The sequence below is a fragment of the Elizabethkingia occulta genome, assembly GCF_002023715.1.
Lineage (GTDB): Bacteria > Bacteroidota > Bacteroidia > Flavobacteriales > Weeksellaceae > Elizabethkingia > Elizabethkingia occulta.
Map to the genome: position 1 here is coordinate 519,041 of NZ_MAHX01000016.1, position 57,171 is coordinate 576,211.

Here is a 57,171-nt window from a genome sequence, read left to right on the forward strand (position 1 = left end):
CAAAGTGTCTAACCGTTACATCGTATCTAAAAGAAAATAATTATGGCAAGATCACTTAAGAAAGGGCCTTTCATTCATCATACATTAGAGAAGAAAGTTCAGGCAAATATAGAGTCTAATAAAAAGACTGTAATTAAAACTTGGTCTAGAGCATCTATGATTTCTCCAGACATGGTAGGTCAAACTATCGCAGTACACAACGGGAAGCAATTTATCCCGGTTTATGTTACTGAGAATATGGTAGGACACAAGTTAGGAGAGTTTTCACCAACACGCTCATTCAGAGGCCACGGTGGTAATAAAAACAAAGGAAGCAGATAAGAGCAGAAATCATGGGAAAAAGAAAACAAGATAGTGCTTTAGCAAGAAAAGCTGCAAATATGGACGTTGTAAAGGCATCATTAAACGATTGCCCTTCATCTCCTAGAAAAATGAGATTAGTTGCTGACATCATCAGAGGTGAGCAAGTAGATAAAGCTTTATATATCCTTAAATATTCTAAGAAAGAAGCTTCTAACAAGTTAGAAAAATTACTTCTTTCTGCAATTGCTAACTGGCAAGTGAAAAACGAAGGTCAGGATATTGAAGAAGCAAATCTTTTTGTAAAAGAGATTTTCGTTGATAGCGCAAGACAATTAAAGAGACTACGTCCAGCTCCGCAAGGAAGAGGTTACAGAATCCGTAAGAGATCTAACCACGTAACTTTAATTTTAGGTAACAAAACAGATAATCAATAATCAAGGTATGGGACAAAAGACAAATCCAATAGGTAACAGATTAGGGATCATCAGAGGATGGGATTCTAACTGGTTTGGAGGTAAAGATTTTGGTGATAAAATCGCTGAAGATTATAAAATCAGAAGATACCTTGAGGCAAGATTAGCAAAAGGAGGTATCTCTAGAATTTATATCGAGAGAACTCTTAAATTAGTTACTGTAACTATCACTACTGCAAGACCAGGTCTTATCATTGGTAAAGGAGGTCAGGAAGTAGATAAATTAAAAGAAGAGCTTAAGAAGATTACGAAGAAAGATATCCAAATCAATATCTTCGAAATCAAAAGACCAGAACTAGATGCTATCTTGGTAGCAGAAAGTATCGCTAAGCAAATCGAAAACCGTATTTCTTACAGAAGAGCTGTGAAAATGGCTATTTCTTCTACAATGAGAATGGGTGCTGAAGGTATCAAAGTTCAAATCTCTGGTAGATTGAACGGTGCTGAAATGGCAAGAAGCGAATCTTTCAAAGAGGGTAGAATACCATTATCTACATTCCGTGCAGATATCGACTACCACTGGGCTGAAGCACACACTACTTATGGTAGATTAGGTGTTAAAGTTTGGATCATGAAAGGTGAAGTTTACGGTAAGAGAGAATTATCTCCATTAGTTGGTCAACCTAAAAAAGGACCTTCAGGTGGTGGTAACAGAGGCGACAGAGAAAACAGAAGACCTTCAAGAGATAAAAAATAATTAAAAATTTTAGACCATTAAATTTTAAATTACCGTTACTTTTTTAAAATCCAAAATCTAAAATCTAAAATCTAAAATTTAAATTATGTTACAACCAAGAAGAACGAAGTTCCGTAAAGTTCATAAGATGAAAATGAAAGGTGACGCTCACAGAGGTAGTCAACTTGCATACGGTACTTTTGGTGTAAAAGCAATGGAAGGAGCTTGGATTACTGCTAGACAGATCGAAGCTGCGCGTATTGCTGCAACCAGATATATGAAAAGAGAAGGTCAACTATGGATCAAAATTTTCCCGGATAAGCCAATTACTAAGAAACCAGCCGAAGTAAGGATGGGTAAAGGTAAAGGTGCTGTGGAATATTGGGTAGCTGTAGTAAAACCAGGTAAAATTATGTTTGAAATCGGTGGAGTTCCTTACGATATCGCTAAAGAAGCTCTTAGATTAGCTGCTCAGAAATTACCTGTGACAACTAAGTTCGTAGTTGCTAACGATTTTGTTCAACCTTCTTAATCTAATTAAAGAATTATGAAAAACGCTGACATCAAAAATTTAAGCGCAGAGGAGCTAAAAAGCCAATTGGCAGAAGCTCAGGCTAACTATACTAAAATGAGATTGGCTCATAAAATTAGCCCTATCGAAAATCCAATTCAGATTAGAGATTTAAGAAGAAACATCGCAAGACTTCAAACTGAATTAACTAACAAACAATAATATTTCATCTTACAATGGAAAGAAATTTAAGAAAAGAAAGAATCGGAGTTGTTTCCAGCAATAAAATGGAAAAAACCATTGTTGTTAGTGAAACAATGAGAATGAAACACCCGATGTATGGAAAATTCGTTTTGAAAACGAAAAAATATACTGCTCACGACGAGAATAACGAATGCAACGAAGGCGATACAGTTTTGATTCAAGAAACTAGACCTTTAAGCAAGAGCAAGAGATGGAGATTAGTAAGAATCATTGAAAAAGCTAAGTAATGTTACAAACAGAATCAAGATTAAAAGTAGCTGATAACACTGGTGCTAAAGAAGTACTAGTAATCAGAGTTCTGGGAGGTACCAGAAGAAGATATGCTTCAGTTGGTGATAAGATCGTAGTAACTATCAAGGATTCTACACCATCAGGAAATGCTAAAAAAGGACAAGTATCTAAAGCGGTAGTAGTAAGAACTAAAAAAGCTGTTAGAAGAAAGGATGGATCTTACATCTCTTTTGAAGACAACGCTTGTGTATTACTAAACGCTGCAGGAGAAATGAGAGGTACTCGTGTTTTCGGGCCAGTAGCTCGTGAATTGAGAGATAAAGAATATATGAAGGTAATTTCATTAGCTCCTGAAGTTCTTTAATTTTTAAAATTTTACAGAAAATGACAAAGTTAAAAATCAAAAGAGGAGATAATGTAATCGTAACTACAGGCCGTAAAGAAATTAAAGGTAAAGTAGGAGAGGTTATCGAAATTATCAAAGATAAGAACAGAGCCGTAGTAGCAGGTCTTAACATCGTTAAAAAACACGTTAAACCATCTGCACAAAATCCTCAGGGAGGAATCGTGGAAAAAGAAGCTTCTATCCACATTTCTAACCTAGCGATTGTTGACCCTAAAACTGGTAAAGCAACTAAAGTTGGTTACAAAATCGAGGGTGACAAGAAGGTGAGAATTGCTAAGAAATCCGGTGAAACTTTATAATATTTAGACAGAACATGGAATACATAGTAAGACCTAAAAAATTATATAAAGAGAAAATTGTTCCTGCAATGATGGAAGAATTTGGGTACAAATCTGTTATGCAGGTACCTAAATTACTTAAAATTGTAGTGAGCCAAGGTTTAGGAGCAGCAACAGCTGACAAGAAAATTGTTGACTATGCTGTAGAAGAGCTAACCGCAATTACTGGTCAAAAAGCAGTTGGAACCATTTCTAAAAAGGATGAGGCTTCATTCAAATTAAGAAAAGGAATGCCAATCGGAGCAAGAGTAACACTAAGAGCAGACATGATGTATGAATTCTTAGATAGACTTACTTCTTCTGCATTACCACGTATCAGAGATTTCAACGGAATTAAAGCTGACGGTTTTGATGGTAGAGGTAACTACAACTTGGGTATCACTGAACAAATCATCTTCCCTGAGATCGTGATTGACAAAGTGAAAAAAATCCAAGGTATGGATATCACTTTCGTAACATCTGCTAGTACAGATAAAGAAGCTAAAGCGCTTTTAACTCACTTCGGTTTACCTTTCAAAAAGAACTAAGAAATGGCTAAAGAATCAATGAAAGCGCGTGAGCGCAAAAGAGAAGCTTTAGTAGCTAAATATGCTGCTAAAAGACAAGCTTTAAAAGAAGCTGGTGATTACGAAGCATTACAAAAATTACCTAAAAATGCTTCTCCGGTAAGACTACACAACAGATGTAAACTTACTGGAAGACCAAGAGGTTACATGAGAACTTTTGGTATCTCCAGAGTAACTTTCAGAGAAATGGCTAACCAAGGCCTTATCCCTGGAGTTAAAAAAGCAAGTTGGTAATTATTATTAACTAATCGAGATTGCCAAGTTGGCTTTACAAGATATAAGATGGAAGATGTCAGATTACAGACATACCATTTGTCTGAAGTCTGATATCTGAAATCTGACGTCGAAAGTCAAAACTAGCAGTTATTAACCAATAATTTAAAACAAAGAAATGGTAACAGATCCAATTTCAGATTTCCTAACAAGAGTAAGGAACGCACAAAGCGCAGGCCACAAAGTGGTGGAAATTCCTGCATCGAAAATCAAAAAAGAGATCACTAAAATTCTTTTTGACCAAGGTTACATCTTAAACTTCAAGTTTGAAGATAACGCTGTTCAAGGGAACATCAAGATCGCTTTAAAATACGATAAGCAAACTAACAAACCTGCTATCAAATCTATTCAGAGAGCTTCTCGTCCAGGTCTAAGACAATACAAAGGTTCTGAGGAACTTCCAAGAGTATTGAACGGACTTGGTATTGCTATTATCTCTACTTCTAAAGGAGTTATGACAGATAAAAAAGCAAGACAAGAGAAAGTAGGAGGGGAAGTAATTTGCTATGTTTATTAATTTTTAATTAAAGGAAAATGTCAAGAATTGGTCATGCAATTATAGAAATTCCTGCTGGGGTAACCATTACTGAAAAAGACGGTTTCGTTACAGTAAAAGGGCCTAAAGGCGAGTTAACTCAAGAGCTTACAAGCGGGATCACTTTAGAACAAAATGAAGGTAAACTTAACGTTAACCGTCCATCAGATTCTAAGCAGCACAAAGCCCTTCACGGTCTTTACAGAGCCTTAATCAATAACATGATTGTAGGTACGTCTGAAGGCTTTACAAAAAAACTAGAGTTGGTAGGGGTAGGTTACAGAGCTTCTAACCAAGGTCAGAGATTAGAGTTAGCATTAGGTTTCTCTCACGGTATCGTGTTAGATCTTCCAGGTGAAGTACAAGTAGAAACGCTAACTGAGAAAGGTAAAAACCCTATTATTACTTTGTCTTCTTACGATAAGCAATTATTAGGGATGGTAGCGGCTAAAATCCGTTCATTCAGAAAACCTGAACCATACAAAGGTAAAGGTGTTAGATTCGTAGGAGAAAATGTTAGACGTAAAGCCGGTAAATCTGCTTAAAATTTAAGAAAATGGCATTAACAAAAGTTGAAAAGAGAATCAGAATCAAAAGAAGAGTAAGAGGCAAAATCTCCGGATCTGCTGAATTACCAAGATTATCTGTATTCAAAAGTAATAAAGAAATCTACGCTCAGTTAGTAGATGATAAAAGTGGGAAAACTTTAGTAGCAGCTTCTTCTCGTGAGAAAGATCTTGCTAACGAAAAGGGGACTAAAACTGAAATCTCCACACTTGTTGGTAAAAAGATTGCTGAAAAAGCTATCGCTGCAGGAATTGGTTCAGTTGTGTTTGATAGAAATGGTTTCGTGTATCATGGTAGAGTAAAAGCTCTTGCTGATGGTGCCAGAGAAGGTGGACTTAAATTCTAATTTTAAAAATCGGACAATATGTTAGGACTAGATAATATCGAAAGAGTAAAACCCGGAGGATTAGAATTGACAGATCGCCTCGTGGCTGTTAACAGAGTAACTAAAGTAACTAAAGGTGGACGTGCGTTTGGATTTTCAGCTATCGTAGTGGTAGGTAATGAAGACGGCGTTATCGGTTATGGCCTTGGTAAGTCTAAAGAAGTTGCTTCTGCAATTTCTAAAGCTGTAGAGGATGCTAAGAAAAACTTAGTTAAAGTACCGGTAGTTAACCATACAATCCCTCACCAGACTACAGCTAGATACGGTGGAGCAGACATCTTCTTAAGACCTGCATCTCACGGTACAGGACTTATCGCAGGTGGTGCTGTACGTGCAGTACTAGAATCAGCTGGGGTACATGATGTACTTTCAAAATCTAAAGGATCTTCTAACCCACACAACGTGGTAAAAGCTACTTTCAAAGCTTTATTAGAAATCAGAAGACCTGAAGAAATTGCTAGAATGAGAGGTGTTTCATTAACAAAAGTGTTTAACGGTTAATATTAAAAACAATGGCAAAAATCGCAATCAAACAAGTAAGAAGTGCTATTGGTAGAACAAAAAACCAAAAGCTAACACTAGAAGCATTAGGCTTGAAGAAATTACAACAAGTTGTAGAACATGAGGCTACTCCATCTATCTTAGGAATGGTAGCAACCGTAAGCCACTTAGTTGAAGTTCAGGAAAAATAGTAAGAATTTTAATATTCGGAGAATATTTGTTATCTTCACACCCGAATTTTCCAAAAATTCTCCGGATTATATAAAATCTGAAAAACGTATTTTTCACGAACAGCTTTAGAAATAAAGATTCGTGAGTAAATCTAAAATCTATCAGAATTATGAATTTAAATAACATACAACCGGCTTCAGGTTCTACTCACAATTCCAAAAGAATTGGTAGAGGACAAGGTAGCGGTAAAGGAGGTACTGCTACAAAAGGTCACAAAGGTCAAAAGGCCAGAGCTGGTTACTCTCAGAAAATCGGTTTTGAAGGAGGTCAGATGCCTTTGCAAAGAAGACTACCTAAATTCGGTTTCAAAAACGTTAACAGAAAAGAGTTCAAAGGTATCAACTTGGATACTATCCAATTGCTTATCGATACTAAAGGGATCACAGGTGATATCACTAAAGATGTTTTAGTAGAGAACAATCTAGTTTCTAAAAACGATTTAGTAAAAATCTTAGGAAGAGGAGAATTGAAATCTAACATTTCAATCTCTGCTGATAAGTTTACTAAATCAGCTGAAGAAGCAATCAACAAAGCAGGAGGTAAAGCAATTACTCTTTAATCATTACAATGAAAGGATTTATACAGACACTTAAAAACATTTGGAGTTTAGAAGAACTTAGGAACAAGTTAGTTTTTACGTTCACGCTCATCTTGGTGTATAGATTCGCATCTTATATTTCCCTACCGGCCATTAATATGGCAGAGGTAGGGAATCTTTTGCAAGTATACCAGAACCAAGGAGGAAGCAAACAAGCTTCTGGGCTTTTAGGCTTACTTTCTTCGTTCACCGGAGGTGCATTTAGCCGTGCATCTATTATGGCATTAGGGATTATGCCTTACATTTCGGCATCTATTATCGTTCAGTTGATGGGAATGGCTATTCCTTATCTTCAGAAATTGCAGAAAGATGGTGAAAGTGGGAGAAAAACCCTTAACCAGATTACGCGTTGGTTAACCATCGCGGTATGTTTGGTTCAAGCGCCTTCATATTTAGGTTCTATTACAGGATTGTTCCTGCCTTATACACAGTTCAGTTCTGCTTATTATATAGATCCTAATTCTATTATGTTCTGGTTACCAAGTATTGTTATTTTGGTGACAGGATCTGTTTTCGCTATGTGGCTTGGAGAAAAAATTACTGATAAAGGAATCGGTAATGGTATCTCTATTCTTATTATGGTGGGGATCCTTGCAGACCTTCCTATGGCTTTCATTCACGAGTTTCAGACTCAGACTGGTAAAGGTGGTTTAGGTACTATCATTATCTTGGTAGAAGTTCTGTTCTGGTTATTGGTAATCCTTTTAGCAATTATATTATCAGTTGCTGTAAGAAAAATTCCAATTCAGTATGTGAGCCGCGCTCAGGCTAGAGGAGGCGTTTCCAGAAATTTAATGGAAGGTGCCAGACAGTGGATACCTTTAAAAGTAAACGCTGCCGGAGTAATGCCAATCATTTTTGCTCAGGCATTAATGTTTGTTCCGGGATTACTAACAAAAGTAGATGAGACCAATACATTCCTTGCAGGCTTTAAAAATGTTTTCAGCTGGCAGTACAATGTATTGTTTGCCATACTGATTATAATCTTTTCATTCTTCTACACTGCTATTACCATTCCGGTAAATAAGATGGCTGATGACCTTAAAAGGAATGGGGGGTTGATCCCTAAAGTAAGACCTGGAAAAGAGACGGCAGATTATCTGGATGATATTTTATCCAAAATAACCTTGCCGGGTGCGATTTTTTTGTCTATCTTTGCAGTCCTTCCAGCAATAGTACATGGAACTGTTGTGCAAACTGACAGGTTTGCTTTATTCTTCGGTGGTACATCATTGTTGATTTTGGTTGGTGTTGTCTTGGATACTGTTCAGCAAATTAATACATATTTGTTGAATCATCACTATGATGGATTAATGCAGTCTAAATTATCAAGAAACCCCAACTTATAGAAGTATTGAATTTTTTATGGCAAAACAAAAGCATATAGAACAGGATGGCGTGATAGTGGAGGCACTATCTAACGCCATGTTTCGTGTGGAGTTGGAAAATGGGCATATTCTTATAGCTCATATTTCCGGTAAGATGAGAATGCATTATATCAAACTTTTACCAGGAGACAAAGTAAGATTAGAGTTATCTCCTTACGATTTATCAAAAGGGAGAATAACATTCAGGTATTAATAAAGCTTATAGCGCAAAGCAATAAATATGAAAGTTAGAGCATCAATTAAGAAAAGGAGTGCGGACTGTAAGATTGTAAGACGTAAAGGACGTCTTTATATCATTAACAAGAAGAACCCAAAATTTAAACAAAGACAAGGTTAATAGCAATTAAATTATGGCAAGAATTGCAGGGGTAGATTTACCTAAAAACAAAAGAGGAGTAATTGGACTTACTTACATCTACGGAGTAGGAAGAAGCACGGCTTCTGATATTCTTAAGAGCGCTGGTATCAGCGAAGATAAGAAAGTCAATGAATGGAATGACGATGAATTGGCAGCGATCAGAAACTTCATCTCTGAAAACATTAAAGTTGAAGGAGAACTAAGATCTGAAAAGCAATTGAACATCAAAAGATTGATGGACATTGGATGCCAACGAGGAATACGTCACAGACTTGGATTACCTTTAAGAGGCCAAAGAACGAAAAATAATTCTAGAACCCGTAAAGGAAAGAGAAAAACTGTTGCTAACAAGAAGAAGGCAAGTAAATAATCGTTAGAATCATGGCAAAACAAACTAAAGTAGTTAAAAAAAGAAAAGTAAAAGTTGAAGCAATAGGCGAGGCACATATCCAAGCTTCTTTCAACAATATTATTATTTCTTTGACAAATAAAAACGGAGAGGTAATCTCTTGGGCATCTGCAGGTAAAATGGGCTTCAGAGGTTCTAAAAAGAATACACCATTTGCAGCACAAATGGCAGCTGAAAATTGTTCTCAGGTAGCTTATGAAGCAGGTCTTAGAAGAGTTAAAGTTTTTGTAAAAGGTCCTGGTGCTGGTAGAGAATCTGCTATCAGAACTATCCACAACTCTGGAATTGAAGTAAGTGAAATCGTTGATATCACTCCAATGCCGCACAACGGTTGTAGACCTCCAAAAAGAAGAAGAGTATAATTTTAATCTCACAAATCTAAGACAATGGCAAGATATATAGGACCAAAAACCAAAATTGCAAGAAAATTCGGTCAGGCAATCTATGGTGATGATAAAAACTTTGAAAAAAGAAAGTTCCCACCAGGACAACACGGACCAAACAAAAGAAGAGGTGCTAAGAAATCTGAATACGCAGTTCAGTTAGCTGAAAAACAAAAAGCAAAATATACTTACGGTATCCTTGAAAGACAATTCGCTAATCTTTATGAAAAAGCGCAAAGATCTAAAGGGGTAACAGGTGAAGTACTTCTTCAACTTTGCGAATCCAGATTAGATAACGTAGTTTACAGATTAGGATTTGCTAAAACCAGAGCAGGAGCAAGACAATTAGTTTCTCACAGACACATCACTGTGAACGGAGAATTAGTTAACATTCCTTCTTATCAGCTTAAAGCTGGTGATGTAATTGCTGTAAGAGAGAAATCTAAATCTCTTGAAGTAATCACTGATGCTTTAGCTTCTAAGGCTAGCTACGACTGGTTACAATACAATGACGAAACTAAAACTGGTACTTTTGTAAGTGCTCCTGAGAGAATTCAGATCCCAGAAGAAATCAAAGAACAGTTAATCGTCGAATTATATTCTAAATAATCTTTTTGAAAATTTGCTCAACCAATCATTATGGCAATATTATCTTTTATTAAACCCGATAAAGTAATCCTTCTTAACTCAACAGACTTCAGAGGTCAATTCGAATTCAGACCTTTGGAGCCAGGTTTCGGTTTAACAATCGGGAATGCATTGAGAAGAGTTTTACTTTCTTCTCTAGAAGGGTTTGCTATTTCATCTATCAAAATTGAAGGTGTAGAGCATGAATTTTCTACTATCCCTGGTGTTATTGAAGATGTAACAGAAATCATCCTTAACCTTAAACAACTTCGTCTAAAAGCAAAAACCGAAGGTGCTACGGCAGAGCAGGTTTCTGTAAAAGTGACGGGTAAAGAGGAAATTACTGCTGGTGACTTTGCTTCAGCTATTAGTGGCTTTGAAGTACTGAACCCGGATTTAGTGATCTGTACTCTTAATAAGGATGTTAACTTTGAGATAACTTTCAATATTGAGAAAGGTAGAGGTTATGTTCCGTCAGATCAAAATAAATCTAACAATGCACCGATAGGCACTATAGCGATCGACTCTATTTTTACCCCAATCAAAAAGGTACAATATAGCATCGAAAACTATCGTGTTGAGCAGAAAACTGACTACGAGAAACTTATTCTTGATATCGAAACTGATGGGTCTATCACTCCTCAGAACGCTTTAACTGAAGCATCTAAAATATTAATTTACCACTTCATGTTGTTCTCTGATGAGCGTATCACTCTTGAGACTGAGGCTGTTAAAGCTTCTGCTCAGTACGATGAGGAAACGCTTCACACAAGACAACTTCTTAAGTCTAAACTTGCAGATATGGATTTATCTGTAAGAGCACTTAACTGCTTGAAAGCAGCTGAAGTTGAAACATTAGGTGAGTTAGTTTCTTTCAGCAAGTCGGATCTAATGAAATTTAGAAACTTCGGTAAGAAATCCCTTACTGAACTGGAAGAGCTAGTTCATGCCAAAGGACTTAACTTTGGTTTTGACGTAAGTAAATATAAGTTGGACGCTGATAAATAATCCTAAACAATGAGACACGGTAAAAAATTCAACCACTTAGGTAGAACAGCTTCTCACAGAAGTGCTATGCTTTCAAACATGGCATGTTCCCTAATTGAACATAAAAGAATCCATACTACAGTTGCTAAAGCTAAAGCACTGAGAGTATTCGTAGAGCCTATCCTTACAAAATCTAAGGAAGATTCTACTCACAATAGAAGAGTAGTTTTCTCTTACCTACAAAACAAAGAAGTAGTAAGCGAACTATTCAGAACAGTAGCACCTAAAATCGCTAACAGAAACGGTGGTTATACAAGAATCATCAAAACTGGTTTCAGACCTGGTGATGCTGCAGATACTGCACTTATCGAACTGGTTGACTTCAACGAGCTTTACAATCCAAATGAAGCAGAGAAGAAAACTACAAGAAGAAGCAGAAGAGCTACAACTAAAAAAGTGGAAGCTGCTCCGGTTGCTGAAGCTAAAGTTGAAGAAACTGAAGCTCCTGTTGCTGATGCAACTGAAGAAAAAACTGAAGAATAATATTCTTTCAGATATAAAATTAAAACCGTTCAGATTTCTGAACGGTTTTTTTGTTTTTACTAGAACCTCTAAAATTGCGGTGGTGGAACCGGGAAGTGATTACATTTATCCGGATCTATCGGAAGGCATGCTCCATATTGGCTGTAATACTGACAATAACCTTCTGGGCATCTTCCTCCCATTGGTGGAGCAGAACCTCCCTGAATTTGCTTCAGGTCTGTTTTTGATAATCTTTTCATAATAATACTTTTGAATTAATTGGTTGGTTTGCTGAATTTAAATAAAATATTTAGATGGTTGTATTGTCATTCAATCTTTATACTGTCTTAACAAATATTCGTATATAAAAAGTCAATATTAGAATAGGACTATAAATTCATAATTATAAAAATACTATCCCCGGATGGTATTTTTTATGTCCTTTCATTTCCATAACTTAGCCAAAACTTTTTAACCTATGAAGAACCTGCAAAGACTTTTAGTCCTGTTTGTTTTATTTGCATGTAATGTGCTTATATTTTCTCAATCCAAAAAAAGTACATTTGAGATTAAAAACGGACATTTTTTATTAAATGGAAAACCCTTCTCCATTCACTCCGGAGAAATGCATTACCCCCGAATTCCGCAAGAATACTGGAAGCACCGTCTTCAAATGATGAAGGCAATGGGACTAAATGCTGTTACAACTTATGTTTTCTGGAATTACCATGAAGAAAGCCCAGGGAAATGGAACTGGTCCGGAGAAAAAGACCTGAAGAAATTTATAAAAACTGCACAGGAAGTTGGATTATATGTAATTATAAGACCTGGCCCGTATGTATGTGCCGAATGGGAATTTGGAGGTTATCCTTGGTGGTTGCAAAATGTTAAAGGATTAAAAATCCGTGAAGACAATGATCAGTTCCTTGCGGAAACCCAGAAATATATTACACAATTATACAATCAGGTTAAAGATCTTCAAATTACTAATGCTGGACCTGTTATTATGGTACAGGCTGAGAACGAATTTGGTTCATTTGTGTCACAACGTAAAGATATTCCACTTGCGAGTCACCGTACCTATAATGCAAAGATTGTAAAGCAGCTTAAAGATGCCGGATTTAGCGTACCTATGTTTACTTCTGATGGATCATGGTTATTCGAAGGTGGTAGTGTTGTAGGAGCTTTGCCTACTGCTAATGGAGAGGATAATATTGAGAACCTTAAAAAAGTAGTGAATCAGTATAATAACAATCAGGGACCATATATGGTTGCTGAATTCTATCCTGGATGGTTGGCTCATTGGGCAGAAAAATTCCCAAGAGTAGATGCAGGAACTGTAGCACGTCAGACAGATAAATACCTTAAAAATGATGTTTCCTTCAACTACTATATGGTACATGGCGGAACTAACTTTGGATTTACTAACGGAGCGAATTACGATAAGAATCACGATATCCAACCAGACCTGACATCTTATGATTATGACGCTCCTATTACCGAAGCAGGTTGGAAAACACCTAAGTATGATTCGCTACGTGCTGTTATTTCAAAACATACAAAAGCTAAACTTCCGGAAGTACCGGCTCCAATAAAAGTAATCGATATTAAAGATATTAAGCTTGGCAAGCTGTACAACTTCTTCAGCTATGCAGAAGGGCAGCAAGTAGTAAAAGGTGACAAGCCTCTTTCCTTTGAAGAACTTAATCAGGGACATGGATACGTGCTTTACCGCCGCCATTTCAACCAACCGATTAGTGGTACTCTTGACCTAAAAGGACTTCGTGATTATGCAACGATTTATATTAACGGTGAGAAAGTAGGAGAACTGAACAGATACTATAACCAGTATACAATGCCAATTGATATTCCGTTTAACTCTACATTAGAGATCTTAGTAGAAAATTGGGGAAGAATTAACTATGGTTCCCGTATTAACGAAAATACAAAAGGAATTATCTCTGCAGTTAAGATTGGAGATACAGAAATTACAGGCAATTGGGAAATGACTAAATTACCTTTCCCTGATCAGTTCGCATCTACAATCAAAGCAAAACCCGTTGAAGGTAGTAAGCAGGCACAGCTGAAAGATGTTCCTGTATTGTATCAAGGAGAATTTGAACTGAATGAAACCGGAGATACTTTTATAGATATGCAAAACTGGGGTAAAGGAGTCATCTTCGTAAACGGTAGAAATATTGGACGTTTCTGGAAGGTAGGACCACAACAAACACTTTACATTCCGGGGGTATGGCTGAAGAAAGGTAAGAATGAAATTATCATTTTTGATCAGCTAAATCAAAAGGTTCAAAGTACTGTTTCAACTGTTAAAACACCTGTATTGGATCAGTTAGTAAAACCATAAATATTATTGCTTTATACATAAAATAATGGATAAGATTTTTCCTTATCCATTTTGTTTTTAATAAATTTGTTAGACTTAAAAAAAACTAAAAATGAGTTATATTTCTTACATCGATGCCAGACAGATTTTGGATTCTCGTGGCAACCCGACAATTGAAGTGGATGTGTTTACCGAAAGCGGAGCAATGGGAAGAGCAGCAGTTCCTTCCGGTGCTTCTACAGGAGAACATGAGGCTGTAGAATTACGTGATGGCGGCGCAGAATTCCTTGGAAAAGGAGTATTGAAAGCAGTAGAAAATGTTAGAGAGATTCTTGCTCCTGAATTAGTAGGCTTATCTGTGTTTGAACAAAACTTATTGGATGCCGTGATGATAGATATCGACGGTACTTCTAATAAAGCAAAACTTGGTGCAAATGCTATTCTTGGAGTTTCTCTGGCTGCTGCCAAAGCTGCAGCTGCAGAATTAAGAATGCCACTTTACAAATATGTTGGAGGGGTTAATGCTAATACGCTTCCTGTTCCGATGATGAACGTTATCAACGGAGGATCTCACTCAGATGCACCAATCGCATTCCAGGAATTTATGGTTATGCCGGTTGAAGCTGACTCTTTCTCTCATGCATTGAGAAAAGGGACTGAGATTTTCCACAGCCTTAAATCTATCCTTAAAGGAAGAAATCTTTCTACAGCCGTAGGAGATGAAGGTGGTTTTGCACCGACTTTCAACGGTACAGAAGATGGACTGGATACATTACTTCAGGCAATTGAAAAAGCAGGATATAAGCCAGGTGTAGATATTATGTTAGCATTAGACTGTGCTTCTTCAGAATTCTATAAAGATGGTATCTACGATTACAGAAAATTCGAAGGAGATAAAGGAGCGCACAGAACACGTGAAGAGCAGGTGTCTTACTTAGCAGAATTATGTAACAAATATCCAATTATCTCTATCGAAGATGGTATGCAGGAAGATGACTGGGAAGGTTGGAAATTGCTTACCGATAAAATCGGAGACAAAGTACAATTAGTAGGGGATGACCTTTTTGTAACCAATGTAAAACGTTTGAAAAAAGGAATCGACGAAGGTATTGCAAATTCTATTCTGGTAAAGGTAAACCAAATTGGTTCTCTATCCGAAACAATGGCAGCTGTACAAATGGCACAAAATAACCGTTATACAACAGTAATGTCTCACCGTTCAGGAGAAACTGAAGATGCTACTATTGCAGACCTTGCAGTAGCACAAAACTGTGGACAAATTAAAACTGGATCTGCTTCACGTTCAGACAGAATGGCGAAGTACAACCAACTTCTTAGAATTGAAGAAGCTCTTGGAGAGACTGCAATCTATCCAGGTTTTGACGCCTTCAAGATCAATAGAAAATAACAATTAAAAGTATCTCTCCTTGCAGTATTCTGCAAAATAGAGTATTTTTAGACAAATAAATCAAAATAATATGTCAGACAATAAAGTTGTTCTAAACTATGATGGACAGGCTTATGAGTATCCGATCGTAGAAAGCACTCTGGGAGATAGAGGAATCGATATCTCCAAGCTAAGAGACCAGACTGGTCTTATCACTTTAGATTTAGGTTATAAAAATACAGGAGCTACAATTAGCGAAATTACTTACCTAGATGGTGATCAGGGAGAATTATTCTACAGAGGCTATCCGATTGATCAAATTGCTGAGAAATCTAATTTCACTGAAGTAATGTATTTGCTTCTAAATGGCGAATTACCAAACAAAGAACAATTCAGTGGTTTTGAAAGCAACATAAAGAAGTATAACTTCATTGCTGACGAGATGAAGAAAATTATCGATGTTTTCCCTCGTTCAGCTCACCCTATGGGCGTATTATCTTCCTTAACTTCGGCACTTACAGCATTCAATCCGAAAGCTGTAGATGTAAGCTCTAAAGAAGATCTTGACCATGCTGCTGAACTAATGATTGCCAAGTTTGCTCACCTTTGTGCCTGGACTTACAGAAAAACTCAGGGATTACCATTGAATCATGGAGACAACAAACTTAACTATGTTGAAAACTTCTATAAAATGGCATTCAGATTACCAAATGAGGAATTTGAATTAGATCCTGTTGTAGTAGGTGCATTAGATAAGTTATTAATTCTTCATGCTGATCACGAACAAAACTGTTCTACTTCCACAGTAAGAATGGTAGGTTCTGCTCACACGGGTCTTTTTGCTTCTATTTCTGCAGGTGTTTCTGCACTTTGGGGACCTCTTCACGGAGGAGCTAACCAGGCAGTAATCGAAATGCTTGAAATGATTGACAAAGATGGTGGTGATGTATCGAAGTATGTAGCAAAAGCTAAAGATAAAAATGATAACTTCCGTTTAATGGGCTTTGGACACAGAGTTTACAAAAACTTTGACCCAAGAGCTAAGATCATTAAAAAAGCAGCTGATGATATCCTAGGTAAATTAGGAATCCAGGACAAAGCTTTAGATATTGCAATGCAATTAGAAAAAGTAGCTTTGGAAGACGATTACTTCGTAGAAAGAAAACTATATCCAAACGTAGATTTCTATTCAGGTATCATTTACAGAGCTTTAGGAATTCCTACAGAAATGTTTACAGTAATGTTTGCATTAGGAAGACTACCAGGATGGATTGCTCAGTGGAAAGAAATGAGACTGAAAGGAGATCCAATCGGAAGACCAAGACAAGTTTATCAAGGAGCAAAGGAAAGAAACTATGTTCCTATGGAAAACAGATAATATTCCTCAAAGAATATAATAAATCAGAATCCCAAAATTTATTTTGGGATTCTTTTTATTTTAAATGCTAAGAGTTTGTTATTATGAATTTAGAAACTCTGATTATAATATACTGAATGACAGAGGTACTATTAATTAGGTGCAGCACGATAAAATGCTCAGTAAAAAGTATTTTTATGGATAAAAAATTCATATAAAGTTAAAATATCATCTAAATTTAGATAAAATATCTTCTGTTTTATTTAAAACATGATTTGGTTTGTATAAGAAGCATTTTTAGTACAAAATATAACTCTAAAAGTTAATTATTGTCCTAAAGTACTCCATTTGTAGAAGATTTTTGATTTGTTTAGATTTGCGCTTCTAGTTTTTATTTATGAAGCTAAACATTACAAATGAAACAGGGAGACTAAGAAGTGTTGTCTTGGGACAACCTCAGTCAATGGGAGATACTCCAGAGTTAAAAGACTCTTATGATGCTAAGTCTTATCAGAGCATTAAAAAAGAAATTTACCCAGTAGAGAATGATATTATATCGGAGATGAATGCTTTTGAAAAAGTACTCCAGAAATATAATGTAGAAGTTTTCCGCCCTGAAATTATTAAAGATTACAACCAGGTTTTCTCCAGAGACGTTGCTTTTGTTATTGATGACAAAATGATTATTTCCAATATCATAGAAGACAGAGCAGATGAGCAGGAAGCTTACAGAAAAATATTTGAAAAAGTTCCGTGGAGAAATATTATCAATCTACCGGAAAGTGCTCATATAGAAGGTGGTGATGTTATTGTATGGAACGATTTTTTGTTTGTAGGAACATGCTACAGTCAGGATTACAGAAGCTATAAAACAGCGCGTACAAACGAATATGCGATTGAAATCCTAAAGGAATATTTTCCTCATAAAAGGATTATAGATCTTGATCTGAAAAAGGATGACAAAAATCCAAAAAAAGGAATTTTGCATCTTGATTGTACATTTAATCCAATAGGGAAAGATAAATGTATTATTTATAAAGATGGTTTCGTAGAAGAAAGCGACTACCAATTACTATTAGATATTTTTGGAGAAGAGAACTGTTTTATTATCAACAACGAAGAAATGGTTGCAATGGTACCTAACATTTTCTCAATAGACCACGATATTGTTGTAACGGATGGATCTTTTATAAGGCTAAATCAGCACCTGAGAGAAAAGTGGAACTTTACAGTAGAAGAAATTCCATATAGAGAAGTTTCTAAGATGGGAGGACTTTTGCGTTGCTCTACAATGCCTTTGGTGAGAGAAAAATAAATTTTTATTTGCAGATATAAATAATATCTACTACTTTTGTCGAGGATTTACATGCAAATCCATTTACTTATCCAGAAAGACGGAGGGAATTGACCCGGTGAAGTCTTGGCAACCTGCTAAAGGTAAGGTGCCACATTCAACCCCAAAAAAGGGAAAGATAAGTCTGAAAAAAGTTTGAAATATTTATAACAAAATACTCAAAACTCTTTCGACTTGTCGGAAGAGTTTTTTTATTCTCCGGCATTTACTCATTTCTTGGATAAGTCTGAACTAACAGATAACTAAAAAAACAAGATATTATGAGTAACTACAGATTCGAAACGTTACAGGTACATGCAGGGCACGAAGTGGATAAAGATACTAACAGCCGCGCTGTTCCACTTTACCAGACAACATCCTATACTTTTAATGATGCACAACATGCAGCAGATCTTTTTGGCCTGAAAGCTTTTGGGAATATCTATACCCGGATTATGAATCCCACTACAGATGTCTTTGAAAAAAGAATTGCAGCTTTATATGGTGGGGCTGGAGCTTTGGCAGTTTCTTCAGGGCATGCAGCACAATTTATTTCTATAACTAATATCCTTCAGCAGGGGGATAACTTTGTAAGCTCGCCATATTTGTATGGAGGAAGCTATAATCAGTTTACTGTAAGCTTCAAAAAACTGGGAATTGATGCCCGTATTGCTAAGGATGATAATGCTGAAGATTTTGAAGCGCTGATCGATGAAAACACTAAAGCTCTATATATTGAAACCATCGGTAATCCAACATTAAATGTTGCCGACTTTGAGGCTATTGCTAAAGTAGCTGAGAAACACCAAATTCCGTTAATTGTCGACAATACTTTTGGTGCCGGTGGTTTTCTTTTTAATCCATTTGAATATGGAGCATCTGTTATAGTGGAATCGGCTACCAAATGGATTGGCGGGCATGGTAACAGCGTTGGAGGAATAATAGTTGACAGCGGTAAATTTGACTGGGCAAACGGAAAGTTCCCATTATTATCGGAACCTTCTCCAGGGTATCATGACTTGGTATTTACTGATGTTTTTGGTAAGAATTCTCCTTTCGGAAATATTGCCTTCATTATTAAAGCAAGAGTAGAAGGGCTTCGCGATTTTGGCCCGGCATTATCACCATTTAATTCTTTTCAGCTAATACAAGGATTAGAGACACTCTCTTTACGATTAGAAAGAATTGTGCAAAATGCCCAGAAACTGGCAGAATATCTGGAGCAGCATCCTGATGTTGAAAGCGTTATTTATCCTGGACTTTCCAATTTTACAGATAAAGTAAATGCAGATAAATACCTAAAAAGAGGCTTTGGTGGTGTTTTGAACTTTGAGGTAAAAGGTGGAAAAGAAGCAGCCGTCAAATTTATTAATTCTCTAAAATTAGCAAGCCACTTGGCTAATGTGGGAGATGCTAAAACATTAGTGATTAACCCGGCGTCTACTACACATGAGCAATTAAGTGATGAACAACAAGCTGCGGCAGGAATTAAGCCAGGACAAATACGTGTAAGTGTAGGAATCGAGCATATAGATGATATTATAGCAGATTTTGCACAGGCATTTTAAAATATTCTTACTTACTTTACTTTTATTAACAGTTCCGTTGAAGAGATTCGACGGAACTTTTTTATTTTTGTTCTATAATAAATATTATGCAGTCAACTGATACGATTTTAATGATAGAGCCTATTGCATTTGGATTTAATGCACAAACGGCGGTAAATAATTATTTTCAGGTAAATGATGAATCTAAAGAAACTCAATCTGAAGCGCTGAAAGAGTTTAATGCTTTTGTAGATAAGCTTAGGAGCAAAGGGGTGAATATAATTACCGTAAAAGATACTTTGGATCCGCATACGCCAGACTCTATATTCCCAAATAACTGGGTGAGTTTCCATCAGGATGGTACTGTCATTTTATATCCAATGTTTGCTGAAAACAGAAGGCTGGAGCGCAGAAATGATATTTTAGATCAATTATCTGGAAAAGGACTTAGTATTGCAGCTGTTAAAGACTATTCATTATTTGAAGCAGAAAACAGATTTTTGGAAGGAACCGGAAGTATGATTTTGGATCGTGAAAATAAAATTGCTTACGGAGCAGTTTCATTACGTTTGGATGAAGAAATTTTCATCAAATGGTGTGCCGAATTTGGTTATAAACCTGTAGTGTTTCATTCTTTTCAGTCCGTAAACGGAGAAAGACTCCCAATCTATCATACAAATGTAATGATGTGCGTAGGAAGTGATTATGCTGTAATTTGCCTGGATACAATCGATGATGTTACCGAAAGAGAATTGGTAGAAAAAGCACTTACAGAAAGTCATAAAGAAGTAATTGAAATTTCTGAAGAGCAAATGCAGAATTTTGCGGGTAACATGCTTGAAGTAAGAAATAATAAAGGGCATAAATTTTTAGTAATGAGTGAATGTGCTTATAAGAGCCTTACCTCAAAGCAGATTCAAACCATAGAAGCACATGCTGAAATATTATATTCGGATCTTCATACAATTGAAAAGAATGGTGGTGGTAGTGCCCGTTGTATGATGGCTGAAGTTTTTCTTCCGAAAGCATAATTTCATTATATTTGGAGAAATTCATAACTATTATTGAAATCTACTCTTAACAAAGGTTTACACATACTTATAACACTTGAAACCCCAACTGATACTAAGCTGTATCAGTGTGGAGAATTTATAAGTTTTGCGGAAAAATTACTTGCAGATAACCAAACAGAGGTTGTAGGCTTATCTACACATGTATTTGATAATAATAGCTTTACGGCAGCTGTTGTTCTGAAAGAGTCTCATTTGTGTATACATACCTGGCCGGAATATTCACAGTTACAGTTTGATTTATTCCTTTGCAATTACAAACAGGATAATCAGTATAAAGCTGAAAATATTGCAGCTGATATTGTTGCATTTTTCGAAGGAGAAATAGTACAACAAGATAAAATCTACAGATAAGATGCAGTTTGTTTGCCCTGTTTGTAGCAAAGAAAATAAGCATATTCTTAATTTTGAAATCGAAGAATATGTTTGTACGTCTTGTCGTAATCTTATCAATGTAAAAAATAATAAATCTGTAAAAGTTTTCCATACTTCACCAAGTAATATTGTACTGGATACAACAAAAAAAGGTATTGTTGATGGTATTGAGTATTTTGTTACAGGAATTGTGATGAGAAAATATGGAAGTTCTACTTACTGGAGAGAATATTATCTTCGGGATAAAAATGGTAATACTGCATTTCTGAGTGAAAGCGATGGTCATTGGGTATTTATGCTTCCACAAACGGAACCTCTAAAAGAAGCTAAATATTTTTGTGAATTCAAAGGGAAAAAGTATCGATGGTATGAAACTACGCCAAGTACAATTCATGTAGCCCAAGGTTTTTTTCAAGAAGAACTTAACTTTAAACCGGCTAGTTATAAAGAATTTGTAAACGGAACAGAGATGGTTTCCCGTGAAGAAGGAGGGATTGGGACAGAATACTTCTGGGGAAGACATATCTCTAAAAATTATGTCAAAAAAAGTTTTAAACCAGATTATCTGCCTTACTATTACGGAATAGGAATTGTGCAGCCCTATTACTTCAATGTTAAGCAAATTGTAAATATATTGGGGATAACTGCTCTTCTCATTTGTATATTACAATATTGGGTTTATAACTCACGTACAAATTATACTGTTTTTGAAGAAAAGCTTGAGTTTAAAAATATTAAGGATAAGGAATACCTCAGTAAAAGTTTTGAGTTATCTGGAGGTTCAGCTCCCCTAAATGTAGAAGCTTTTTCTAATGTGGATAATTCCTGGGCAACCTTCGATGTAAGTCTTGTAAATGAAAAGAATAATGAAGTTATTACGGCTACCAAGGATATTGAATATTATCATGGCTATGAAGGTGGAGAAAACTGGGCGGAAGGTAACAAAAGTGTAGATTATAATTTTTGTGGAGTAGCACCTGGAAAGTATCATTTTCTAATTTCCGGTGAAAATGAACAGATGGTAACTGAGACTACACCTTCTATAAAAGATATTACTATCACACAACTTCCTGAAGGAGGCATTCTGGGGCATGATACCATAAGTCATGAAGTTACTTATTATGAAAATAAGAATGAATATCAAGCAGATTCTGCAGATGTAGCAAGACATGAACAGGTAATAAACAAAATTAAAGAAGCAGAGGTACAAATAGAGCAGAAAGAACTTCCGAGCCTGAAGATTGTGGCCAAATGGTACCCAGTTTCTTTCTGGAATTTCTGGATTATAATGATTATTCTTGCTATTATAGGAGTTGTGTTATATTATGGGAAAAATTACTTTGACAGAGCAAAGTGGAATAACAGCTCAAATTCACCATTTTAAAATATAAAAGATGGAAAAAATTCTGAATTACATTAAAATAAACTGGATACTACTAAGCATTGGTATATTATTTCTGGGGAGTTTTGTTTATCTTACTTTTTCCGGAAATAAGTTTTGCGATTGCGTAAAAACTGAAAAATATAAGGATGGTAAATCCTCCTCTTCAAGAGGGCATTCATCATACAGATTCTATCATAAATAAATGCAACAGCTATGGACAAAATAAACTTTCTTCCGGTAATTAACTCTGTTCTTTATTCTTTCCTAGGAATAGCAATATTACTTGTATGCTACTTAATTATAGAAAAAATAACACCGGAAAGGACATGGCATGAGATTTCCAAAAATAATAACATTGCCTTAGCTATTATCTTAGGAGCATTCATAATAGGAATATCAATTATCATTAGTGCTGCAATTCATGGATAGAAGAAAACTTCCGTTTGAATTACTTTTACTTTTTTCTGTCTTCGTTATTGCAACCTGCGGTCTGATTTATGAATTAGTAGCAGGAGCTTTAGCCAGTTACTTGCTTGGAGATTCAGTTAAGCAATTTTCATTTATTATAGGAGTTTATCTTTTTTCTATGGGAGTAGGCTCCTATTTGGCAAAGTATATTCACAGAAATTTAATCGACCGGTTTATAGAAATCGAGATTCTGGTAGGAGTCATTGGCGGAATTAGTTCCGTTGTACTATTCGTTGTATTCAATACTTTTAGTCATTTTGAGTGGATACTTTACCTTTTTGTTTTTCTTACAGGCTGCCTTGTAGGGCTTGAAATACCTTTGTTAATGAATATTTTGAAAGGTAGGGTAAAGTTCAGGGATTTAGTTTCTAATGTATTTGCATTTGATTATATAGGAGCTCTATTAGCCTCAATACTTTTTCCTCTGGTACTGATTCCTAATCTCGGAATATTAAGAACTCCACTTTTTTTTGGACTAATTAATATTTCTGTAGCTCTTTTTTTAAGTTTTTCTTTGAAAGAAGAACTTAAAAAAAGAAGGTGGCTTCAGGTAAAATCTATACTTTCATTTATAGCTTTAGTTGTATTATTCATTTTTGCCGATAAAATTCTGGCATTATCTGAGGAGAAACTGTATGGAGAAAATATCATTTATACTCACAATTCTCCCTATCAACGTATTGCATTAACACGAAATAATAAAGATTTTCGTTTGTATCTTAACAACAATTTGCAGTTTTCTTCGGCAGATGAATACAGATACCACGAAGCATTAATTCATCCGGCAATGTCTATGGCACCTGTAATCTCTAATGTTTTGGTATTAGGTGGCGGTGACGGATTTGCTGTTCGGGAAATCCTAAAGTATAAAGAAGTGAAAAACGTTACACTAGTGGATTTGGATGCAGAAATGACAAGATTTTTCCGTGAAAATAAGACAATGCGGGATTTGAATCATAATGCATTAAACAATTCAAAAGTTAGTATCATTAATCAGGATGCCTATTTATGGGTGAAGAATGCTAAATCTAAATTTGATGTTATTATTATAGACTTTCCGGACCCGTCTAATTATAGTCTTGGAAAATTATATTCTCTCCAATTTTATAAAGAGCTAAAGAAAATCGTGAATCCGGAGACATTTATATCTGTGCAAACAACATCTCCATATTTTGCACCTAAATCATTCTGGTGTATTCAGAAAACACTGGCTCAGGTTTTTGATCACGTTTCAGCATACCATACCTATGTTCCTTCGTTTGGAGAATGGGGATTTTGCTTAGCCTCGGGACAAACTCTTAATAGTGAGATAAACCACCGTCTACAGGGACTCAAATATTATGATTATAACTTTAGTCAAATGGCATATTTCAACAAGGATATGAAAACAGATCAGGTAGAAATTAACCGTTTGGATAACCAAATTTTAGTTCGTTATTTTGATGAAGAGTGGGGGCGGGTACAATAGAAGGGGTTTTCTGAAAACAACCTTTTTAGCTGGAATGGCTATTCCTTTTTTGCAGTTTTGTGTAAAGAAATCAAAAAATCTTTTGCTTAAGATTACGGGAACTGATCATGTTCTTGGACATCGTTTGTGGGCAAAGGATTTTCCGAAGATTACAGAGGAAATAAATATAGAAATATTGATTGTGGGAGGTGGAGTATCCGGATTATCTGCGGCACGATATCTCTCACAAAATGGAAAAAGCAATTTTCTAATTTGTGAGATGGAACAATATATTGGTGGAAATTCTTCTGCCGGGCAGAACCAGTTCTCAAAATACCCGAGAGGTGCACATTATCTGCCTCTTCCAAACAAAGAAGATGTTGAGATAATCTCATTTCTAAAAGAAGCCGGGATGTATCTTGGAGATAATGAATCCGGGAAACCTATTTTAGATGACTATCAGCTTGTTTTTCCACAAAACGAAAGATTGTTTTTTAAAAATTCCTGGCAAAATGATCTTGTTCCTCAAAAAGGTATTTCTAAGGAAGCCCAGGAAGATTTTATGCGTTTTTTTAGAATAATAAAAGATTTTAAAGAAAAGAAAGATTCAGCAGCTAAATATTGGTTTATGATACCGGTACAGGAATCAAGTTCTGCGGAAGAGGCTAGGGAATTAGAAACTTATTCCTTTAAAAAATGGCTGAGCAATAATAAGTTTTGTTCTGAAGAACTTTTATGGTATTTGGATTACTCATGCAGAGATGATTATGGATTAGGTATAGATTATGTTTCTGCTTGGGCAGGGATTCATTATTTTGCAGGAAGAAAACATAACTGGGCAGTGGATCATAATGACCATGTTTTTACATGGCCGGAGGGAAATGCTCGCCTTACTAAGTATCTTTCAAAATATTCGGTAGGAAAGATATTGAAAAAACACTTGGCTTATCAGTTAGATATTAAACGTGAAAATGCTGAGGTTTTAGTTTATGACGATGTGAACAAGAAATCAATAAAGATTAATGCTGATAAAGTTCTGTTTGCAACACCTCAGTTTATTAACAATTATATACTTAAAACCAGAAAAATTAAAAACTTTAATTATGTTCCCTGGCTATTGACAACTATAACTTTGAAAAATGAATTTGGAGGTCAGGAAGAATTAGCCTGGGATAATGTTATTTATGGTTCAGATGGCCTGGGGTATATCGATGATTTACACCAGAATATTTCTCAAAATACGGGGCCAAAAGTTATTACTTATTACAGAAGTTTTTCTACAGATAACTGCAAAGCTGCCCGAAAGAAATTATTGCGGCAGACGGAAGATGAATTAAAACGGTTGGTTCTTAATGATCTTAAAAAAGCACATCCGGAAATAGAAGATTATGTATTGGATATGGAATTCAACAAGGTAGGACATGCAATGATTTCTCCAGTTCCTAATCAGATTTTTGGAGAAGAATCCCAAAAAGCAAAAGAGAGTATAGATGGAAAAGTTTTCTTTGCCCATTCAGACTTATCTGGAATTTCTATATTTGAAGAAGCTTTCCATCAGGGAATCAATGCTGCAAAACAAATATTATCATGAAGCAACCTTGGATACATAATATTAAGACTGATTTTTGGTTTATACTAATGCCTCCGTTTCTGGTTTTAGCTTTTGTAATTTTGTGTCACGTAAAGCTGCATGATATAGAAAGCAATTATTCTTTTTTTACATGGTTATTTCTTATTGTATTTATAGATGTAGCACACGTTTATTCTACATTATTTAAAACTTATTTTATTAAAGAAGAGTTTATAAAACGGAAAAGGCTTTTTATTACAATACCATTATTAAGCTTACTTATAGGTTTTATTTTTTTTCAGATAGGAGATTTGTTTTTCTGGTCTGCACTTGCTTTGGTTGCTGTATTTCATTTTATAAGACAGCAATATGGCTTTATGCGGATTTATTCGCGTTTTGAAAAAAACAGAATATCAGGTTATATTGATAATATAGCAATTTATTCAGCGACTATTTATCCTATGTTATTTTGGTTTTGTACCCCTAGAAGCTTTACATGGTTTGTTGAAGATGAATTTTCGTGGCTGGCAGATTTTAGTCCTGCATTACCAATGTTTAGGATTCTGTATTTTCTGATTTTATTATGCTGGATAGGGAAGACAACTTATTACTTCATAAAAGATAAAGTCTTTAATATTCCTAAAAATATGTTGATTATCGGAACTTTTATGTCTTGGTATTTCGGAATTGTATACTATAATAATGATTTGATTTTCACATTGCTTAATGTTATTTCACATGGAATACCCTACATGGCTTTAATCTATATTCAAGAGATCAGACATAAAGATAAAGAACAGCTTAATAAGCTTAAGATATTCAGGAGTAGTGTTGGGATTCTTCTCTTTATTATTGTTGTAATGGGATTTGCTTTTTCTGAAGAATTGCTTTGGGAAGTAATGGTCTGGAAAGAACACTTTAAATTTGCTGAAATCAGTTTTCCTGCATGGATTTATTATATAATTGTTCCTCTTTTAGTTGTACCACAGCTTACTCATTATCTACTGGATGGATTTATATGGAGAAGAAATAAAATTTAAAATACATAAAATATAAACGCGCCGCAGGCTTTGCCTGCGGCGCGTTTCGTGAAAAATATAGTTTGATATTGGTTTGATTTATTTTGTTCTGTTTTTTATAGCATCAGTAGCAGCTTCTATATCACGTACTTTTTTGACTTTTTTATTTCCGAAATTATAAGTGATGGATAAATCCAGCTGGCGTCTGTACATATAGTTGTTTACATAGTTAAAGTTTCCGTTAACTTTTGGATCGTTAATGATTACTTTATTTGTATCTAATACATCATATACAGTAGCCATAAAAGTCCAGTCTCCCCATATTTTTTTCAGACTAAGATCAAGGCTTCCTAATGCACCTAATTGTCCTAACTCAATTTGTTGCTTATCTACAAACCAGTAATTAACACCTGCATACCACGTTTTAGCTTTATCCAAACGAATGTTGTTGTTGGCTTGAAGATTTAAACTTGTGGAATTTACATTATTAACATAAGGAATGAACTTGTCACCGTTCAGCGGATCTGTATCCAAGTACCCCTTATTAATATTAACCAGAACACCTACGTTAAGAGTTGTTGTCCAATAACCTTTAAAAAAGCTTTTTTGCATTCCTACTGTGAAATTAAGCTCTTGTTTATTTCCAAAATTGGTGCGAATGTAGCGAAGCTCATTAATTTTAGTAGAATAAGTTTCATATTTGCCCGTTACCGGATCTTTTATTGGATTATTATTTGCATCAAGTTTAGTTACATCTACAGTTCTTTCTCTCTGCAAAGGAACCTGTGTAATAACATCTTTATAGAAACTATGACTTACAATAAAATAATAAGAGTTTTTGTACATATATGTCAGTTCCTGATTGTAAGTTGATGAAGCCTTTACAAAAGGATTATTCTGAATATAGTTATATTGTGTCAAATAGGTTCTAACAGGATTTAGTTCCCAGAAAGAAGGTCTTCTCATTCTGCTGGAAAATGCATATGAGATATTATTATTCTTGTTAATAGCATAATTTAAGCTTAAATATGGAAGGAAGTTATTGTAATCTCTTTTGATATTGCTCAAACTTGGATCTGCAGCATTTGATGATTCTCCGACACTATTTGTTATTTCATAACGGGCACCAACTTTTCCACTAAACTTATCTGAGAACTTTTTATCCAATGTCAGATAGAACCCATAGATCTTTTCAGTATAAATAAAATGATTAGGGTTATATACTCTGTCATATTTATTAGATTCTGCATTCCAGTTGTCTGTATAGGATTTTGTATCGTTATCTGTTTTAGTATGATTGTAATTTCCACCGACACTTAGTGTAAAATCATTCTTAAACTTTTGTACATAGTCCACCATTCCTGAAAAGTTATTGATCATCTGAGGTGTGCTTTGTACAATATTGGTCATTATATCTAGTGTACCAGGATTTCTGTAAATGATCTCTCCATTTTGGTTGGCATTTATTGTTGTGTTGGTACTATTTTGTCCTCTGTGGTAATTAAGGTAAGCAGCGTTCACATTTAATTTGCTTCCTAAAGAATCTGTCTTTAATTCATAATTCAGATTAACAGAATTATTATAGGATTGGGCATTTTCATAGCTTTTCGTCCAATTATATCTGCTTTGCCAGTTATTTTTATCATCCAGGAATTTTACTGTATTGAACAAGTCGGATGTAGATGCAAAACTTTTATTATACCAGGTATTATAGCTTAATGCCAGGTTACTGTTGTCAGTCAATGCATAGTCAATATTCAGATAACCTCCGTAGTTTTTATTAGGGTCATTAACAGAACCTTGTGACTGGTTTGTTGAGCGTTCGTTACCATTTTTCAATAGATATGTTTGATATTGTGTCCAGTCACTTGTATTAAAACTAGAGCTTATACCCAATTTATCTTTTCTGTAATTGACAGAAACTCCTGCTCCGGGGTTATTAAAACGCCCCTGATTATTTGTCATTCTCAGGTTTCCATTCAGTCCATTATCAGCTCTTTTTTTAAGGATAATGTTGATAATTCCGTCTGAAGATTCTACCTGATATTCACTTCCAGGCATTGTAATCACTTCTATTTTCTGGATATTCTCTGCAGGAGTATTTTTCAAAAATGCTGCAAGAGCATCTGCATCCATTTGAGTTTTTCTTCCGTTGATAAAAATAATAGCGTTGGACTTACCCGCAATTTTTAGTGTTTTATCATCTGTTGTAGAAACTAAAGGTGTTTCTTTTAAAAGATTAAGAGCTGTATTTCCTTTTGCTACAGGAGATGCTGCTACGTCGTATACAAATCTGTCTGTTTTTTTCTGAAAGACTTTCTTTGTAAGTGTTACTTCCTCAATCTTTTTTGTGGTGGCTGTATCTTTTTTAGATTGCTGTGCTGTTACCAGGATACTCCCCAGAATTCCTATAGAGAAAATTAATCGTTTCATAGCAAGTTTATTTTAGGTGTTAATTAGTGCTTAGTATTTTTTATTATCTAATATTTTACATGGCAAAGATATAATTATAAATTAGTATTATGCAATACAAAGTAGTAGAATATTTTTAATACTGAATTTAACTCATTGATTATCAGTTTTGAAAATTAACTACGGAAAATTACCTCTTTATCAATTAGACAATTGAGAGGTTAAAATTGTTACATGCTAAAGTGAAAAAATTATTCTTCTCTGTTTTTTTTCGCGAGAGATTTGTCTACCCAAATGGTTGCAAAAGGGAATAGGGCAGCTAAAAGTGCAAAAACAAAATCCTCATCATCCCAGTTATAAATTTTTCTGGAAGGAAGACATAAGAGTAAGTATAGTGTAAAAAATAGACCGTGAATGTTACCTACAACAATAATGAAAATTGTAGATAATAATCCGTCCGGATCATAGCGCTTCCATACCATGGCTATACAATAAAGCAGAAAACACGAAACAGCTTCTGCAATGCAAATGTTTTTGAACCATCTGATAATTGTGTCCTCAGGGTATTTACTGAAATAGCGGTTGATAAATTCCATTCTGCTGCAAATATAATGATTAGTTATCAGAATCAGCAGCTGATTATTATTAGCATCTCTGTGATTAAAGAAGAGAATCTGGCTTTATTATTTGTAAAAATTACTGCCTTCAAGATATTCAAAAACTTCTGGTGGTAACATAGGACGTACATTTTTACCAGCTTTAATCATATTTCTTATTTCTGTAGCGGATAATTCTACAATAGGAGCCTTTACCAGATGTATATTGCCATCCTGAAGATATTGATCTGTATTCTTCTTTTCTGAAAAAACACGCGGATAAACAATCAATTCATGACGGGCGATTAATTGCTCGTAGTTTTTCCATTTTGGAAGGCTCTCCAGATTATCTTCTCCCATAATAAGACAAAATCCATGATCCGGATATTTTTCGTGTAGATAAGTTAAAGTATCTATCGTATAAGAGGGCCGGGGAAGGCTGAATTCAATATCCGAAGCTTTTAGCTTTGGATAGCTTTGTACTGCAAGATTTACCATTTCCAGACGATTGTACTCATCTAATAGATTAGCCTTAGACTTAAAAGGATTCTGTGGACTTACAATAAACCAAATCTCTTCCAGATCTGTATTTTCCAGAATATAATTGGACAAAATAAGATGTCCGATATGAATAGGATTAAAAGAACCAAAAAATAAGCCTACTTTTTTCATGATGCAATTTTAGAAAAAATTAATGGAAAATAACATCTCTAACATTGAGATAGTAAGTGAGATTATCTTTCCAATGGTTCTCTTCAATAGTAAATGCAAGATCAAAAGTTTTGGTTTTGAAATCAGTGGCATGTTCACCCATTTTGAAAGCCAGGCATTCTATTCCTTTTCTAGAAGAATCCTGAACAATATTAAATTTCAAATGAGAACTTTGCTTTCCAATTTTCCTTACGGGGCCACTTACTCGGGCATTTTTAATTACCAAAACAGGTTTCATATTTTCAGGACCAAAAGGAGCCAGCCATCGATGGAACTGGAAAAAATCATTAGTTAAATCGTTCAGAGAAATTTCAGCGTCAATTTCAATACTTGGAGTTTTCTGATGTTCCTTTATAGAATTTTTTACAGTCTCTTCGAATTTTGTTTTAAATGCTTCAAAATGTTTTTTCTCCATGGACAGTCCTGCTGCCGCGCGGTGTCCTCCAAATTTTAAAAATAAATCTGAACAGACATCTAATGCATTGTGGAGATCGAAGTCTGCTACAGAACGAGCCGAAGCTACCATTTCACCATTGCTGCCGTCTGTAAATACCAAGGTTGGTTTGTAATATAATTCGATCAGCCTGGATGCAACAATACCAATTACACCTTTATTCCATCCGGATTGGTAAACAATTGTACTGAATGTTTTCTCTTGTTTTGTCTCAATAACCTGATCAATTGCCTGTTGGGTCATATTACTGTCCAATTCTTTTCTCTCATCATTTAGATTTACAATTTGATCTGCGATGAGGTGAGCCTGTTTAGCATTTTCTGCAATCATTAACTCTACAGCAGCTTTCCCGTGGGAAATTCTACCAGCTGCATTTATTTTAGGCGCAATTTCAAAAACAATATTTGATATTGTAAAGTTCTGAAGCTTTTCGTAAGGAATTAAAATCTTTAATCCCTGTTTTTTTGTTTTACGCAGTTTATTGAGTCCCATTTTAGCGAATACTCTGTTTTCACCAGTTATAGGAACAATATCTGCAGCAATACTTATCGCCAAAAGATCGGTTAGATCTTGTAATTCGTAATCCGGAATTTTATAGATGGTATTCAGTGCCTGACAAAGTTTATAACCAACACCGCAGCCACTAAGATCCTTATAAGGATATTCACAGTCTTTTCGTTTAGGGTCAAGCACCGCTGCTGCTTTTGGAATCTCATCACCCGGAAGGTGATGGTCACAAATGATAAAGTCAATTCCCAGACTATTAGCATAGTCAACTTTATCTGCAGACTTTATTCCACAGTCTAATGCGATGATTAAAGAAAAATCATTTTCTTTTGCATAATCGATTCCTTCCGTGGAAACACCATAGCCTTCCAGATTTCTGTCCGGGATATAAAAATCTAAATATTTCTTGTCGCAGATTTTGCTAAGGTACAGATACATTAATGCAACGGCAGTTGTACCGTCTACATCGTAATCTCCAAAAACTAATATTTTTTCTCCGTTTTCAATAGCCGTAGCAATTCTTTCTACTGCTTTTTGCATATCTGCCATTAGAAAAGGATTGTGGATATCAGAAGCTTTCGGCTTGAAGAATTCTCTGGCTTTCTGGTAAGAATCTATACCTCGCATAACCAGAATTTTGGATGCTAAATAACCAAATCCCAGCGAAGAGCTGATACTATCTATTACGTCTTCGGAAGGTGTCGGTTTGTAGATCCATCGTTGCATCATAGGGTAACAAATATAGGAAATAAAAAGTGTATGTCTTAATAGTTTTAGCAAAATTAATTTTGTAATAATAGAAAACTATATATTTAAATCACAGGATGGTGTTTAAAAATTGTATATTGCGCCGGATAACTTAAAATACTATAAAATGAAAAGAATTATTGCTGGCGCATTAATATTGGGCGCTTTTTCTATGTCAAATGCTCAGATTAGTTTGGGTAAAATTACAGATGTTGCTGGAAAAGGATTAAAAGCCTTAACGTTTAGTAATGCAGATGCTATTAATCTTTCTAAAGAAGCTGTAGAATGGATGGACAAGAATAATGCTGTTGCAGGACCAAAAGATCCATATACAATCAGATTGAATAAGCTTTTCGGGAAACATAAAACACAAGACGGATTAAACCTGAACTATAAGGTTTATAAAGTAAAGGACATTAATGCTTTTGCTTGTGCAGACGGAAGTGTAAGAGTTTTCTCTTCTCTAATGGATATTATGACTGATGATGAAATTCTTGCAGTGATTGGTCATGAAATTGGACACGTGAAGAATGAAGATACTAAAGATGCTATGAAGAGTGCATATATGAAGGCTGCGGCTCTTGATGCTGCATCTGCTACATCCAGAACAGTAGCGACTTTAAATGAAAGTCAACTTGGAAAAATGGCTAACGAAATGATGGATGCTGCCCATAGCAAAAAGCAAGAATCTGAGGCAGATCTTTATTCATATGATTTTATGAAAAAGAATGGCTATAATGTTGTAGCAGAGTATACCGCATTCAAAAAATTAGCATTATTGTCTGAGCAGGGAGATAAGCAAAGTGGTTTTCAGAAAATGTTTAATTCACATCCGGATAGTGTAAAAAGAGCTGATGTGATTAAGAAAAAAGCTGAAAAAGACGGGTTGTGGAAAGATCCGGGAACAGTAACAATTCCGACAACAAAACTGACAAAATAAACTTAAAATATAAAAGGATGATCAACTGATCATCCTTTTAATTTTCTCTTATAACGGAATTGATTAAGCGTAATACTGCTCTCTCAGTTCTTTAACTTTTTTATCTTCAAGATACTCGTCATAAGTCATGTATCTGTCAATAATTCCCTTCGGAGTTAATTCAATAATACGGTTACAAACCGTTTGAAGCATTTCGTGGTCATGAGATGAAAGTAGAACAGTACCTTTAAAGTTTTCCAAAGTGTTGTTCAATGTTGTAATACTTTCAAGATCTAGGTGGTTGGTGGGTTCATCAAGCACTAATATGTTTGCTTTCTGTAACATCATACGGCTAAACATACAGCGCATTTTTTCACCTCCTGAAAGAACAGTACAAGATTTTAGAGCTTCATCGCCAGAGAATAACATTTTTCCTAAGAAACCTCTTACATATTCTTCATGTCTTTCTTCATCCGTTTGAACGAACTGACGTAACCAATCAACAAGATTAATATTTTCTTTAAAGAATTCTGTATTATCAAGAGGCATATAACTTTGTTTAGTAGTTACACCCCAGTTGAAAGTACCTTTATCTGCAGTATCGTTTCCTGTAATAATCTCCATGAATTCAGTGATAGCCATAGAGTTTTTTGAAAGAACAGCAACTTTATCACCTTTCTTTAGATTTAAGTTAATTCCGGAGAATAATAACTCATTATCTTTTGTTTTTTCAAGATCTTTTACCTCAAGAATCTGATCTCCGGCTTCTCTTTCCTGTTCAAATATAATTGCAGGATATCTTCTTGATGAAGGTTTAATATCTTCAATATTCAGCTTGTCAATCATTTTCTTACGTGCAGTAGCTTGTTTAGCTTTTGCCACGTTAGAACTGAATCGTGCAATGAAGTCCTGTAATTCTTTTTTCTTCTCTTCAGCTTTCTTATTAGCCTGAGCTCTCTGCTTTGTTGCTAATTGCGATGCCTGATACCAGAAGCTATAGTTACCTGTATAAAGGTTAAGCTTAGAATAATCTAAATCTCCGATGTGGGTACAAACAGCATCTAAGAAGTGACGGTCGTGGGATACAACAATAACGGTATTTTCATAACCGGCTAAGAAATCTTCTAACCATGCGATAGTATCGATATCAAGGTCATTGGTAGGCTCATCCAGAATAAGCACATCTGGACTTCCGAAAAGTGCTTGTGCTAATAAAACACGTACCTTATCCTGATTCTCTAATTCAGACATCATTTTATAATGCATGTCTTCTTTGATACCAACATTGGAAAGCATGGTTTGTGCATCGGTTTCTGCAGTCCATCCACCCATTTCATCATAAATAACGCCTAATTCGCCAGCTTTAATACCATCTTCATCAGAGAAATCCGGCTTTGCATATAATGCATCCATCTCTTCTTTGATGTCAAATAGCTTTTTGTTTCCACGCATAATGGTTTCCAGTACAGTGAAGTTGTCATAAGCAAAGTGATCCTGCTCTAAAACTGACATTCTTTTTCCTGGTTCCAGAGATACATTACCTGTTGTGGCTTCCTGTTTTCCACTAAGTATTTTCAGGAAAGTAGACTTACCTGCGCCATTAGCACCAATGATACCGTAGCAATTTCCTTTGGTAAATTTTATATTGACGTCATCAAAAAGTACTCTTTTTCCGAACTGTAAAGATAAATTTGAAACTGTTAACATATACTTTTGTAAATTTGTGCAAAAATACGAAAGATTTCCCGATTATATGTCTTCGAGGAAAAATGTTAGTGTTTTGTTAAATTTTGGTATGAAAATTGAAAGAACTGTTAATATTGTAAACAGAAGAGCTCGCTTTGAGTATGAAATACTTGAAGAATATGAAGCAGGTATTGTTTTATTCGGAACCGAAATAAAGTCATTACGTTCTTCTAAAGCATCAATTGCGGAAAGTTTTTGCCAGATGAAAGACGGCGAACTTTGGGTAGTTAATATGATGATTGATGAATATAAGATGGGATCATTTTATAATCACAAGGCGAAACGCGATCGGAAGTTGTTACTACATAAAGGAGAACTTTCCCGTTTGGAGAAAAAAGTAAAAGATGTAGGGTTTACAATAATACCTTTAAAATTATATATAAATGATAAAGGTAGAGCTAAACTACTTATTGGGTTTGGAAGAGGAAAGAAACTATTTGACAAACGTGAATCTATTAAAAAGCGTGAATCTGATAGAAATCTAAGCAGAATTCGAAAGAATTTTTAAAAAAACTTTGTTTAATACGTATTTTTATATTTATTTTGCATTATCAATTATTTAATCATTTAATTCTATGAAAAATTTAAAACTAGGAATTACAGCATTGGCACTTACGGTAGCCACTACTGCTTTCGCACAGACTACGAGCAATCCGTGGTTAATCGGTGTGGGTGCACATGGTGAAAACCACAGAGCGCAAGCTAACAATTTCTCAAATACCTTCGGTGCTCAGAATCTGACTAAGAGGCTATTTAATTTGAATAATTTCTCTATTACTCCACCATTATCTAAATTAACTGTTGCTAGAAATATCAACAAATATTTAGTTCTTGACTTACAGGCTTCTGTAGGTAATGTTGGTAATAAGAGATTTGACATGGACAAAGAGTTTTTCTTGATGGCTGGTTTAGGTCTTCAATTCAAATTCAACAGTCTATGGAATGAAGAGTCTTGGTTCGATCCGTATGCAAGAGTTGGTGCTAACTACCTGAGACATGACTATTCTGGGTTAACTTTCCCTAGAAATGACTGGAGAGGTGCTTATAACTATCCAACTTACAATGGTAATGGTGATTTAACAGGTAAGAAAAACTTCTTCGCAGTATCTACAGGTTTAGGATCTAACTTCTGGATTACTAAAAACTTCGGTCTTGGTATCCAAGGAGATTATGTAACAACTCCAGGTGATAAATCTACAGTTGCTAACTTCTGGCAAGCTTCTGCGTCTCTATTATTCAGATTTGGTAACAGAGACAGAGATAAGGATGGTATCCCTGATAAAGATGACAGATGTCCAGATACTCCAGGATTACCTGAGTTCCAAGGATGTCCAGATACAGACGGTGATGGTATTCCAGATATCGACGATAAATGTCCAGATGTTGCTGGTCCAAAAGAAAACCAAGGTTGTCCTTGGCCAGATACTGACGGTGACGGTGTGTTAGACAAAGACGATCAGTGTGTTAACGTACCAGGTCCAAAAGAAAACAACGGTTGTCCTTGGCCAGATAGAGATGGTGATGGTATCCCTGATAAAGATGACAAATGTCCAGATGTACCAGGTCTTCCTGAGTACCAAGGATGTCCTCCAACAAAAGATAGAGTAACTAAAGAGCTTAAAGATATCTTATTTGATTTCAACAAAGCTACTATCCAATCTGGATCTTTATCTAAAGTAGATGCTGCAGCTGATATCATTAAAGGTGCTAAAGTAGAAAACTTCTTAGTTGTTGGTCATACAGATGCTAAAGGTAATGCTAACTACAACTTGAAATTATCAAGAGAAAGAGCTGCTTCTGTAGTTAAAGCTCTTGAAGCTAGAGGTGTAAACGGATCTCAATTGAAATCTGTAGGTGTAGGTTCTAAAGAAGCTACTGTACCAGCTACTGCTTCTAACGAGGCTAGACAAGAAGACAGAAAAGTAGAAGTTAGACAAATCTCTGCTGATACTGAATGGTCTACTTATAAAAAAGATGACGTTACTGTTGCTAAGCCAGTAAAAAAAGGAGTGAAAAAATCTTCTAAAAAAGTTATCAAAAAGAAAAAATAATTAAAGTTTTTTCAATATAATAAACACCTCCACCTAGTGGGGGTGTTTTTTTATGCATGTACGTTGTATAATTTGCTGATTAGTGATATTTTTGCACGTAAATAAATTCAGAAATGGGAAGAGCATTTGAATATAGAAAGGCCTCTAAGATGGCCAGATGGGATAAAATGGCAAAAACATTTTCCAGAATAGGAAAAGATATTGCATTGGCTGTAAAAGCCGGAGGAACTGACCCTGATTCCAACCCTGCATTAAGAAGGTGTATTCAGAATGCGAAAGGGGCTAATATGCCGAAAGATAATGTTGAAAGAGCCATTAAAAAAGCTTCTGGTGCAGATGCAGAAACCTATGAAGAAATTACCTATGAAGGATATGGACAAGGAGGTGTAGCTTTCTTCATTGAATGTACAACAAATAATCCTACAAGGACGGTTGCCAATGTAAGAGCTATCTTCAATAAGTTCGATGGTAATCTTGGTAAAAACGGAGAACTATCTTTTCTATTTGATAGGAAAGGTATTTTTACTATAGAAAAATCTCAGATTAAAATGGAGTGGGACGATTTCGAAATGGAAATGATTGATGGTGGTGCTGAAGAAATAGATCAGGATGAAGAAATTGTAATGGTTACGACAGCTTTTGAAGACTTCGGTACAATGTCTCATAAGCTTGAAGAGATGAAATTAGAAGTTCAGAATGCAGAATTGCAAAGAATTCCTAATATGCATAAGGGTGTAAGTTTGGAGCAAGGCTTAGCTAATCTGAAAATGCTAGATCGTTTTGAAGAGGACGATGATGTACAAAACGTTTATCATAACATGGAAATGACAGAAGAATTACTTCAAAGCTAAGAAGCGATTTATATAACAAAAGAGCCTGAAAAATCAGGCTCTTTTGTTTTCCTAAGGATAAACATCACTAACATCTTTCATGTTGACCAATACATTTCGTGAGAAGCTGCAATGTGGATATATTTTCCAATGATTTTCTCTGGCAAAATTTATAGCTTCAGTTACGAGCATTTGTCCATATCCATTTCCTTCATGCTTCGGAAATACCATTACATAGGAAATAATAAGAATACTTTTTTCAGGCTGAATGGTATATGTTAATTTCCCTATTTCTTCATTATTCTGGTTAAAGGCACTGATGAATCCGCCGTTCTGGCTTTGTACCTTTTCAAATCTTAGATTTTCCATATACAACATGTTTTCTTAAATATACAAAATTATTGTATACCTGTATAGTAGTTGTAATCCTGAATAACGATAGCGATAAACTGCTGATCTGTAATTTCCTGAGTGTTGTATGTAATGCCGGTAGTTTGGCGTATTTTTTCAGCTAATTTTTTGATGATGCCCTGGTCGAAGGTATTCTTGGCTTTAACATAATTTTCCTTAATAATCCTCATATCATTATCGGATAGAGCAATTACCTGTGGAAATCTTGCGACATAATCCTGCGAAAGATTTACAAGAATTGTGTGGTTGATATTGTATTTACTCTTTAAAGTAATAACGGCTGTACCAGCAGCCAGATCTCCCAAACGTTTGTTATGTTTGTTGGTGACCATAGTTATGACGCCTACAAGCCCAGAGCTGAACATGATATCAATGAGTCTGAAAAACCAGCGCATAAAATAATCGCCAAAACTAGCCTGGTAACCATCAGTTTTTACAACCTTTATTTTCATTATTCTTTTTCCAGGTGTTTGCCCTTCCATAAAACTTTCAAACAAAAGCGTATAAAGATTTACCGGAAGAGATATGATAGCAAAAATAGCCATCAGTGACCATTGATCGGTTATTTTTAAAAGTTTAAGCCCGAATATATATGCTATAACAAGGTAGATAACAACGAAATAGGCAACCTTAATTACCATATCGATTATGAATGCAAGAATTCTCTCACCAATACTGGCGGGATCGAAACTGATATTTACATTTTGTGATGTATTTATATCTATTGAATTCATAATTTTTTGTTACATTAGCAAATATATGAGAGAAATCGCTTTCATCAAACAAAATAAAGAAAAATGGCTGGATATAGAGCAGGTGGTATTAGGAAAAATTAAAAAAAATCCTGATGACCTGTCTTCGTTATATATTAACCTGATTAATGACCTGTCTTTTTCTCAGACTTATTACCCCAAAAGTAAGACAACAGTATACCTTAACTATCTCTCATCACAAATTTTCCAGAAGATTTATAAAACAAAAAGAATAGAGCAAAACAGGCTGAAATCATTTTTCATGAAAGAGGTTCCTCTGATCATGTATGAATACAGGAAATATTTATTACTTGCCTTTCTGGTTTTCTCTATGTTTACTACTATAGGCATTATTTCTACCCATTATGATGTGGATTTTGTCAAATTGATATTAGGAGAAGATTATGTCAATCAGACCTTGGAGAATATTAAAAAAGGCAATGCTGTTGCTATTTACGGAAGCGGATCTAACTGGGGAAGTGCCATTGGAATTATTCAGAATAACCTTGGGGTAGGTGCCAAGCTTTATGCTTATGGTATTTTCGGCGGGGTTGGAACATTGTTCGTGCTAATGCAAAATAGTATTATGCTGGGGACTTTTCAGTATTTTTTTCAGCAACAAGGTGTATTAGGAGACAGTATGCGTGGAATATGGATACATGGCGCTTTCGAAATATCAGCGATGGTGATAGAGGCTTCTGCAGGTTTTATACTTGGTGCTTCTTTGCTTTTCCCAAAAACTTATTCGAGGTTGAATTCATTTAAAATAGGATTTAGGAATTCATTTAAAATATTTGTAAGTACTATTCCGTTTACCATATTTGCCGGACTTTTAGAAGGTTTTGTAACAAGATACGCGCTACAAATGCCACTAATTATTGATCTGGTAATTATCTTCGGGACACTAGGATTTATAATCTTCTACTATGCTATTTTCCCCTACAGGGTTCATAAAAAACTAAAACATGATGCAATTTTATAAAAAAAGAGATTTTGGAGCGCTGGTATCAGATACGCTTAACTTTTTTAAACTATATGGGAAAAACTATTTCAAAAACTATCTTACACTCAACGGTGGAATTATTATTCTATTGGTTGTTGTAATTGTAATAGGTTTTGGTGATTTTTTCAAACAAGCTTTCGGATCCAATATAAATGGTGAAGCTTACTTGTTTCAGGATTATTTTCAGCAAAATCAAGGTCTATTGATAGGGGCTTCGGTTCTTTCAATTGTATTAATTATTCTGTTGTCTATAATCTCATATTCATTTCCGGTGCTCTATATGAAGCGACTTGCTGAGACAGGTAATTCTAGAGTGACTATGAATGAAATGATAGAGGATATGAAAAAAAATCTGAAGAAATTTTTTGTCTTCTTCATTGGTTCTATTTTTATCCTGACACCATTATTTATTTTTGCATTTGTTATTTCGTCTTTTCTAATGATTATTCTTATCGGTTTCTTGCTGATTATGGCTTGTATTCCGGTAATGGTTAATATTATAAACTTTACCCTGTTCAATATGTACAATACCAATGATGGTTTTTTTGCATCCATCGGTATAGCATTTCGTATGCAGTTTTCCAAAAGCTTCTGGAAATATATAGGCTCCACCTTTATCATTTACTTACTGATTAATGTTGTAACAAGTATTTTTGCTTTTATTCCTATGATGTTTTTATATGGATATATTATTACCACTGTAAGAACTACTCCGGATGCACTTGGATCAGATTCCTCATTTTTCATGACACTTATGGCTATTGTGTATGCTGTATCGATTGCATGTACTATAGTACTCAATAATCTGATCTATGTAAATGCTGGTTTCATGTATTATGACAGCAGAACAGATTTACACCGCAATGTTACTTTTTCCGAAATCGATACTATTGGGTCTGGTGAATAGTAAAATTGTATATATTATTTTTCTTTTTACACTTTCTGTACATGCGCAGAAGGTGGATACTATTGTTACTGCTGAATTGCCACCTGTGAGCATAAAAAATAAGAATCAGTTAAAAACGGATTCTCTGCTCCAAAAAGGATATGCTACTGAAAATGCAGTTTATCCGGGAACATTTGATGCGAAGTTTAAAGAAAAATATAACGGAAGCGATTTTGATTACTCCGTAAATAAGCCAAAAGAATCTTTATGGCAAAAATTCAAGAAATGGCTGGCTGAGCTATTTGATGATTTGTTCCAAAGCAAAAGTTTACAGGGAGCTAATGATGCTTTATATATTTTGTTAAGAATTGTAGCCATAGTTCTTCTCGGTTTTGCATTATATCTTATTGTAAAGTTCGTTCTTGCAAGAAATGGTAACTGGGTATTCAGTAAGAAAAGTAAAAAACTGAATCCTGAAGACAGAACAATAACAGAAAATATTCATGAACTTGATATTCCGGCTTTAATTAAAAACTATGAAGATAAAAAGGAATACAGATCTGCTATAAGATACCAGTTCCTTTACCTGCTGAAGCTTATGACTGATAAGAATATGCTGGAATGGGATCCGGAAAAGACAAACAGAGATTATATCCGCATGCTTAATGGTAATGCTTTGCAGTCCGATTTTCAGAAGCTCTCTTTCGTATTCGAGAATGTGTGGTATGGAGAGCGTAGTATTACAGAAAATGAGTATGCTGTTTTCAGAAAACAATATCAACAGACACAACAAAAAATATGAATAAGACACTAAAGTTATATCTCATTATTTTTGCTGTAGTTGTAGGGCTTCTGGCAGTATTACAGGTGAATAAAAAACCATTGATCGACTGGCGGAAAACCTATTCTGTGATAGATAAAAAGCCTTTCGATTTGTATGTATTCAATCATGAGGCTAATCAGCTGTTCAACCAAAAGTTAAAAAAAATTGGTGAGTCACCTTATCGTTACTATAGTAAAGATTCTCTTCAGCGTCCGCATAATATATTGATTATTGAAAGAGAACTGGATAAACAATCTTGGATAAAGATACTGAAGCAGGCTAAAAGGGGAAGTGATGTGATGGTTGTTTCCGAAAATATACCATATGATTTAGTAGATACTTTAAATCTGACAACAAGACTTCTAAGTTCGGACACTATAAATTTTCTGACATTTACCGATAAAAGCCGCAAAGGAAGCATAAAACTAAACAGGCTTCCAAACGGAAATGTGATTCCGATGATTGATATAAAAACGACAGAGATTCTGGGAAGTAATTTATTGAAAGGTCGTAATCAGTCCTATGCAAATTTTGTAAAGGTAAAAACAGGAAAGGGAAATATTTTTATTCATACAGAGCCATTGGTTCTTACCAATTATTACCTTTTACAAAAAGGAAATGAAAAATATGTAGAGGAAATGTTTTCATATCTGTCGAGAGACAGAGATACTTTATGGTTTATGGAAAATCAAAATTTACAATCTATATCACCATTACGCTTTATCTTAAGAAATCCACCATTACGATATGCCTGGTATATATTTTTAGTAGGATTCTTTGTATTTATAATATTCCATGCTAAAAGAAAACAACGTATTATTCCTATAATAAAACCATTGGAAAATACCTCTGTAGAATTTGTGAGAAGTATAGGCAATCTTTATCTGAATGAAGGAGATGCAAAAGATATGATGCAGAAGAAAGTTACCTATTTTCTAAATAAAGTACGTACGGATCTTCTGATAGATACTTCTATTATAGACGATGTCTTTGTCAATAGATTACAATTGAAAACAGGAAAACCTAAAGAATTAATAGAGCAAGCGGTTGTACTAATGCAAAGAAGTAATAATCCTTCTTCAAATATAACAGAGCAGGATCTGATTAAATTAAACGAAATATTAGACAAAATATACAAATAAGAATATGGAAGAAAATCAATATAACCCAATACCTGAAAGTACTCCGACAGAATCACAAAATCCGGAATTTCAATCCAGAATTGATATGACGGCACTAAAGAATAGTCTGGATAAAGTAAAAACAGAAATTAATAAAGTAATTGTTGGTCAGGATTCCATGATAGAGCATTTGCTGGTAGCATTACTGTCCAATGGACATGTTCTGATTGAAGGTGTACCAGGAGTTGCTAAAACAATTACTGCTAAACTATTGGCCAAAACAATTGCTGTAGATTTTAGCAGAATCCAGTTTACACCAGATCTTATGCCTTCTGATATTTTGGGAACAGCAGTGTTTAATGCAAAGACAACAGAGTTTGAATTCAAGAAAGGGCCTATATTTTCTAACTTTATTTTAATTGATGAGATTAACCGTTCTCCGGCAAAAACTCAGGCTGCACTTTTCGAAGTAATGGAAGAAAGGCAAATCACTATGGATGGGCGAAAATATATAATGGAAGAACCTTTTCTGGTTATTGCCACTCAGAACCCAATAGAGCAGGAAGGTACCTACAGATTACCGGAAGCGCAATTAGACCGATTTTTATTCAAAGTGAATGTTGGATATCCAACACCAGAGCAGGAAGTTCAGATTATCAAGAATCAGCATCAGTTAAAAGTTGATGATAAAACTGAACAAGTTCAGCCTGTATTAATAGCCGAAGAATTAAAAAAATATCAGAATCTTATAAAAGATATCATTGTTGAAGAAAATCTTCTGGAATATATTGCCAGGATTGTTGTGAACACAAGAGAGAATCCTTTCCTGTATTTAGGTGCTTCACCTCGTGCTTCTTTGGCATTGTTAACGGCATCTAAAGGTTTCGCAGCAATTAACGGTCGTGACTTTGTAACTCCTGATGATATAAAAGAAGCAGCAGTAGCAGTATTAAGGCACAGAGTAATTGTTACTCCGGAGCGTGAAATGGAAGGACTGGGTGTAGAAGAGGTAATTAAACAAATACTGGAATCCATAGAAATTCCGAGATAGATTATGTAGTGCGCAGTTGTTGGTTTACAGTTAATAGTATTTTGGAAATTGGCTGTTACCTGTACACTGTAAACTCCCAATAAATTTTATGAAAAAATTATATATCAATAATCTTTTTTTTCTGCTGCTAGGTATTATAGCTGTAGTATATGTTTTTGCATTTTTTTTCCCATTTGTAATGTGGGTAGCACATGCAGGATTATTGTTATTGGTGTTGTTGACCTGTATTGATATTTTTATTCTATTCAGAGAGAAAAACGGAGTGAAAAGTAACAGGATTTTGCCTGAAAAATTGTCGAATGGTGATGAAAACCTTACTAAAATAGACCTTCGGAACAATTATCCGTTTACTATAAAAGTAAAGGTTATTGATGAGATACCATTTCAGTTTCAGCTTCGTAATTTCGAGATTCATAAGGATATAAAACCCTACGGGAATACACTCTTTGAATATCCGCTTGTTCCAAAAGAAAGAGGCGAATATCAGTTTGGAAATCTTAATATATATGTTCGTTCTCCATTAGGACTTGTCGCAAAAAGGTATAAAACTCAGGATGGGCAAATGGTACCAAGTTATCCATCATTTATTCACCTCAGAAAATATGAGCTCATGGCTATGCAGAATGAGTTCTTGTTAGGGGGAATAAAAAAGATTCGTAAAATTGGACATACTATGGAATTTGAACAAATCCGTGAGTATGTAACTGGTGACGATATCCGCAGTATTAACTGGAAAGCGACTGGAAAACAAAACCGACTGATGATCAATCAGTACCAGGAGGAAAGAGCACAAAGGGTATATATGCTGATAGATAAAGGACGAACGATGAAAATGCCGTTTAATGGTTTATCATTGCTGGACTATTCTATTAATGCGTCTATGGCTTTAGCGCATATTATCCTTAAAAAACAAGACCGTGCCGGTGTAATGACTTTTTCCAAAAAGATGGAAAATACTGTTGCTGCTGAATTAAAAGCGGGGCAGATAAAGAAAATTGCCGAAGCTCTGTATAATATTAATACTAACTTCTACGAATCAGATTATAGTAGGCTTTATACCGATCTGAAAAGAAAAGTAACGCAACGAAGCTTGATACTTCTCTTTACCAACTTTGAGACGCTGGATGCGCTGAAACGCCAGCTTCCATATCTCAGAGGAATTGCCAAAAGCCATTTATTGGTAGTTGTATTCTTTAAGAATGCTGAGGTAATGAAAATGATGGATCATAAAAATGCACAAAAGACTCAGGATGTTTATGATCAAATTATAGCGGAAAAATTCGAGTATGAGAAAAAGCTAATTCGCCAGGAACTCCAGAAATATGGTATTTATTCTGTCTATACACTTCCTGAAAATTTGAGTATAGAAGTTATCAACAAATATCTGGAAATTAAAGCCAGGGGAATACTCTAGCTATATTAATTCAGGTACCCTTTATTTGTTTCCTTTCCGTGGAAGCATGTTTTTATTTATTAATGATGAAATAGATTTATGAAAGAAATAAAGTCTTTTATCGAGAAAGAGCAAGCTAATATAAAGTCCTCTGAAAAGATCAAAAATTTAATTAGTGTATTTAGGGTTCTGACATTTCTCGCCTCTGTTTTTTCAATGATTAAGTATTTTCAGGATAAGGAGGCTTTATATCTGTTTTTAACTTTCCTGTCATTTATACTTTTTTTAGTATTACTCTTTGTCTCATCTCACTATCAGCAAAAAATAAATTACAGTAAAAAGGTTATTGAGGTTTGCAAACAGATTACTGAAGAGTTTTCAACGAATAGTCAAATTGAAGGGTCAGATATAAACAATTACCATTCCTATAATAAAGATTTGGATATTTTCGGTGAACGTTCCCTGTTTACTAAAATAGATAAGACATCAACCTGTCTGGGAGCAGATATGCTGAGAGATCACCTGTCTAATCCACTTACACAATGCAAAGAAATTGAAGAAAGGCAGGAAGCTATTAAAGAGTTGGCTCAGAAGCCGGAATGGAATATACACTTTCTGGCAAATGCAAAGTCGCTTGAATTACAAGATAAAGGTCTGCTAACAAATAAACTGTCTGTAGACTTTCCATGGAAGCTTGTCAGTACAATACTGATTGTGATTCCGGTAATTAATATTTTATTACTGACATTGGCTATTCTGAAGGATTTTTCACCTGTTTTTCTGGGTGTATTTTTAGCCTTTTCTGTTATTAGCTTGCTTGTTGTTAATAGTAAATACAGTAAGCAACTTAAAAAAGCTTATGGTGTTGTTAGTCTAAGGTCAGAACAATATAGCAGATTCTCAGAAATTTTTCAGTTAATAGAGAAAGAAGCCTTCAATACAGAATTAAATAAAAGCCTTCAGGCAAAGCTTACTCATCCATTGGCTTCTTCATGTATTAACAAATTATCCGGTATAAAAAGAAATCTGGATAACGGACATACACCTCTGTTTGGATCAATTGCCAATCTTTTGTTTTTATGGAACCTTCGGTATACAGTAGAGCTGGCAAAATTAATGAATCTGCTTAATGAGCATATTGATAATTGGTTTGAGGCATTCGCTGAGTATGAAGCATTAATATCTTTTGGCATTTTTGCCTATAAAAACCCACAATACAATTATCCTGTCTGTAGAGAAGATATCAGTTCATTACAATGTAAAGATATAATTCATCCATTATTGGATTCCGGAAAAGCAATTGGTAATGACTTTACTATTGGAAATACTAAGTATATCTGTATCGTTACAGGGGCTAATATGACAGGTAAAAGTACTTTTCTCCGAACTATAGGTGTAAATCTTGTGCTGGCAATGAATGGATGTCCGGTAGGAGCAAAAGAGTTCGTTTTTAGACCGATGCATATATTTACAAGTATGAGAACAAGCGATTCCTTATCGGATGGAAGTTCTTATTTTAATGCAGAAATAAAAAGGTTAAAAAGCCTAGTGGAAACACTGGAAGAAAAAGTTCCACTTTACATTATTCTCGATGAAATTCTGAAGGGCACAAATTCTAGAGATAAGTTGGAAGGCTCTCGTCTGTTCCTGAAAAGGATAATGGATATTAATACAGACTTTACTTGTATTATTGCTACCCATGATTTACCACTTACAGATATGGCTAAAACTTATCCTGGAAATGTTTCCAATCTTTGTTTTGAATTGGATGAAAAAAATGGTGAGCTTATATCTGACTACAAACTAAAATCCGGTGTTACCCAAACCATGAATGCGCTAAGATTAATGAAGGCCTATAACATTATAGATTAGATAGGCTTTCTTTTTCCTTTTACTATAAAATAAAAAAGAATGGGCAACAATGTCCATTCTCTTTCAGCTAGTGTGTTTTTGTTTCTTTTTATCATGTATGTTTCTGACTACAAATTTCCAGTTATTTTTTCAGATAGCTGAATTTTCTGTATTACAATGCGCCTACATAATTTTTTTTTCACGTATACAAAATGTCTACATTTATTTATAAAAACCTAATTATTATATGTTTATATATATGTATTTTTGTGTATAAAGGTTTTATGAGTTTGCAAAAAATGAATAAAGTTTTATTATCTGTTATTTTATTATTAATGTCCTGTTTATATTTTGCCCAAAGCGATAAGGATGTTAATCAGCAACTTGTTTATACCCTTTTATATGGTAATGAAAAAGCCAAGGCAAAAGAAATTATAGAGTCGGAGTTCTTAAAATCGGATAATGACTCCAGAAAGGTTATTGGGTACGTCTATTTGGCGGACTATTATGCTTTACTAAAAGATGTTGTAAAAAGAATAGAGGCTTTAGAAAAGGCACAGGATATAGCTTCAAAAACTAAAAACGCTATAGACAAAGCTTATGTAGATCAGGGCTATGCTAAATATTATCAGAAGCTGGATAAGGACGAATTATTTGTAAAGTCAGTTAATGAAAGCATTATTACTTTTAGCAAATATCGCAATGAGAACTTCATGCTTGCCACATTGTATTTTCTTAAATATAATTATTCCACCAAAAAGATGCTCAATAAATATGGGGAGGAAGACTATACCAAGGCAAACCAATATGCATTAAAATCTAAGAATAATTTATTGATCAACTCTACCTATAATAACCTCGGATATTATTACCGGAAGAGATATGAATTGTCAAATGAAAAGAAATTCCTTGCTGCCGCGCAGGAAAGCTATCAGAAATCTTACCAATATGCTTTGCAGATAAAAGAACCGGCAGCCCAGAAAAGATCATTAATAGCCTATTATCTGAACTATGGTGTAATGGTTAATACTGTAAAACCTATAGATTATAACAAGTGCTTGGGATTGTACAATAAAGTACTCACTTTGAATAAAGATGATGACAATTTTGAACAGTTTACGACATTTGCTTACAATAATATTGGTTATGTATATGAGGCAATGGGTAAAAATGAATTGGCAAAAGAATATTATTTAAAGGCTTATTCTCTCTCAAAGAATGACAAGGAAATTTTCTTGAGTGATAAAATGGAAATCCTTGAAAATCTTTCGCGCTTACATGAGAAGATTGGTCAACCGGAAAAGGCTCTTGTTTATGAACGGGATGCTAAAAATCTGATTAAAAATTATAGCGAGGAACAGTCTCATAATACAGCAAAAACATTGGATGTATTTTATCAGGCACAGCAGAAAAATCAACAGATAAAGCAATTGGAAGAAAAGAATAAAATATTTAATAAACGGAAGTTTCTTTATCTGGGAATTATTCTCCTTTCCATAGCCACTATAATCTTTCTGATTTATACCCTTAGGTATAAACAAAACCTATTGGTAGCTGAAAGAAACGAAACAGAACTTCTTTTACAGCTTGAGCAGGAAGAAAAAGCCCGTATGAAAGCAGAACAGGAATTGTGGGTCATACAGCAGGAGCAGTTGCAGAAAAAAGCATTGGCAGCATCGCTTCAACTCAATCAGAAAAATACTTTCATCAATGAGTTAAAGGAAAAGGCTAAAGATATAAAAGACTTTAATCTGAACCGTATTCTGAAGGAAGAGCAATCTTCTGATACCAACTTTAGTGCAATACAAAACATTGTGCAGGAGGTTCATCCTAACTTCTTTAAGCGCCTGAATGAAGTTTCTAAAAGTAAACTGACCAATCAGGACCTTAGATATGCGGCCTATATTTACCTGAATATGGATAACTTGCAGATTGCAAGTGCTCTGAAGGCAGATCCTAAAACAGTTAGAATGACTAAATACAGACTAAAACAGAAAATAGGTTTAGGCAAAGAAGAAGATCTGCAGGCTTTTATACAAAACCTGCAGTTATAATAAGTTACTTTTTTAAGCTCTGGGCTGTAATAATTTGGCAACTAATGCAGTCCACCCGGTCTGGTGCGAAGCACCTACACCACGACCTGTATCGCCATGGAAATATTCATAAAAAAGAATATAATCTCTGAATTCAGGATCGTTCTGTAATTTCTCATAGTCACCATTGAAAGCTCTTCTTCCGTTTTCGTCACGAAGGAAAATCTTACATAGTCTCTTACTCACATCCTCTGCAATTTCATTCAGATGACGCATTTCATTGCTTCCTTTAGGGTATTCGATTTTATAATCATCCCCAAAATAGAAATGAAAGCGCTGTAGACTTTCTATAATCAGAAAGTTTATTGGAAACCAAATAGGACCACGCCAGTTACTGTTACCTCCGAACATATCGCTGTCGCTCTCAGCTGGTAAATATTTTACGGTGTAATCATTTCCACCCGCATGCAGCTGAAAAGGTTCTTTTTCATACACTTTAGATAGCGCCCGGATTCCGTAATCACTTAGGAATTCTTCAGGGTCAACCATTCTTTCCAGAATCTTTTTAAGACGATGTCCACGCAAGATACTCAGCAAATGCTTGCGTCCCTGTCCTTCAACATCGAAGTGCGAAACCAATGCTGCCAGTTCAGGTTTATGAGATAAAACCCAGTCCATTCTTTTGGCAAAATTAGGAAGCTTTTCCAGGTAATGGTGTTCAATTACTTCTACCGCAAACATAGGGATAAGCCCTACAATACTACGCAAACGAAGATCAAAACTTGTTCCGTCGGAAAGCTGTAAAACATCATAGAAGAAACCATCCTCTTCATTCCACAATCCTTGTTTGTCATCCCCAAGGCTGTTCATGGCTTCTGCAATATAAAGAAAATGCTCAAAGAATTTTGTGGCCATGTCCTCATACACAGGATTGTATAGTGCTAATTCCAGTGAAATACGTAGCATATTCAGAGAAAACATAGCCATCCAGCTTGTGCCATCTGCCTGTTCAAGATGTTCTCCGTTGGGAAATACTGTATTTCGGTCGAAAGCACCAATATTATCCAGGCCAAGGAAACCCCCTCCGAAAATGTTATTTCCATTCATATCCTTACGGTTAACCCACCAGGTGAAGTTCAATAACAATTTCTGAAATACAGATTCCAGAAAGTACAGATCGGGCTTGCCGTGTTTCTTCTCATCAATTTTAAATACCCTGAAAGTTGCCCATGCGTGTACGGGCGGATTTACATCACTGAAATTCCATTCATATGCTGGCAGCTGTCCGTTGGGGTGCATATACCATTCGCGGGTAAGCAGCAAAAGCTGTTCTTTTGCAAAATAAGAATCCACAAGACTTAGTCCCACACAATGAAAAGCCAGATCCCAGGTTGCATACCAGGGGTATTCCCATTTGTCGGGCATGGAAATAATATCTTTATTATTTAGAGTTTGCCAGTCTTCATTCCGGATATAGTAGCGGGATTCCGGCGGATGGATTTCATTAGGATCTCCTTTTAGCCATTTGGAAACATTGTAATGATAGAACTGTTTATTCCACATCAATCCGGCAAAAGCCTGTCGCTGGACTCTGCGTTTATCTTCATCGGTTACATCTTTTTGAAGCTGGTTATAATAGTCTTCATTTTCTGTTACCCTGTCTCCGAATATCTGATCAAAATCTGCGAAAGGATTTTCCTGATCGGTACCTAACCGGAAACGATAGGTTTTCTTTTCTCCCGGAAGCAAGGAAGTTTCAATCTTTAAAGCAGCCTTTGTTCCTTTCTTCTCAGGATTAATAGTTGCTGTATTGTTTGTCAGAATATACTGGTTGATTCCGTCTTTGGCAAAAGGCTCAGAATCATTCCACTGATAAAGCCTTTCCGTATTACTTTCGTTATTACAAAACATGCTTTCACAAGGTATTTCGGTAAATAGCTTTTTAATCAGTATTTCCTGATGATCAACTTTAATTCCGTTAAAATCTACCGAAAGTTCAGGTTTGTAATTATCGTATCCCCAGCACCATGTATTCCGGAACCATAATGTCGGGAAAATACTCAGGGGAGCTTCTTTAGGTCCTTTATTTTCAACAGTAATTTGAATCAGAATATCATGAATATCGGCTTTAGCATACTCTATTGTAATGTCAAAATATTCATTATTATCAAAGATACCTGTATCTATAATCTCGTATTCCCGTTCTGCCTTTCCTCTACTTCTGTTTGTTGTAATAAGATCCTCATAAGGGAAAGCATTCTGCGGATACTTGTAAAGCATCTTCATGTAGCTGTGTGTAGGGCTGCTTTCCAGATAATAGAAAAGTTCTTTTATATCTTCACCATGATTTCCCTGGCTGTTACTAAGTCCAAAGAAACGTTCTTTTATCATTTTGTCCCGATGATTCCAGAAGCCTAAAGCAAAACATAAAGTCTGATCCTGATCACTTATTCCTGCAATGCCTTCTTCTCCCCAGCGGAATGTTAATGCTTCAGCTGAGTCATGTCCCGTATAATTCCAGGCATCACCATTTGCACTATAATCTTCCCGTACCGTTCCCCATTGTCTGTTACTTACATAGGGCCCCCATATTTTCCAGTCAGGATTTTTTAATCGGTTATATTCTTGTGTCATGTTTTTATTTATAGTTCATCATAGTAGTTAGTATCAAGTCGTTAATTATAAAGTTATTAATACTTTTTCTAACTTCATAATATCTACTTGTACTTAAAATTATCCACCCGTTGAAAAGCTTTCAAAAGTAGTCATGCCGCCATCTATAAAAATGCTGGCGCCAGTGATGTAATCCGAGTCGTCACTAGCCAGAAAAACAGCCAGTTTTCCAATGTCTTCAGGTTTCCCGATTCTGTTATATGGTATCAGGTTCATCAGTGAATTGTAAGCTTCCGGAGTATTCCACGCATTGGTGTTAATCGGAGTCTGAATCGCTCCGGGACATATGCTGTTTACCCGTATTTTATCAGCTCCATATTCCTGAGCCAGCGTTTGCATCAGCATTCTTATAGCACCTTTACTAGCGGCATAATTAGCATGTCCGGCCCAGGGAATAATTTCGTGAACGCTGCTGATGTGGATTATTTTTCCTCTTGCTACAGATTTTGCAGGATCTATATCTCGTCTTAAAAATTCTCTGATAGCTTCACGGGCACAAAGAAATTGTCCGGTAAGATTAATGTCTATAACTTGTTGCCATTGCTGCAGAGTCATATCAGTAAACTTTGCATCTTTCTGCACCCCGGCATTGTTGATCAGGATATCTACGGTACCGTATTGCGCAATAACATCCTGAAACATTTTTATAACTTCATCTTCCTTACTTACATCGCATTGATAAGTCATTCCGGAGCCGCCATCATGGGTAATTTCTTTTAAAATTGCCTCGGCAGCAGGCTTAGATGTTTGAGAAGAGTGATTGATAATAACTGTAGCACCTGAGGCTGCAATACACTTGGCGATGCCACTACCGATACCGCTGCTGGCACCTGTAATAATAGCAATTTGATTTTGGAGCTTCTGTTCCATATTTTTTATAATTTGTGTTTGTTGGTGAGGTCTGATATACAATTTTACAAACTGTATGCAAAATTTGAATACCAAATACCATAACAAATGTATAAATTTGTTCATCAAAAAGAATTTTAAAAAATCTTAAATAATGAAAATAGAACTGAATAGAATTGATGATAATTATCTGTTTGAATTAACCAATCAGAGAGGGCATAAAATTATTTTAGATAATACGTCTGAAGACGATCCACAGGGAGTTAGCCCAATGGAGTCGGTACTAATGGCATTGGCCGGATGCAGTAGTATAGATATGGTTTCTATTCTGAAGAAACAGAGACAGGAAATTACCTCTTTTTCCGCTGATGTAGAGGGGGAGCGAGTAAAAGTAGACGAGGCTAAACCGTTTCGTAATATTCACGTAATATTCAAACTGGAAGGAGAAATTGATGGTAAAAAAGCAAACAGAGCGGCCGAACTTTCTTTTGAAAAATATTGCTCGGTTTCTAAATCACTTGATCCACAAATTAAAGTTACCTGGGAAGTTTTGGTAAACGGAACTTCAACAAAATAGAAATACATTTTGTATTAAAACAATAATGGGCAATAGGTGATTAATACTCTTAGAATTACTTATTGCCCATTACTTATTATGGACAATTAACAAGTATTTTTATCTTTTTTTTGCAAAAATCCATATTGTTTGTATCTTTGCAGCCAAGATTAGTTCTTTAACACGATTGAAAATGTTATCAGGAAAGGCCGAGGGAATAGACCCTATGACGCCTTAGCAACCCTTCGCCTGTCGAAGAAGGTGCTACATTCTACCATTTGGGATAGATAACGTTACTGAATTTCTTTCAGCCTTTTTCCGGGCATTTTCAATTTTATAGAATCAAAAAATATAAAATTGAAAGATTATCTTCAAACTATTAATATTAAAAATTTTACTACCCAATCGGGGAAGGTATACGATATTCCGTTAACCTATGAGATTTTCGGACAAGAATTGTATACGGCTCCTGTTGTATTGGTTAATCATGCATTAACCGGAAATTCTGGAGTAACCGGAGAATTGGGTTGGTGGAAAGAAGCTATTGGTGAAGGGAAGCCTGTAGATACCAACACTTATACAATTCTGGCATTTAATATTCCGGGTAACGGATATGACGGTTTTCTAATAGACAATCCCAAAGATTTTGTAACTAAAGATATTGCACGATTATTCCTGCAAGGATTGGATGTGCTGAATATTAATGAGCTTTTTGCTATTATTGGTGGATCATTAGGCGGTGGAATTGGTTGGGAAATGTTAGGATTAAATAATGCCTTGGCTCAGAATTTTATTCCTGTAGCAACAGACTGGAAAACCTCAGATTGGCTATATGCACAATGCCTGGTTCAGGATTTTTTACTTACACAATCCGATAAGCCTTTACAAAAAGCACGTATTCATGCGATGCTTTGCTACAGAACACCGCAATCTTTAAATGAAAGATTTGGTAATAAAATCCATGAAGATAGGGAACTTAGAAAGTCTGAAGACTGGCTTAATTTTCATGGAGAGAGACTTAATGAAAGATTTACATTGTCAGCTTATAGTATGATGAACCAACTTCTTTCGACTATTGAAACCGTTAAGGTAGGCAGCAAGTCTTTCGAACAACTGGCGACCATAAAAGCAAATATATTTATCGTTTCAGTAGACAGTGATCTATTTTTTCCGGCATCGGAAGATCACCAAACATATACTGAACTGAATAAAATAAAAAATAATATAAAGCATTTCATCATAAACTCTGTTCATGGGCACGATGCTTTTTTGATGGAATACGAACAATTGAATAACATCTTACACAATATATTTAAGAAGTAACATGAAGGTTTTAAAATTTGGAGGAAAGTCTCTGGCAAACGGATTAGGTCTGGAAAAGACATTAGAAATTATCAAGCATAAAAAAGCGAATGAAGAAGATATTTGCGTAGTAGTTTCAGCAAGAGGGAATGCGACAGATGAACTGATTGCGCTATTGGAAAATGCCAGAAACGGACAGTGGGAAGAAGAAGACTGGATTAACTTTAAGGAAAATCAGTTAAAAGCAATTCCACAGCAACAGGATATCGTGGATACTGATTTTCATAATCTGAAAAACTTCTTTGCAGGTGTTAAGTTGTTAAAGGATTATTCTTTGAAAACTAAAGATGAGGTACTAAGCTTTGGTGAAGTTATTTCTGCTAAAACATTGGTTCAGGTTCTTATCAACGAAGGAATTTCTGCCAAATTTGTAGATGCAAGAAGCTTCTTGATTACCGATGATCGTTTTGGTAATGCCATTCCTAAAGATGAAATTTCTGAAAAAAATGCACAAGCTGTATTCCAAGAGTTCTATAGTAATGGTGTTATTCCGGTTGTAACAGGGTTTATTGGTGTAACCGAAGAAGGTGAGACCACAACATTAGGAAGAAACGGGAGTAACTATTCAGCGGCTTTAGTGGCTAAATTTATCAATGCTGAGATCTTAGAAAACTATACACATGTAGACGGTGTTTTCTCTGTAAACCCTGAGCTGGTAGAAGATGCCCGCCATATAGAAAATCTGTCATTCCAGGAAGCAAACGAGATGGTAAACTTCGGAATGAATGTTCTTCATGATAAAACGATCTTACCTCTTATAGATAAAAACATTCCGCTTAAGATATTGAATACCTTCAAAGGAATAGATCAGACAGGTACTCTTATTTCAAATGATAAGAACAATACTTCTGTAAAATCTCTAATGCTGCAGGAAAACAAGTCGCTTGTAGTTTTCGAGGGAAGAGGATTACTAGGGAAGGTGGGAATTGATGCAAGATTTTTCAGTGCATTACACCGTGCCGGAGTTAGTGCCGGAATTATCTCTCAGGGATCTTCCGAAAGAGGAATGGGAGTAGTGGTAGATGAGAAAGATGCACCAAGAGCATTGGAAGCACTTCGCAAAGAATTTGCAAGAGACTATGATACCAAAGATGTACAGAGTATCCACAGTATTGATGGATTAAGTGTTATTTCTATTATCGGACAGAAAATGTCTCATTTTAATCAGTCATATAACGCACTGATCAAAAATCACGTAGAACCTTTATTAATAAGTAATACAGTTTCTGGTGCTAATGTTAGTATTGTAATAAGCAAAGAAGATACAAGTAAGGCTCTGAATATTATTCATGGTGAATTGTTCGAAAATCCAAAGCAAATTCATCTGGCTATTATCGGACACGGAACAGTAGGGCGCGCGTTGATTAATCAGATCCTGAATTCTACTCATGATATTGTAAACCGTAAGAATACACACATTAAAATATTTGCCATCAGTAATTCCAAAAATTTAATCCTTGATAAAAAAGGAATTGGAAAAGACTGGGAAACACAATTGCAGACGAGTGCAGTTCCTGCGAATATCGAAACATTATTAAAGTACGCTAAAGAAAATCATTTAGAGAACCTAATTGCGGTAGACAATACGGCCAGTAGTGTATTTGTGGAAAATTACGAGCTATTGGCTGAAAATGGATTCGACTTAGTATCTTCTAACAAAATTTTCAATACCCTGCCTATTGACCGCTATAAAAATCTGCGTAAGGTACTGGAAGATAAAAATAAGAAATACCTGTATGAAACGAATGTAGGGGCAGGTTTACCACTGATAGATACGATTAAGCTTCTGCATCTTTCTGGAGAAAATATTACCCGTGTAAAAGGCGTATTCTCAGGATCTCTTAGCTATATTTTCAATAATTTCTCTGTAAGAGAAGATGCCTTTAGTACAATCATAAAAGAAGCAATGGATAAAGGTTATACCGAGCCGGATCCACGTGAAGACCTTTCCGGAAATGATGTCGCAAGAAAATTGTTGATCTTGGCTCGTGAGCTGGATTTGGTAAATGAATTCTCAGATATCAATATTCAGAATCTGATTCCTGAAAATCTTCAGAGTATTGCGAAAGAGGAGTTCCTTTCCCGTTTGGAAGAACTCAATACGGAGTATGAACAACTAAAAAAATCTCTTCCGGAAGATCATGTATTGCGTTATGTTGGAGAACTGAAAGGAGATTTACAGAAAGAGAAAGGGCAACTGGAAGTGAAATTAGTTTCCGTACCAAAATCTGCAAGCTTAGGCCAGGTAAAAGGATCGGATTCTATTTTTGAAATCTATACAGAATCTTATGGTGAAAATCCTATTGTAATTATGGGAGCCGGAGCCGGAGCAGAAGTAACTGCACGAGGTGTCTTTGGTGATATTTTAAGAGTAAGTGAGAATAAATAAATATTATATATAATGTAACAATATAACAATTTAGCAATGTGCCAAAATTCAACTACAATGTGGATTGTTAGACTGTTACATTGTTATATTGGTAAACTTTTTGAAAATGGAAAATTTTGAAACTCAAGCGATAAGAACTCAAACAGAAAGAACGCAGTACGATGAACATTCAACTCCGTTATTTCTAACATCCAGTTTTATATTCCAGGATG

64 protein-coding genes and 2 riboswitches (2 of these 66 only partly in view) are annotated in these 57,171 nt (G+C 35.2%); of the genes, 54 read left to right on the forward strand and 10 right to left on the reverse strand.

Annotated elements, in window-relative coordinates; genetic code table 11:
- From rplB to rplQ, 25 genes are all read left to right on the forward strand, one after another.
- Positions 1–40 carry the 3' end of a 50S ribosomal protein L2 gene (gene rplB / locus BAZ10_RS12940; RefSeq protein WP_009087338.1) on the forward strand. 782 nt of this gene lie to the left of the window's left edge, so the window shows 40 of its 822 coding nt (coding positions 783–822); the start codon falls outside the window, past its left edge; its stop codon occupies positions 38–40.
- 2 nt (positions 41–42) lie between these two features.
- A complete protein-coding gene (rpsS, locus tag BAZ10_RS12945) occupies positions 43–321 on the forward strand; it encodes a 30S ribosomal protein S19 (protein ID WP_009087336.1) in 279 nt (92 codons plus the stop codon).
- An 11-nt stretch (positions 322–332) separates the two neighbouring features.
- A complete protein-coding gene (gene rplV / locus BAZ10_RS12950; RefSeq protein ID WP_009094463.1) occupies positions 333–737 on the forward strand; it encodes a 50S ribosomal protein L22 in 405 nt (134 codons plus the stop codon).
- Positions 738–744: 7 nt separating this feature from the next.
- A complete protein-coding gene (gene rpsC, locus BAZ10_RS12955) occupies positions 745–1,473 on the forward strand; it encodes a 30S ribosomal protein S3 (protein ID WP_009087333.1) in 729 nt (242 codons plus the stop codon).
- A gap of 85 nt (positions 1,474–1,558) precedes the next feature.
- Positions 1,559–1,984: a 50S ribosomal protein L16 gene (gene rplP, locus BAZ10_RS12960; RefSeq protein ID WP_034871588.1), complete on the forward strand. Its 426-nt coding sequence runs from the start codon at positions 1,559–1,561 to the stop codon at positions 1,982–1,984.
- A 15-nt stretch (positions 1,985–1,999) separates the two neighbouring features.
- A complete protein-coding gene (rpmC, locus tag BAZ10_RS12965) occupies positions 2,000–2,185 on the forward strand; it encodes a 50S ribosomal protein L29 (protein ID WP_078772397.1) in 186 nt (61 codons plus the stop codon).
- A 14-nt stretch (positions 2,186–2,199) separates the two neighbouring features.
- Positions 2,200–2,454 (forward strand): 30S ribosomal protein S17, encoded by a 255-nt coding sequence (gene rpsQ, locus BAZ10_RS12970; RefSeq protein ID WP_009087328.1) that lies wholly within the window; start codon positions 2,200–2,202, stop codon positions 2,452–2,454.
- Positions 2,454–2,822, forward strand: coding sequence for a 50S ribosomal protein L14 (rplN, locus tag BAZ10_RS12975; RefSeq protein ID WP_009087327.1), 369 nt, complete (start codon positions 2,454–2,456; stop codon positions 2,820–2,822). Before rpsQ ends, rplN begins: the two co-directional genes overlap by 1 nt.
- A gap of 20 nt (positions 2,823–2,842) precedes the next feature.
- Positions 2,843–3,163: a 50S ribosomal protein L24 gene (gene rplX, locus BAZ10_RS12980; protein WP_009087325.1), complete on the forward strand. Its 321-nt coding sequence runs from the start codon at positions 2,843–2,845 to the stop codon at positions 3,161–3,163.
- A gap of 14 nt (positions 3,164–3,177) precedes the next feature.
- On the forward strand, positions 3,178–3,729 hold the full coding sequence (rplE, locus tag BAZ10_RS12985) for a 50S ribosomal protein L5 (protein ID WP_009087323.1): 552 nt from the start codon (positions 3,178–3,180) through the stop codon (positions 3,727–3,729).
- Positions 3,730–3,732: 3 nt separating this feature from the next.
- On the forward strand, positions 3,733–4,002 hold the full coding sequence (gene rpsN, locus BAZ10_RS12990) for a 30S ribosomal protein S14 (protein ID WP_009087322.1): 270 nt from the start codon (positions 3,733–3,735) through the stop codon (positions 4,000–4,002).
- A gap of 157 nt (positions 4,003–4,159) precedes the next feature.
- Positions 4,160–4,558: a 30S ribosomal protein S8 gene (gene rpsH / locus BAZ10_RS12995; protein ID WP_009087320.1), complete on the forward strand. Its 399-nt coding sequence runs from the start codon at positions 4,160–4,162 to the stop codon at positions 4,556–4,558.
- A gap of 17 nt (positions 4,559–4,575) precedes the next feature.
- Positions 4,576–5,121 carry a 50S ribosomal protein L6 gene (rplF, locus tag BAZ10_RS13000; protein WP_078772398.1) on the forward strand — a complete coding sequence of 182 codons (546 nt, stop codon included), beginning with the start codon at positions 4,576–4,578 and terminating at the stop codon, positions 5,119–5,121.
- Between the two features lie 11 nt (positions 5,122–5,132).
- Entirely contained in the window at positions 5,133–5,489 is a 357-nt protein-coding gene (gene rplR, locus BAZ10_RS13005) for a 50S ribosomal protein L18 (RefSeq protein WP_009087316.1), read from the forward strand.
- A gap of 18 nt (positions 5,490–5,507) precedes the next feature.
- Positions 5,508–6,029: a 30S ribosomal protein S5 gene (gene rpsE / locus BAZ10_RS13010; RefSeq protein ID WP_034871582.1), complete on the forward strand. Its 522-nt coding sequence runs from the start codon at positions 5,508–5,510 to the stop codon at positions 6,027–6,029.
- A gap of 11 nt (positions 6,030–6,040) precedes the next feature.
- Complete coding sequence (gene rpmD, locus BAZ10_RS13015; RefSeq protein WP_034871581.1) at positions 6,041–6,220, forward strand: 50S ribosomal protein L30; 180 nt, start codon at positions 6,041–6,043, stop codon at positions 6,218–6,220.
- A 149-nt stretch (positions 6,221–6,369) separates the two neighbouring features.
- A complete protein-coding gene (gene rplO, locus BAZ10_RS13020; RefSeq protein WP_034871580.1) occupies positions 6,370–6,819 on the forward strand; it encodes a 50S ribosomal protein L15 in 450 nt (149 codons plus the stop codon).
- 8 nt (positions 6,820–6,827) lie between these two features.
- Complete coding sequence (gene secY / locus BAZ10_RS13025; protein ID WP_078772399.1) at positions 6,828–8,207, forward strand: preprotein translocase subunit SecY; 1,380 nt, start codon at positions 6,828–6,830, stop codon at positions 8,205–8,207.
- Between the two features lie 16 nt (positions 8,208–8,223).
- Positions 8,224–8,439 carry a translation initiation factor IF-1 gene (gene infA, locus BAZ10_RS13030; RefSeq protein ID WP_009087306.1) on the forward strand — a complete coding sequence of 72 codons (216 nt, stop codon included), beginning with the start codon at positions 8,224–8,226 and terminating at the stop codon, positions 8,437–8,439.
- Positions 8,440–8,466: 27 nt separating this feature from the next.
- Positions 8,467–8,583, forward strand: a complete 117-nt coding sequence (gene ykgO, locus BAZ10_RS13035; protein ID WP_004917354.1) for a type B 50S ribosomal protein L36 — start codon at positions 8,467–8,469, stop codon at positions 8,581–8,583.
- A gap of 13 nt (positions 8,584–8,596) precedes the next feature.
- Positions 8,597–8,974 (forward strand): 30S ribosomal protein S13, encoded by a 378-nt coding sequence (rpsM, locus tag BAZ10_RS13040; protein ID WP_009087290.1) that lies wholly within the window; start codon positions 8,597–8,599, stop codon positions 8,972–8,974.
- An 11-nt stretch (positions 8,975–8,985) separates the two neighbouring features.
- Entirely contained in the window at positions 8,986–9,375 is a 390-nt protein-coding gene (gene rpsK, locus BAZ10_RS13045; RefSeq protein ID WP_009087288.1) for a 30S ribosomal protein S11, read from the forward strand.
- Positions 9,376–9,399: 24 nt separating this feature from the next.
- On the forward strand, positions 9,400–10,005 hold the full coding sequence (gene rpsD, locus BAZ10_RS13050; protein ID WP_078772400.1) for a 30S ribosomal protein S4: 606 nt from the start codon (positions 9,400–9,402) through the stop codon (positions 10,003–10,005).
- Positions 10,006–10,035: 30 nt separating this feature from the next.
- The gene (locus tag BAZ10_RS13055) at positions 10,036–11,031 is read left to right on the forward strand and encodes a DNA-directed RNA polymerase subunit alpha (RefSeq protein ID WP_034871578.1); all 996 of its coding nucleotides are present in this window, start codon (positions 10,036–10,038) and stop codon (positions 11,029–11,031) included.
- A 9-nt stretch (positions 11,032–11,040) separates the two neighbouring features.
- Positions 11,041–11,553, forward strand: a complete 513-nt coding sequence (gene rplQ, locus BAZ10_RS13060; protein ID WP_078772401.1) for a 50S ribosomal protein L17 — start codon at positions 11,041–11,043, stop codon at positions 11,551–11,553.
- 68 nt (positions 11,554–11,621) lie between these two features.
- Here the strand turns inward: rplQ and BAZ10_RS19090 are convergent, their stop codons facing one another.
- Complete coding sequence (locus tag BAZ10_RS19090) at positions 11,622–11,792, reverse strand: hypothetical protein (RefSeq protein ID WP_165689657.1); 171 nt, start codon at positions 11,790–11,792, stop codon at positions 11,622–11,624.
- 218 nt (positions 11,793–12,010) lie between these two features.
- Between BAZ10_RS19090 and BAZ10_RS13070 the strand changes: the two genes are divergently transcribed.
- The 13 genes from BAZ10_RS13070 to BAZ10_RS13130 all read left to right on the forward strand — a co-directional run bounded on the left by BAZ10_RS13070 (position 12,011) and on the right by BAZ10_RS13130 (position 26,854).
- Positions 12,011–13,897 carry a glycoside hydrolase family 35 protein gene (locus BAZ10_RS13070; protein ID WP_078772403.1) on the forward strand — a complete coding sequence of 629 codons (1,887 nt, stop codon included), beginning with the start codon at positions 12,011–12,013 and terminating at the stop codon, positions 13,895–13,897.
- Positions 13,898–13,988: 91 nt separating this feature from the next.
- A complete protein-coding gene (gene eno / locus BAZ10_RS13075; RefSeq protein ID WP_078772404.1) occupies positions 13,989–15,284 on the forward strand; it encodes a phosphopyruvate hydratase in 1,296 nt (431 codons plus the stop codon).
- A gap of 70 nt (positions 15,285–15,354) precedes the next feature.
- Positions 15,355–16,641 (forward strand): citrate synthase, encoded by a 1,287-nt coding sequence (locus tag BAZ10_RS13080; protein WP_034871574.1) that lies wholly within the window; start codon positions 15,355–15,357, stop codon positions 16,639–16,641.
- Between the two features lie 376 nt (positions 16,642–17,017).
- Positions 17,018–17,935: a dimethylarginine dimethylaminohydrolase family protein gene (locus tag BAZ10_RS13085; RefSeq protein ID WP_078772405.1), complete on the forward strand. Its 918-nt coding sequence runs from the start codon at positions 17,018–17,020 to the stop codon at positions 17,933–17,935.
- Between the two features lie 64 nt (positions 17,936–17,999).
- A riboswitch (SAM riboswitch) is annotated at positions 18,000–18,099 on the forward strand.
- 135 nt (positions 18,100–18,234) lie between these two features.
- Positions 18,235–19,521 (forward strand): O-acetylhomoserine aminocarboxypropyltransferase/cysteine synthase family protein, encoded by a 1,287-nt coding sequence (locus tag BAZ10_RS13090; RefSeq protein WP_078772406.1) that lies wholly within the window; start codon positions 18,235–18,237, stop codon positions 19,519–19,521.
- Between the two features lie 86 nt (positions 19,522–19,607).
- Positions 19,608–20,531 (forward strand): citrulline utilization hydrolase CtlX, encoded by a 924-nt coding sequence (gene ctlX, locus BAZ10_RS13095; RefSeq protein ID WP_078772407.1) that lies wholly within the window; start codon positions 19,608–19,610, stop codon positions 20,529–20,531.
- A gap of 33 nt (positions 20,532–20,564) precedes the next feature.
- Positions 20,565–20,924, forward strand: coding sequence for an S-adenosylmethionine decarboxylase family protein (locus tag BAZ10_RS13100; RefSeq protein ID WP_078772408.1), 360 nt, complete (start codon positions 20,565–20,567; stop codon positions 20,922–20,924).
- Between the two features lies 1 nt (position 20,925).
- Complete coding sequence (locus tag BAZ10_RS13105; protein WP_078772409.1) at positions 20,926–22,329, forward strand: DUF4178 domain-containing protein; 1,404 nt, start codon at positions 20,926–20,928, stop codon at positions 22,327–22,329.
- A gap of 10 nt (positions 22,330–22,339) precedes the next feature.
- Positions 22,340–22,531, forward strand: coding sequence for a hypothetical protein (locus BAZ10_RS13110; protein ID WP_078406370.1), 192 nt, complete (start codon positions 22,340–22,342; stop codon positions 22,529–22,531).
- An 11-nt stretch (positions 22,532–22,542) separates the two neighbouring features.
- The gene (locus BAZ10_RS13115; protein ID WP_078772410.1) at positions 22,543–22,758 is read left to right on the forward strand and encodes a DUF350 domain-containing protein; all 216 of its coding nucleotides are present in this window, start codon (positions 22,543–22,545) and stop codon (positions 22,756–22,758) included.
- The gene (locus BAZ10_RS13120; protein WP_078772411.1) at positions 22,751–24,265 is read left to right on the forward strand and encodes a polyamine aminopropyltransferase; all 1,515 of its coding nucleotides are present in this window, start codon (positions 22,751–22,753) and stop codon (positions 24,263–24,265) included. The genes BAZ10_RS13115 and BAZ10_RS13120 overlap by 8 nt, the downstream gene beginning before the upstream one ends.
- An 82-nt stretch (positions 24,266–24,347) precedes the next feature.
- On the forward strand, positions 24,348–25,835 hold the full coding sequence (locus tag BAZ10_RS13125; protein WP_245803812.1) for an FAD-dependent oxidoreductase: 1,488 nt from the start codon (positions 24,348–24,350) through the stop codon (positions 25,833–25,835).
- Positions 25,832–26,854, forward strand: coding sequence for a hypothetical protein (locus BAZ10_RS13130; RefSeq protein ID WP_078772412.1), 1,023 nt, complete (start codon positions 25,832–25,834; stop codon positions 26,852–26,854). The genes BAZ10_RS13125 and BAZ10_RS13130 overlap by 4 nt, the downstream gene beginning before the upstream one ends.
- Positions 26,855–26,932: 78 nt before the next feature.
- Here BAZ10_RS13130 and BAZ10_RS13135 read toward each other — a convergent pair whose 3' ends face one another.
- From BAZ10_RS13135 to recJ, 4 genes are all read right to left on the reverse strand, one after another.
- Positions 26,933–29,266 (reverse strand): TonB-dependent receptor domain-containing protein, encoded by a 2,334-nt coding sequence (locus BAZ10_RS13135; RefSeq protein WP_078772413.1) that lies wholly within the window; start codon positions 29,264–29,266, stop codon positions 26,933–26,935.
- A 230-nt stretch (positions 29,267–29,496) separates the two neighbouring features.
- Positions 29,497–29,841, reverse strand: coding sequence for a DUF3817 domain-containing protein (locus tag BAZ10_RS13140; RefSeq protein WP_009087256.1), 345 nt, complete (start codon positions 29,839–29,841; stop codon positions 29,497–29,499).
- An 87-nt stretch (positions 29,842–29,928) separates the two neighbouring features.
- Positions 29,929–30,513 (reverse strand): nicotinate (nicotinamide) nucleotide adenylyltransferase, encoded by a 585-nt coding sequence (nadD, locus tag BAZ10_RS13145; RefSeq protein ID WP_078772414.1) that lies wholly within the window; start codon positions 30,511–30,513, stop codon positions 29,929–29,931.
- A gap of 19 nt (positions 30,514–30,532) precedes the next feature.
- Positions 30,533–32,242 (reverse strand): single-stranded-DNA-specific exonuclease RecJ, encoded by a 1,710-nt coding sequence (gene recJ / locus BAZ10_RS13150; RefSeq protein ID WP_078772415.1) that lies wholly within the window; start codon positions 32,240–32,242, stop codon positions 30,533–30,535.
- A gap of 145 nt (positions 32,243–32,387) precedes the next feature.
- Here recJ and BAZ10_RS13155 point away from each other — a divergent pair, with 145 nt between their 5' ends.
- A complete protein-coding gene (locus BAZ10_RS13155; protein WP_078772416.1) occupies positions 32,388–33,200 on the forward strand; it encodes a M48 family metallopeptidase in 813 nt (270 codons plus the stop codon).
- Between the two features lie 63 nt (positions 33,201–33,263).
- Here BAZ10_RS13155 and BAZ10_RS13160 read toward each other — a convergent pair whose 3' ends face one another.
- Positions 33,264–34,886: an ABC-F family ATP-binding cassette domain-containing protein gene (locus tag BAZ10_RS13160; RefSeq protein WP_078772417.1), complete on the reverse strand. Its 1,623-nt coding sequence runs from the start codon at positions 34,884–34,886 to the stop codon at positions 33,264–33,266.
- 88 nt (positions 34,887–34,974) lie between these two features.
- Between BAZ10_RS13160 and smpB the strand changes: the two genes are divergently transcribed.
- The 3 genes from smpB (at position 34,975) to BAZ10_RS13175 (ending at position 37,827) form a co-directional block, all read left to right on the forward strand.
- Positions 34,975–35,433, forward strand: coding sequence for an SsrA-binding protein SmpB (gene smpB / locus BAZ10_RS13165; protein ID WP_078772489.1), 459 nt, complete (start codon positions 34,975–34,977; stop codon positions 35,431–35,433).
- A gap of 67 nt (positions 35,434–35,500) precedes the next feature.
- Positions 35,501–36,976 (forward strand): OmpA family protein, encoded by a 1,476-nt coding sequence (locus BAZ10_RS13170; protein WP_078772418.1) that lies wholly within the window; start codon positions 35,501–35,503, stop codon positions 36,974–36,976.
- Positions 36,977–37,089: 113 nt separating this feature from the next.
- Complete coding sequence (locus tag BAZ10_RS13175; RefSeq protein WP_009087243.1) at positions 37,090–37,827, forward strand: YebC/PmpR family DNA-binding transcriptional regulator; 738 nt, start codon at positions 37,090–37,092, stop codon at positions 37,825–37,827.
- A 51-nt stretch (positions 37,828–37,878) separates the two neighbouring features.
- On the opposite strand, the gene BAZ10_RS13180 is transcribed toward BAZ10_RS13175, so the two are convergent.
- Positions 37,879–38,175 (reverse strand): GNAT family N-acetyltransferase, encoded by a 297-nt coding sequence (locus tag BAZ10_RS13180; protein ID WP_078772419.1) that lies wholly within the window; start codon positions 38,173–38,175, stop codon positions 37,879–37,881.
- 29 nt (positions 38,176–38,204) lie between these two features.
- On the reverse strand, positions 38,205–38,951 hold the full coding sequence (locus tag BAZ10_RS13185; RefSeq protein WP_078772420.1) for an RDD family protein: 747 nt from the start codon (positions 38,949–38,951) through the stop codon (positions 38,205–38,207).
- Positions 38,952–38,976: 25 nt separating this feature from the next.
- On the opposite strand from BAZ10_RS13185, the gene BAZ10_RS13190 reads away from it, so the two are divergent.
- The 8 genes from BAZ10_RS13190 to BAZ10_RS13225 all read left to right on the forward strand — a co-directional run bounded on the left by BAZ10_RS13190 (position 38,977) and on the right by BAZ10_RS13225 (position 49,151).
- Positions 38,977–39,951 carry a stage II sporulation protein M gene (locus tag BAZ10_RS13190; RefSeq protein ID WP_078772421.1) on the forward strand — a complete coding sequence of 325 codons (975 nt, stop codon included), beginning with the start codon at positions 38,977–38,979 and terminating at the stop codon, positions 39,949–39,951.
- Positions 39,935–40,879: a hypothetical protein gene (locus tag BAZ10_RS13195; protein ID WP_245803813.1), complete on the forward strand. Its 945-nt coding sequence runs from the start codon at positions 39,935–39,937 to the stop codon at positions 40,877–40,879. The genes BAZ10_RS13190 and BAZ10_RS13195 overlap by 17 nt, the downstream gene beginning before the upstream one ends.
- Positions 40,872–41,660 carry a DUF4129 domain-containing protein gene (locus tag BAZ10_RS13200; RefSeq protein WP_245803814.1) on the forward strand — a complete coding sequence of 263 codons (789 nt, stop codon included), beginning with the start codon at positions 40,872–40,874 and terminating at the stop codon, positions 41,658–41,660. The genes BAZ10_RS13195 and BAZ10_RS13200 overlap by 8 nt, the downstream gene beginning before the upstream one ends.
- Complete coding sequence (locus tag BAZ10_RS13205) at positions 41,657–42,823, forward strand: DUF4350 domain-containing protein (protein WP_078772423.1); 1,167 nt, start codon at positions 41,657–41,659, stop codon at positions 42,821–42,823. Before BAZ10_RS13200 ends, BAZ10_RS13205 begins: the two co-directional genes overlap by 4 nt.
- Before the next feature lie 4 nt (positions 42,824–42,827).
- Positions 42,828–43,853 (forward strand): AAA family ATPase, encoded by a 1,026-nt coding sequence (locus BAZ10_RS13210; protein ID WP_078772424.1) that lies wholly within the window; start codon positions 42,828–42,830, stop codon positions 43,851–43,853.
- Positions 43,854–43,941: 88 nt separating this feature from the next.
- Positions 43,942–45,267, forward strand: coding sequence for a DUF58 domain-containing protein (locus BAZ10_RS13215; protein ID WP_078772425.1), 1,326 nt, complete (start codon positions 43,942–43,944; stop codon positions 45,265–45,267).
- A 78-nt stretch (positions 45,268–45,345) separates the two neighbouring features.
- Positions 45,346–47,118, forward strand: coding sequence for a MutS-related protein (locus tag BAZ10_RS13220; RefSeq protein ID WP_078772426.1), 1,773 nt, complete (start codon positions 45,346–45,348; stop codon positions 47,116–47,118).
- 278 nt (positions 47,119–47,396) lie between these two features.
- Positions 47,397–49,151, forward strand: coding sequence for a tetratricopeptide repeat protein (locus BAZ10_RS13225; RefSeq protein ID WP_078772427.1), 1,755 nt, complete (start codon positions 47,397–47,399; stop codon positions 49,149–49,151).
- A 12-nt stretch (positions 49,152–49,163) separates the two neighbouring features.
- On the opposite strand, the gene BAZ10_RS13230 is transcribed toward BAZ10_RS13225, so the two are convergent.
- Together BAZ10_RS13230 and BAZ10_RS13235 are read right to left on the reverse strand one after the other, a co-directional pair.
- Positions 49,164–51,764, reverse strand: coding sequence for an MGH1-like glycoside hydrolase domain-containing protein (locus BAZ10_RS13230; protein ID WP_078772428.1), 2,601 nt, complete (start codon positions 51,762–51,764; stop codon positions 49,164–49,166).
- A gap of 99 nt (positions 51,765–51,863) precedes the next feature.
- Positions 51,864–52,673, reverse strand: coding sequence for a glucose 1-dehydrogenase (locus BAZ10_RS13235; protein ID WP_078772491.1), 810 nt, complete (start codon positions 52,671–52,673; stop codon positions 51,864–51,866).
- Positions 52,674–52,806: 133 nt separating this feature from the next.
- Between BAZ10_RS13235 and BAZ10_RS13240 the strand changes: the two genes are divergently transcribed.
- The 4 genes from BAZ10_RS13240 to BAZ10_RS13255 form a co-directional block, all read left to right on the forward strand.
- Positions 52,807–53,229 (forward strand): OsmC family protein, encoded by a 423-nt coding sequence (locus BAZ10_RS13240; RefSeq protein WP_078722388.1) that lies wholly within the window; start codon positions 52,807–52,809, stop codon positions 53,227–53,229.
- A 172-nt stretch (positions 53,230–53,401) separates the two neighbouring features.
- Positions 53,402–53,502: riboswitch (SAM riboswitch) on the forward strand.
- 63 nt (positions 53,503–53,565) lie between these two features.
- The gene (locus BAZ10_RS19445; protein WP_078772429.1) at positions 53,566–54,531 is read left to right on the forward strand and encodes an alpha/beta fold hydrolase; all 966 of its coding nucleotides are present in this window, start codon (positions 53,566–53,568) and stop codon (positions 54,529–54,531) included.
- A 1-nt stretch (position 54,532) separates the two neighbouring features.
- A complete protein-coding gene (gene thrA, locus BAZ10_RS13250; protein WP_078772430.1) occupies positions 54,533–56,959 on the forward strand; it encodes a bifunctional aspartate kinase/homoserine dehydrogenase I in 2,427 nt (808 codons plus the stop codon).
- Positions 56,960–57,065: 106 nt separating this feature from the next.
- On the forward strand, positions 57,066–57,171 hold the start of the coding sequence (locus BAZ10_RS13255; RefSeq protein ID WP_078772431.1) for a trans-sulfuration enzyme family protein. Its footprint extends 1,064 nt past the window's final position; 106 of the gene's 1,170 nt are visible here — the first part of the coding sequence; the start codon lies at positions 57,066–57,068; the stop codon falls past the right edge of the window.

Excerpts from the sequence above, each read along its gene's own strand:
- BAZ10_RS13140 (WP_009087256.1), bottom strand. The coding sequence starts at position 29,841 with ATGGAATTTATCAACCGCTATTTCAGTAAATACCCTGAGGACACAATT.
- BAZ10_RS13055 (WP_034871578.1), top strand. The coding sequence starts at position 10,036 with ATGGCAATATTATCTTTTATTAAACCCGATAAAGTAATCCTTCTTAAC.
- BAZ10_RS13205 (WP_078772423.1), top strand. The coding sequence starts at position 41,657 with ATGAATAAGACACTAAAGTTATATCTCATTATTTTTGCTGTAGTTGTA.
- rplR (WP_009087316.1), top strand. The coding sequence starts at position 5,133 with ATGGCATTAACAAAAGTTGAAAAGAGAATCAGAATCAAAAGAAGAGTA.
- BAZ10_RS13130 (WP_078772412.1), top strand. The coding sequence starts at position 25,832 with ATGAAGCAACCTTGGATACATAATATTAAGACTGATTTTTGGTTTATA.
- rpsH (WP_009087320.1), top strand. The coding sequence starts at position 4,160 with ATGGTAACAGATCCAATTTCAGATTTCCTAACAAGAGTAAGGAACGCA.
- rplX (WP_009087325.1), top strand. The coding sequence starts at position 2,843 with ATGACAAAGTTAAAAATCAAAAGAGGAGATAATGTAATCGTAACTACA.
- BAZ10_RS13160 (WP_078772417.1), bottom strand. The coding sequence starts at position 34,886 with ATGTTAACAGTTTCAAATTTATCTTTACAGTTCGGAAAAAGAGTACTT.
- ykgO (WP_004917354.1), top strand. The coding sequence starts at position 8,467 with ATGAAAGTTAGAGCATCAATTAAGAAAAGGAGTGCGGACTGTAAGATT.
- BAZ10_RS13110 (WP_078406370.1), top strand. The coding sequence starts at position 22,340 with ATGGAAAAAATTCTGAATTACATTAAAATAAACTGGATACTACTAAGC.
- BAZ10_RS13185 (WP_078772420.1), bottom strand. The coding sequence starts at position 38,951 with ATGAATTCAATAGATATAAATACATCACAAAATGTAAATATCAGTTTC.
- rpsE (WP_034871582.1), top strand. The coding sequence starts at position 5,508 with ATGTTAGGACTAGATAATATCGAAAGAGTAAAACCCGGAGGATTAGAA.
- rpsC (WP_009087333.1), top strand. The coding sequence starts at position 745 with ATGGGACAAAAGACAAATCCAATAGGTAACAGATTAGGGATCATCAGA.
- BAZ10_RS13210 (WP_078772424.1), top strand. The coding sequence starts at position 42,828 with ATGGAAGAAAATCAATATAACCCAATACCTGAAAGTACTCCGACAGAA.
- rplP (WP_034871588.1), top strand. The coding sequence starts at position 1,559 with ATGTTACAACCAAGAAGAACGAAGTTCCGTAAAGTTCATAAGATGAAA.
- BAZ10_RS13190 (WP_078772421.1), top strand. The coding sequence starts at position 38,977 with ATGAGAGAAATCGCTTTCATCAAACAAAATAAAGAAAAATGGCTGGAT.
- rpsQ (WP_009087328.1), top strand. The coding sequence starts at position 2,200 with ATGGAAAGAAATTTAAGAAAAGAAAGAATCGGAGTTGTTTCCAGCAAT.
- BAZ10_RS13225 (WP_078772427.1), top strand. The coding sequence starts at position 47,397 with ATGAATAAAGTTTTATTATCTGTTATTTTATTATTAATGTCCTGTTTA.
- infA (WP_009087306.1), top strand. The coding sequence starts at position 8,224 with ATGGCAAAACAAAAGCATATAGAACAGGATGGCGTGATAGTGGAGGCA.
- rplO (WP_034871580.1), top strand. The coding sequence starts at position 6,370 with ATGAATTTAAATAACATACAACCGGCTTCAGGTTCTACTCACAATTCC.
- rplE (WP_009087323.1), top strand. The coding sequence starts at position 3,178 with ATGGAATACATAGTAAGACCTAAAAAATTATATAAAGAGAAAATTGTT.
- recJ (WP_078772415.1), bottom strand. The coding sequence starts at position 32,242 with ATGATGCAACGATGGATCTACAAACCGACACCTTCCGAAGACGTAATA.
- BAZ10_RS13235 (WP_078772491.1), bottom strand. The coding sequence starts at position 52,673 with ATGGAACAGAAGCTCCAAAATCAAATTGCTATTATTACAGGTGCCAGC.
- rpsK (WP_009087288.1), top strand. The coding sequence starts at position 8,986 with ATGGCAAAACAAACTAAAGTAGTTAAAAAAAGAAAAGTAAAAGTTGAA.
- BAZ10_RS13220 (WP_078772426.1), top strand. The coding sequence starts at position 45,346 with ATGAAAGAAATAAAGTCTTTTATCGAGAAAGAGCAAGCTAATATAAAG.
- BAZ10_RS13180 (WP_078772419.1), bottom strand. The coding sequence starts at position 38,175 with ATGGAAAATCTAAGATTTGAAAAGGTACAAAGCCAGAACGGCGGATTC.
- rplQ (WP_078772401.1), top strand. The coding sequence starts at position 11,041 with ATGAGACACGGTAAAAAATTCAACCACTTAGGTAGAACAGCTTCTCAC.
- rpsM (WP_009087290.1), top strand. The coding sequence starts at position 8,597 with ATGGCAAGAATTGCAGGGGTAGATTTACCTAAAAACAAAAGAGGAGTA.
- secY (WP_078772399.1), top strand. The coding sequence starts at position 6,828 with ATGAAAGGATTTATACAGACACTTAAAAACATTTGGAGTTTAGAAGAA.
- rpsS (WP_009087336.1), top strand. The coding sequence starts at position 43 with ATGGCAAGATCACTTAAGAAAGGGCCTTTCATTCATCATACATTAGAG.
- BAZ10_RS19090 (WP_165689657.1), bottom strand. The coding sequence starts at position 11,792 with ATGAAAAGATTATCAAAAACAGACCTGAAGCAAATTCAGGGAGGTTCT.
- BAZ10_RS13215 (WP_078772425.1), top strand. The coding sequence starts at position 43,942 with ATGAAAAAATTATATATCAATAATCTTTTTTTTCTGCTGCTAGGTATT.
- rpsD (WP_078772400.1), top strand. The coding sequence starts at position 9,400 with ATGGCAAGATATATAGGACCAAAAACCAAAATTGCAAGAAAATTCGGT.
- rpmD (WP_034871581.1), top strand. The coding sequence starts at position 6,041 with ATGGCAAAAATCGCAATCAAACAAGTAAGAAGTGCTATTGGTAGAACA.
- BAZ10_RS13080 (WP_034871574.1), top strand. The coding sequence starts at position 15,355 with ATGTCAGACAATAAAGTTGTTCTAAACTATGATGGACAGGCTTATGAG.
- thrA (WP_078772430.1), top strand. The coding sequence starts at position 54,533 with ATGAAGGTTTTAAAATTTGGAGGAAAGTCTCTGGCAAACGGATTAGGT.
- BAZ10_RS13135 (WP_078772413.1), bottom strand. The coding sequence starts at position 29,266 with ATGAAACGATTAATTTTCTCTATAGGAATTCTGGGGAGTATCCTGGTA.
- BAZ10_RS13070 (WP_078772403.1), top strand. The coding sequence starts at position 12,011 with ATGAAGAACCTGCAAAGACTTTTAGTCCTGTTTGTTTTATTTGCATGT.
- rplF (WP_078772398.1), top strand. The coding sequence starts at position 4,576 with ATGTCAAGAATTGGTCATGCAATTATAGAAATTCCTGCTGGGGTAACC.
- BAZ10_RS13170 (WP_078772418.1), top strand. The coding sequence starts at position 35,501 with ATGAAAAATTTAAAACTAGGAATTACAGCATTGGCACTTACGGTAGCC.
- rplN (WP_009087327.1), top strand. The coding sequence starts at position 2,454 with ATGTTACAAACAGAATCAAGATTAAAAGTAGCTGATAACACTGGTGCT.
- BAZ10_RS13240 (WP_078722388.1), top strand. The coding sequence starts at position 52,807 with ATGAAAATAGAACTGAATAGAATTGATGATAATTATCTGTTTGAATTA.
- eno (WP_078772404.1), top strand. The coding sequence starts at position 13,989 with ATGAGTTATATTTCTTACATCGATGCCAGACAGATTTTGGATTCTCGT.
- BAZ10_RS13115 (WP_078772410.1), top strand. The coding sequence starts at position 22,543 with ATGGACAAAATAAACTTTCTTCCGGTAATTAACTCTGTTCTTTATTCT.
- BAZ10_RS13085 (WP_078772405.1), top strand. The coding sequence starts at position 17,018 with ATGAAGCTAAACATTACAAATGAAACAGGGAGACTAAGAAGTGTTGTC.
- smpB (WP_078772489.1), top strand. The coding sequence starts at position 34,975 with ATGAAAATTGAAAGAACTGTTAATATTGTAAACAGAAGAGCTCGCTTT.
- BAZ10_RS13175 (WP_009087243.1), top strand. The coding sequence starts at position 37,090 with ATGGGAAGAGCATTTGAATATAGAAAGGCCTCTAAGATGGCCAGATGG.
- BAZ10_RS13105 (WP_078772409.1), top strand. The coding sequence starts at position 20,926 with ATGCAGTTTGTTTGCCCTGTTTGTAGCAAAGAAAATAAGCATATTCTT.
- rpsN (WP_009087322.1), top strand. The coding sequence starts at position 3,733 with ATGGCTAAAGAATCAATGAAAGCGCGTGAGCGCAAAAGAGAAGCTTTA.
- rpmC (WP_078772397.1), top strand. The coding sequence starts at position 2,000 with ATGAAAAACGCTGACATCAAAAATTTAAGCGCAGAGGAGCTAAAAAGC.
- ctlX (WP_078772407.1), top strand. The coding sequence starts at position 19,608 with ATGCAGTCAACTGATACGATTTTAATGATAGAGCCTATTGCATTTGGA.
- BAZ10_RS13090 (WP_078772406.1), top strand. The coding sequence starts at position 18,235 with ATGAGTAACTACAGATTCGAAACGTTACAGGTACATGCAGGGCACGAA.
- BAZ10_RS13120 (WP_078772411.1), top strand. The coding sequence starts at position 22,751 with ATGGATAGAAGAAAACTTCCGTTTGAATTACTTTTACTTTTTTCTGTC.
- BAZ10_RS13230 (WP_078772428.1), bottom strand. The coding sequence starts at position 51,764 with ATGACACAAGAATATAACCGATTAAAAAATCCTGACTGGAAAATATGG.
- rplV (WP_009094463.1), top strand. The coding sequence starts at position 333 with ATGGGAAAAAGAAAACAAGATAGTGCTTTAGCAAGAAAAGCTGCAAAT.
- BAZ10_RS13195 (WP_245803813.1), top strand. The coding sequence starts at position 39,935 with ATGATGCAATTTTATAAAAAAAGAGATTTTGGAGCGCTGGTATCAGAT.
- BAZ10_RS13155 (WP_078772416.1), top strand. The coding sequence starts at position 32,388 with ATGAAAAGAATTATTGCTGGCGCATTAATATTGGGCGCTTTTTCTATG.
- nadD (WP_078772414.1), bottom strand. The coding sequence starts at position 30,513 with ATGAAAAAAGTAGGCTTATTTTTTGGTTCTTTTAATCCTATTCATATC.